Consider the following 55,454-nt stretch of genomic DNA (forward strand, 5'->3'; position numbering starts at 1 on the left):
GCGCTTCATGCCCAGCTCGCGCGCCTTGCGGGTCATCGCCTCGGCGAAGCGGGCCTCGCTGCCGCCCAGCGCCTCCGCCAGCACCACCGCGGCGTCGTTGGCCGACTTGGTGACCAGGCCGAGGATCGCCTGCTCGACCCGGATGGTCGAGCCGGGACGCAGGCCCAGCTTGGTCGGCGACTGCGACGACGCGTACTCCGACACCGGCAGCGCCTGGTCGAGCGTCAGCCGCCCGTCGTCCAGCGCGTCGAAGGTCAGGTAGAGGGTCATCATCTTGGTCAGCGACGCCGGCGGCGTCAGGGCGTCGGCGTCGTGCTCGTGCAGCACCTCGCCGGTGCGGGCGTCGATGACGATGGCCTCGTAGCGGGCGGCCGACGCCGGGGCGGCGCCGATCACCACGGCGAAGGCGAACGCCGCGACCGGGTTTCGCAGAAACGCGACCGCATCCGGCCCGCAGCGCACGGCCTGGACGAGTTGAGCCAAGGCGGAGTGCGCGCGGCGCTGCGTCACGGTCATGATGCCCCCGGAATTCGACCTGCACCGGTCAACAAGCGCAATGGTAAATACGAGCCAAATCAGTGTCTAGCGGGAATTCGTTAATTTCCTGCTTTGTGATTTCGCAGCAACTTCGACGAAAATGGGCTAGGCTGACTGCCGGACGGGGACTTGCCGCGTTGTGCGGTGAGGCCCCACCTCAGCCGTGGGACCCTTCCATGGGACAGGGGGACGCGATGACGCTGACGGCGGCTAAAGGGCTGGGCTGGACACTGGCGGGCGCGCTCCTGGCCGCCGGCTGCGCCTCTTCGGGACCCACCGACAACCCGGCGGCGCGCCGGATGTCGTGGATCAGCTACGTCAGCGGCGACGACCTGCGCAGCGCGTGCCGCAGCGACGGGCCCGAGCGTTACCGGCTGGTGTTCAACGCCGACTACAACCAGCACGTCCGCACCTACGACCTGACCGCCGACCCGGCGGACGGCGGCGCCGTGCTGGAGGCACGGGTGATCCAGGCGACCGACCTCGCCCGCATGGACGCCTCCGACCCGCTGGCCAATCTGCGCGGCGTCACGGCGCAGACCAAGCTGACGGCGCCGCAGTTCCTGGCCTTCATCGCCTCGCTGACCGAGAGCGGCGCCTTCGACGGCGTGCCCGACCGGTTGCGGCTGCGCTCCAACGGCATCTACTGGCTGGTGAACGGCTGCCACGGCGGGCGGTGGTTCTTCTCCGCCTACCCGTACCCGGACCACCGCTTCGTCGATGTCCGCTTCGCCGAACCGCTGGCGGCGCTCGACGGCACCGGCGTGCCCTTCCCCACCCTGCCGGCGCCCGGCACGCAGTCGGACCCTCCGCGCGACGACCCGGGCGCGACCTTCCAGCTCGACGTCGATGCCAACGGCGTCATCGGCCCGACGCACCTGTTCGGGCCGTGGACTCTGGCGGGCCGCTAATCCTTCTGGCGCAGCGCCTCGGGCACCAGCGTCTCGACCCAGGGGCCGTCCGGCATCCGGCGGACCAGGTCGGTGATGTTGCGGTTCCACCACAGGCGCTGCTCGACCAGGTCGTCGTAGTCGAAGTTGGTCTGCCGCCACGCCCGTCCCGCACGGTCGTAGCTGACCATGTCGATGGGGAAGCCGACGTCGTTCGAGGAATAGCGGGTGGAGTCGAAGGACAGGTAGGCGATCTTCAGCGCCGTCGACATGTCGGTGTCGTACTTCAGCGCGCGGTCGAGGATCGGCTTGCCGTAGGCGGTGGCGCCGATCGACAGATAGGGCGTGCGCTCGTCCACCTCGATCCAGTTGCCCTCGGGATAGATCAGGTACATGCCCGGCTCGTCGTCCTCGGCCAGCTGGCCGCCGATGATGGCATGCAGGTTGAAGTGCAGCTTGGACGCCTCCAGCGCCTCCTTGTCCTCGGCCGACACTTGGCGCAGGCACTGCGAGAAGGCGGTGACCGCGTCCAGCATGGTGGCGAAGCTCTCGCCCCGGCGCCGCGCCATGTCGCGGCGCAGGTAGGCCAGCGTCTTGTCGCGCACGCTGCGCAGCCCGGAGTTCAGGATGAAGAAGCGGTCGCCGTCCGCCCCCATCATGGTCACCTTGCGCGCCGAGGACAGCTGCGTGCCGCTGGTGATGCGGCCGTCCGACAGACCGATCAGGCCGTCGCGGGTCTTGATGCCGAGGCAATAGGTCATGAGCCGGTGCGTTCCCGAGAGTGTTCCTCCGTCCCGAGGATCGCGCTGCGGCATCCCGCCGCAGGTCCTACGACTTCTGGCGGCAACGCATCCGGCGGACGGTTCGGGTAGGATTGGGCACGCGCGCCGGTAAAGCTTTCGTTAAGCAAAGCTTCGCACACGAAGCCCGCGAAGCTTCGAATGTCTTTGTGCAGTGCACAATTTTCCCGTTGACTCCTGCCTCCTTCTTGATCACATTGGCGATGCTGCACCGCAACATCCAACCGCGTCGACACTCCGCCGTTGAGGTCCGATGCGGGACGTCGTCAAGGAAGGAAAGCGCGACCATGACCACCGCCGCTCTCAAGGCCAAGCCCGCCGCCAAGCTGATCATCGAGGACGTCGCCGCCCAGGCGAAGGACCACTTCGAAGGCATCGTCAAGGCCGGCCAGGAGCAGGCCAGCAAGCACTTCGAGCAGACCGTCGCCGCGACCAAGGAGCAGGTCGAGAAGGCCTCGGCCCAGTTGCTGAAGAGCTACGAGGAATACACCGCGTTCGGCAAGGCGAACGTCGACGCCCTGCTGAAGTCCGGCACCATCGCCGCCAAGGGCGCCGAGGACATCAACAAGGAGCTGGTCGCCTTCGCCCAGGCCTCGTTCGACAAGTCCGTGGCCGCCGGCCGCGCGCTGCTGTCGGCGAAGTCGATCAACGAGGTGGTCGAGCTGCAGAACAGCTACGCCAAGCAGAGCTTCGACTCGCTGGTCGCCGAGGCCACCAAGCTGCAGGAGCTGTCGGTCAAGGTCGCCAATGAGGCGTTCGCCCCGCTGAACGCCCGCGTCAACGCGGCGGTCGAGAAGCTCGCCAAGCCGCTCGCCGCCTGAGCGCCGCGGTTCCATCCTGGCGAAGGCACGGCCCGGCGGTCTTCGGACCGCCGGGCCGTCGTCGTGTTCAGGGCGCGGTGAACGCCTCCGGCCATTTTGTGCAGTGCACAAAAATCCCGTTGACTCCCCCGCCGGACCGCCTATATTGACGGCATATGCTGCACCGCAGCAAACGACCCGGGACCATCACGGGTCCGGGCTTCATCCTTCCGCGATCCGGTTGCCTTGTGTGGGGTCGGCGCGCGGTACCAGACACGGGGACACGGACATGAACGACAAGATCGCCGCCGCTCAGAAGGTTTTCGAGGACGTCGTCGGCCAGACCAAGCAGAGCCTCGAGGGCTACGCCAAGGCCCAGCAGGAGCAGCTCCAGAAGGCCTCGGCCCAGCTGCTGAAGAGCTACGAGGAGCTGAACGCGCTGACCAAGGGCAACGTCGAGGCCGTCGTGCAGTCGGGCACCATCGTCGCCAAGGGCGCCGAGGAAGCCGGCAAGCAGGTCGCCGCCTTCACCCAGTCCTCGCTGGAGCAGAGCCTCGCCATCGGCAAGTCGGCCCTGGCGGTCAAGTCGATCCGCGAGCTGGTCGATCTGCAGAACGCCTACCTGAAGTCGTCGCTGGACGCGCTGGTCGCCGAGAGCACCAAGCTGCAGCAGCTGTCGATCAAGGTCACCAACGAGGCGCTCGCCCCGCTGAACGCCCGCGTCAACGTGGCCGTCGAGAAGCTGGGCAAGCCGCTGGCCGCGTAACACCGGCCGCAGCGCCCGCTGACGAACGAAGGCCCGGAGGCTCCCGCCTCCGGGCCTTCTTCGTTTTTGGCCGGCGTGGCTTGAAAGCCCCTCTCCCTCGATGGGAGAGGGGCTCCCAAGCGCCCGGCTGCGCTTTGGTGGAGCCCGACTTTTGTCACCGCACCCGGTGCCGTCCGAGGTCCATAGCTGTTGGCATAGCTGTTGGACGGAAGAGGACCGGCGGGATAGGCGGGGTGGCGGTTCGCCCTATTCGGGGGTAACGAGCCGTGGCCCGATCCGATGGGGCTTCTCCCAAATGGAGAGCAAACGCATTCGGCCCCTTCCCTCCACGCCGGGAGTGCTCATATCATTGAAGCGATGCGCATCGCTGAGATCATCTGCTAGGGGCCATGGCCGATTCCGACAGAAACGGGGATGAGGGCACCGGGACGGGAGTGGTCATCAAGGCCAAGCCCAAGACCAAAAAGCCCTCGATGTACAAGGTCTTGATGCTGAACGACGACTACACCCCGATGGAGTTCGTCGTTCATGTGTTGGAGCGTTTCTTCAGCAAGTCACGCGAGGAGGCGACGACGATCATGCTGCATGTGCACCGCCGGGGCGTGGGCGTGTGCGGCGTGTTCACGTACGAGGTGGCGGAGACCAAGGTGACGCAGGTCATGGACTTCGCACGCCAACATCAGCACCCGCTGCAATGCACGCTTGAGAAGGATTAGATACGCACATGCTGTCGCGTAACCTCGAACAGACGCTGCACCGAGCCCTCGCCTATGCGAATGAGCGCCGGCACGAATACGCGACGCTCGAACATCTTCTTCTCGCATTGACCGAGGATTCGGATGCCATGGCGGTGCTGCGCGCCTGCGGCGTGGAGCTGGACCGCCTCCGCACGGAACTCTCGGATTACCTCGACAACGAACTTGCGAACCTCGTCACCAGCAGGCCCGATGATGCCAAGCCCACAGCCGGGTTCCAGCGGGTTCTGCAGCGCGCCGCGATCCACGTCCAGTCGTCGGGTCGTGAGGAGGTGACGGGAGCAAACGTGCTCGTCGCCTTGTTCTCAGAACGCGAGAGCCACGCGGTCTATTTCCTGCAGGAGCAGGAGATGACCCGGTTCGACGCGGTGAACTACATCTCTCACGGTATCGCGAAGGCTCCGGGACGCTCCGAGACCAAGCGGGTGTCCGGATCCGACGACGACGCGGCGGCGGAGAAGGTCGTGAAGAAAGGCAGCGAGGCCCTTGAGGCCTATTGCGTGAACCTGAACAAGAAGGCGGCGGGCGGCAAGATCGATCCGCTCATCGGCCGGGAGCAGGAGGTCGAACGGACCATCCAGATCCTGTGCCGCCGCTCCAAGAACAACCCGCTTTACGTGGGCGACCCGGGCGTCGGCAAGACCGCGATCGCGGAAGGCCTCGCGCGCCGCATCGTGCACGGCGAGGTGCCGGAGGTGCTGAAGAGCGCCACCATCTTCTCGCTCGACATGGGCTCGCTGCTGGCGGGCACGCGGTACCGCGGCGACTTCGAGGAGCGCCTCAAGGCCGTCATCTCCGAGCTGGAGGCGCAGGACAACGCCATCCTGTTCATCGACGAGATCCACACGGTGATCGGCGCCGGTGCGACCTCGGGCGGCGCCATGGACGCGTCCAACCTGCTGAAGCCGGCACTCGCCTCGGGCACGCTGCGCTGCGTGGGCTCGACGACGTACAAGGAGTACCGCAACTACTTCGAGAAGGACCGTGCGCTGGTCCGGCGCTTCCAGAAGATCGACGTCAACGAGCCGTCGATCGAGGACGCCATCAAGATCCTCACCGGGATCAAGCCGTACTACGAGAAGCATCACCGCGTCAGCTACACGACCGACGCCATCCGCTCGGCGGTTGAGCTGTCGGCCAAGTACATCGGCGACCGCAAGCTGCCGGACAAGGCGATCGACATCATCGACGAGGTCGGCGCCGCGCAGATGCTGCTGCCGGAGAACAAGCGCAAGAAGAAGATCGGCGTGAAGGACGTGGAGGCGGTGGTCGCCAAGATCGCCCGCATCCCGCCGAAGTCGGTCAGCCGCGACGACAAGGAAGTGCTGCAGAACCTGGAGCGCGACCTGAAGACCATGGTCTTCGGCCAGGAGAAGGCCATCGACGCGCTGGTCTCCGCCATCAAGCTGGCCCGCGCCGGCCTGCGCGAGCCGGAGAAGCCCATCGGCAACTACCTGTTCACCGGCCCGACCGGTGTCGGCAAGACCGAGGTGGCGAAGCAGCTCTCGCACACGCTGGGCATCGAGCTGATCCGCTTCGACATGTCGGAGTACATGGAGCGGCACACCGTGTCGCGCCTGATCGGCGCCCCTCCGGGCTACGTCGGCTTCGACCAGGGCGGCCTGCTCACCGACTCCATCGACCAGCACCCGCATTGCGTGCTGCTGTTGGACGAGATCGAGAAGGCGCACCCGGATCTGTTCAACATACTGTTGCAGATCATGGACCACGGCAAGCTGACGGACCACAACGGCAAGTCGGTCGACTTCCGCAACGTGATCCTCATCATGACCTCGAACGCCGGTGCGGCGGACATGGCGAAGCCGGCCATCGGCTTCGAGCGCGAACGTCGGGTCGGCGAGGACATGGAGGCGGTGGAGAAGCTGTTCACGCCGGAGTTCCGCAACCGCCTGGACGCCATCATCCCGTTCGCGGCGCTCAGCAAGGAGGTCATCAACCGCGTGGTGGACAAGTTCATCATGCAGTTGGAGGCGCAGTTGGAAGACCGCGGCGTGTCGATCGAGCTGACCGACGAGGCCCGCGACTGGCTGGGCAAGAAGGGCTACGACCCGCTGTACGGCGCCCGTCCGCTCGGCCGCGTCATCCAGGAGCACATCAAGAAGCCGCTCGCCGAGGAGGTCCTGTTCGGCAAGCTGTCGAAGGGCGGCCTGGTGCGCGTCACGGTCAAGGACGACAAGCCGGCGTTCGAGTACGTCGAGGGCCACCGCCCGAAGCGTCGCGCCGGCTCGGACGAGGACGAGATGGAGCATGTGATGGCGGAGTGATCCGCCGTCCGTGGATGGAAAGCGAAGGGGGCCGGTTTCCGGCCCCCTTTTCTTTTGCCTGCACCCCTTTCGGACGAATGGCGCACGGACGAAAACGCGCCATATCGAACGGAGAGCGCCAGCCCAAATTTGTCCCAGCCCGGCCGTGCACAAGCGCGGGCGGGGCGGGCGGAAGCGGTGCTAAGGTGCTCGGACCGTGTGCAAAAAAGGGTTAGGCGGATGTTCGGGACGGCTGTTGTTCGCGCGCTCACTCTCGCCGGGGGCTTGACCCTGGCGCTGACCACTCCGGCGGCGGCGGATCCGGGCGGGCACGGGCGCGGCCATGGCTGGGGCCACCACAAGCACAAGCACAGGCACCACCACGACGACGTGTACGTCTACGGCGCTCCGCCGGTGGTGGTGATGCCGCCGCCGCCGCGGCGCGTCATCGTGGCGCCGCCGCCGGCGGCGGTGGTCTACCCACAGCCCTACTACGTGGCACCGCCGGTGATGTACGCTCCGGCGCCGGGCGTCAGCGTGCAGATGAACATCCCGCTGCGCTGAGCGCGACCGGTCAGGTCGCGCCCGGGCTGAAGGACGGCGGGTCGCTGGCCGGGAAGGATTCGTCGACCGCCTGGTCGACCTTGCTCCACGGCCGGCGGGGTTCGTCGCGCATGTGCTCCGGCCCGGCGTTGCGCACTTGGGCGTGGCAGTTCGGATCGGTCGGCCCCTGCGGCTCGGCGTCGCGGAAGGCCGGCGCCATGCGCTGCGGCCCCGCGCCCTGGCGGCTGCGGCTCCACACCGTGTAGGCGGCGGCGCCGGCCATCATCGCCGCGGCGCCCCACACCCACCAGCGCCCCGTCTCGCGCCCGGTCTCGCGTCGTTCCCTCATCGTCGTTCCCCTCCTGCAGTGCGGCATGGGAGGAGAACGCCCGAGCGCACCCCGAGGTTTCACATCCGCCGCCGACCGGCTAAAAGGGGACACCGCAAACCGTCAGGGGTCCCACCCATGCCGCTCACCTTCCTCGCCGGCGTCCGTGTCATCGATCTCGGACAATACCTGCCCGGCCCGCACGCGGCGCAGATCCTCGCCGACCTCGGCGCCGAGGTGGTGAAGGTCGAACCGCCGGAGGGCGACCCGCTGCGCCGCCTCGGCCCGCCGGACTCCGATGGAACCACCGCCGCCTACAAGCTGCTGACCGCCGGCAAGACGGTGGTGCGCCTCGACCTCAAGAGCGCGGACGGCCGCGCCCGCTTCGAGGATCTGATCGCGCGCGCCGACGCGCTGGTGGAGAGCTACCGGCCCGGCGTGCTGGCCAAGCTGGGGCTGGCGCCGGAACGGCTGCGCGCGCTGAACCCCGCCCTGGTGCACGCCAGCCTGTCCGGCTGGGGTTACGGCGGACCGTACGCGCTGCGCGCCGGGCACGACATGAACTACATGGCGGTCGGCGGCGGGCTGGCGGTGTCGGGCACCGAGGAGCGGCCGGTCTTCGCCTTCCCGCCGGTCGCCGACTTCGCCTCGGCGCAGCAGACGGCGCTGGCGGTGTGCGCCGCGCTGTTCGGGCGCGAGCGCACCGGCAAAGGCGCCTTCCTCGACCTGTCGATCATGGAGACGGTGCTGGGCTGGCAGGGCCTCAACCTCACCGCGGCGGCGCGCGGCGAGCTGCCGGCGCGCGGTCAGGGCCTGCTGTCCGGCGGCGCCGCGTTCTACGCCGTCTACCCGACGAAGGACGGCCGCTTCGCCACGCTGTCGGCCATCGAGGCGAAGTTCTGGCGCGGCTTCTGCGAGGCGGTCGGCCGCCCTGACTGGATCGCCCGCCAGGGCGAGCCGCTGCCGCAGCGCGCGCTGATGGCCGAGGTGGCCGCCCAGTTCGCCGGCCGCACGCTGGAGGAGTGGAAGGCGGTGCTCGACCCCGCCGACTGCTGCTTCGAGGCGCTGCCGGAGATCGCCGAGGTCCCCGGCCATCCGCACGTCGCCGCCCGCGGCCAGGTGGTGGCGCACGGCGGCCCGGAGCCGCTGGTGGAGACGCTGCTCGGCCTGCGCGTCGACGGCGGCCCGCCGCCGGCCCGCCGGCCCTTGGTGGAGGCGGATGCGCAGGCGGTGCTGGCGGCCTGGGGGTGATGCCGACGGGAGGGGGAGGGCCCGGTGCGCCCCCCTCACTTCACTTTGGGCCGCTCCGCCTTGCTGTGTGGGAATACAGCGGCATCCTCACCCCTCCTTGAGAAGCTTCGCCAGGAACGCGGTGACCCGCGCCACCGCGTCGTCGCGCGCCGCCTCGTTGGTGCCGACGTGCGCCTGCCCGCCAGGCGCGTTGGCGAGGTCCTTGCGGGTGCGCATCGGGCTCGCCGGCAGGTCGAAACCGTGGTGGGCGCCGGGATAGACCACCAGTTCCAGCCGGTCCTTCACCGAGTCGCGCCCGGCCAGCTCCTGGCAGGGTTCCGCCGGGGTCCAGTCGTCGTCCTCGCCGATCAGGATCAGCAGCGGCCCGCCCGGCTCCCACTCGGGATCGCGCAGCGCCACCCGGCAGCCGGGGTAGAAGGCCACCCCGCCGCGGAAGCCGGCGCCGTCGGTCTCCGCCTCGTAGGCGGTCAGCACCGTGCCGCCGCCGTGCGACCAGCCGACCACGGCGATCCGCTCGCCCTGCACGTCGGGGCGGCGGCGCAGGAAGTCCAGCGCCCCCCAGGCGTCGCGCTTGCGCTCGACCGAGGCGCGGACGCGCCGCTCGGTCTGCGTGCACTGCTCGGCGATGCCGCGCGGACCGAAGCTGTCCACCATCAGCACCAGATAGCCCTGGTCGCGCAGCGTGCGCGCCCACCAGAGGTGGCGGGCGGAGAGCGCCCCCGCCTTGGTGAACAGGCCGCTGCAGCCGTGCAGCATGACCACCGCCGGGAACGGCCCGGTGCCGGCCGGGCGCATGATGCGCCCCTGCAGCGCCGTCGCCCCCTCGGCGCGGACGTCGGCGTCCTTGGAGGGGAAGGTGACCAGCTCGATGGCGTTGGTGCGGGAGATCGCCGCGGCCCCCGCGGGGCTGGCGAGCAGCGACGCCGCGACGGCGGCGGCGGCAACGGTGCGCAAGGCGAAGGCGAACGGCATGGACGGCGATCTCCGCAAACGGGCGCAGAAATCATAGCACCGGATCGGCCTGCGGAAAGCGCGGAGGTTGCGGCGCAGCATCGCATCACGCAAAACGGCGCCGCCCCTGGCCGGGGCGGCGCCGCTCAAGCGTGATCCGGGAAGGCCGGGCTCAGCGCCGCGCGCTGCGCGGGGTCGACTCGGCCTCGTCCTCGTCCACGAGGTCGTCCTCCTCGCTGCCTTCCGGGATGTCCGGGGAGTCCACGTCGATCGGCACGCCCGGCAGGTACTTCGAGCCACGGATCGACAGCGCCGACTTCACGTGCGCCACGTTGGGCGCGCTGGTCAGTTTGGTGGTCAGGAAGCGCTGGTAGTCATCCCAGTCCTCCGCCACGATCTTGAGCAGGAAGTCGTACTCGCCGGCGAGCATGTTGCACTCGCGCACCAGCGGCCAGCTGTTGACCAGCTCCTCGAATTTCTTTAGGTCAGCTTCCGCTTGGCTGGAAAGGCCGACCTGGGCGAACACGGTGACGCCGAACCCCAACGCGTCGGGGTTGATGTCGGCGTGGTAGCCGCGGATGAACCCCGCCTCTTCCAGCGCGCGCACGCGCCGAAGGCAGGGAGGGGCGGAGATGCCGGCGCGCCGCGCAAGCTCCACGTTCGTCATCCGGCCGTCATTCTGCAGATCGCGCAGAATGCGCCGGTCAATTCGGTCGAGTTTGACCCGCCGCATGGTGTACTCAGCTAGCTCCGGGGGATGGTCTGAGCAAGGATATTACACGGCGTGGTCCGCCCCGCCAAGACGGATCCCATTGCGGCGTGAAGCAAAATTTCGCCGTGCACCGCGCTTTGCGGCCCGGCGCGACGACCGGCCGCACCCCCTGTTCCGGAATTTGGACTGAGCACCGCCTATGAACGCTCTCACCTGCTGGGTCATCACCGACGGCAAGCCGGGCATGGAGAACCAGTGCCGCGGCCTCGCCGAAGCCCTGGGCATCGAGCCCGTCATCAAGCGCGTGCAGCTGCGCAGCCCGTGGCGCCAGCTCAGCCCGTTCCTGCGCGTCGGCAACCGCTTCGCCGCCGGCCCGCAGGGCGATCCGATCCGGGCGCCGTGGCCGGACATCGTCATCGGCACCGGCCGGCAGAGCATCGCGCCGGTGCTCTCCATCAAGAAGCGCTCGCGCGGCCGCACCTTCACGGTGCAGATCCAAGACCCGCAGATCAACCCGCGCCACTTCGACCTGGTGGTGGTCCCGCGGCACGACCGGCTGCGCGGCCCCAACGTTCTGGTGACGCGCGGCGCGCTGCACCGCGTCACCCCCGCCGTGCTGGCGAACGCCGCCGCGGCGCACGGCCCGCGCCTCGCCCACCTGCCGCACCCGCGCGTCGCGGTTCTGGTCGGCGGCACCAACGCGGTCTACCAGCTCACCCCCACCATCATGGGCGACGTGGCGGAAAAGCTGGCCGGCTTCGCCCGCGACCGCGGCGTCGGGCTGATGGTCACGCCGTCGCGCCGCACCGGCGCCGACAACGAGGCGATCCTGCGCGCCCGCCTGACCGGCCCGCACGCCGAGGTGTGGGACGGCGAGGGCGAGAACCCCTACTTCGCCTACCTGGCGCAAGCCGACGTGATCGTCTGCACCTGCGACAGCGTGTCCATGGTTTCGGAGGCCTGCTCCACCGGCAAACCGGTGTATGTAATCGAACTCGACGGCGGGTCGCCGAAGTTCCGGGCGTTCCTCGACGGCCTCTACCGCGACGGCATCGCGCGCCCCTTCACCGGGGAGCTGGAGAGCTGGAGCTACCCGCCGCTGGATGAAACGCGCGAGATCGCCGAGACCGTACGCCACCGCCTGCTGGCCCGCCGCGGCCACAGCTGAACCGACCTGACCAGGGGACACCTCCCATGACCTCACCGGCCGCCGCCATCGAGAAGAGCTTCCTCGCCAGCCTCCAGGCCGCCCGCCTGGACGCCCAGCCGTACCGCCACTGGCTGCTGGAGGACGCGCTTCCGGCCGACACCGGCGAGGCCATCGCCGCCCTGCCCTGGGAGGCGCCGAACCGCGCCGAGACCTACGGCAAGCGCGAGACCAACAACGCGTCGCGCAGCTATTTCAGCGCCGAACACCGCGCCCAGTACCCGGTGTGCGAGCAGGTGGCCCGGGCCTTCCAGAGCGGCGCGGTGACCGGCGCGCTGCAGCAGACCTGCGGCATCGACCTGTCCGGCACCAACCTGCGCATCGAGTACTGCCAGGACAAGGACGGCTTCTGGCTGGAGTCGCACACCGACATCGGCGTCAAGAAGTTCACCATGCTGATCTATCTCTCCTCCGAGCCGGGGTCCGAGGAGTGGGGCACCGACATCATGGACGAGGCCGGCGCCGTGCTGGGCCGGGCGCCTTACGCCTTCAACAAGGGGCTGATCTTCATCCCCGGCACCGACACCTGGCACGGCTTCGCCAAGCGGCCGATCAACGGCGTCCGCAAGTCGATCATCGTCAACTACGTCGGTCCGGAGTGGCGCGCCCGCCACGAATTGTGCTTCCCTGACGCTCCGATTGTTTGAGTACCAATCTCGGAGCCAGCACCCGTGTCCATGCTCGACCTGGAGAAATTCCGCGCCACGCCCCTGAACCAAGAGCCGTACGAGTATCTGTGCGTGCCGGGTTTCATCCGGGCCGAGCATCTGGAGACGATCAACCGCGACTACCCCAAGGTGGACAAGCCGGGCTCCATCCCGCTCGACGTCTACCCCTACGGCCCGGCCTTCAGCGCCTTCATCGAGGAGCTGCGCGGGCCGGAGATGCGGCGGGCGTTCGAGGACAAGTTCACGCTCAACCTCGCGCCCTACCCCACCATGTTCACGGTGCGCGGTCAGTGCCGCGCCACCGACGGCAAGATCCACACGGATTCGGCCAGCAAGATCATCACCGTGCTGATCTACATGAACCCGCCCTGGGAATCGTCGGGCGGGCGGCTGCGCGTGCTGCGCTCGCCGGATCTCGAGGACTACGCCGCCGAGGTGCCGCCGGACGCCGGCACGCTGCTGTGCTTCCGCCGCTCCGAACGCTCCTGGCACGGCCACCATTCCTTCGAGGGGCCGCGCCGGGCCTTGCAGATGAACTGGGTCAAGGGCGGCGGCTACGTCTGGCACGAGCAGTGGCGGCACCGCATCGGGGTGTGGGCGAAGAAGCTGGTCGGGGCGTAACCTAAGAAGCCCCTCCCCCTTGCGGGGGAGGGGTTTGGGGAGAGGGGATAGCCGCCGGATGGCGGCACATAAATTCCTGGCCGGCTTCGCCGGCACCACCCTCTCCCCAACCCCTCTCCCATCAAGGGAGAGGGGCTATACAGCTTCCCCCACCCCCTCGCTCGGAAACCCCTGTCGCGACCCCGACCGAAGGGTTATAACCGTCGGCCCGGTTCCTGCTATGCGCGCGCCATGACCCTTCGCATCGCCACCTTCTCGAACGCCACCGGCGGCAGCAGCTTCTTCAAGGCGCTGGGGCATCCGCTCGCCGCGCCCAAAGCGGTGACGCTGGTCGGCAAGCTCGTCGAGGCCGGGCCGGTGGCGATCTACGATCCCCTCGGCCTCGTCGAGGGCTTCGCCGAGTTCCACGACCTCTCCCGCGTCGCCGTCCAGGGCGTCTACGTGCAGGACGTCGAGGCGGTCGGGCGCACCATCCTCGGCCATGCCGCCAAGCCGGTCACCGAGCTGGCGGCGGGCGGCGCCGCGCTGGTGTTCGTCGTCGCCTTCGATTCGCAGAAGCTGGAGAACCACATCGCCCACCTCGTCCCGCGCGGGGTGCCGATGGTGTCGCTCGACACCATGCGCATCCCCGAGGACATGCTGACCGACCGCGTCAACTACCTCGCCAAGTTCAACTGGGCGACCAACTTCGGCTGGCTGCGGGACGAACAACCAAAAGACGAGCCGGGCCGGCACACCCGCATCGTCTCGGCCAACTACTGGACCGGCTACGGCGCCAAGGCCCCCCGCCTGTGGGCGCGGCTGATGGGCGCCGACGGCGCCGCGCTGGCCGAGTGGACCGACGCCATGCCGCCGGCCAACGGCACCGTCACCATCGACAGCCGGCAGGTGCGCGCCCGCTTCGGTCTGGACGACTTCTGCGGCTCGCTGTTCCTGCACGTGATCGGTGCCGCGGGGCACGACGTGGTGAAGTACGCGCTGGACACCTTCGGCGAGTCGGACGCGGAGCTGTCCTGCACCCACGACGCCAACGCCTGGCCGTCGGACCTCTACGCCGGCCTGCCGGCGCCGCGCGAGGGCGAGAAGGTGCTGCTGTGGATCCAGAACAGCCACCCGCTGCCGATCCCGCCGGGCGCCGTGGGCCTGAGCCTGATGGGCCACAACGAGATCCGCACGCTGGAGCGCACCGTCGCCCCCTTCGCCACCACCGCGCTGGACGTGGCCGAACTGTTCCCCGAGGCGCGCTGGCCCGCCCAGTTCGAGGTGCACGCCGGCAAGCACTTCGTCCGCCCGCGCTACGAGGTGATCGCCGCGGACGGCCGCCGCCGCGTCGCCCACGCCAACGTCGAGCGCGTCGACCTCAAGCCCGATCCCAAGCTGGCCACCCTCGGCCCGCTGCTCGGCAAGGGCCACATCCTGCCGGCTCCCGTGCTGCCGCCGGAGCGCTGGCGCACCATCCTGCTCCCCACCCCGATGAGCACCGCGCAGGCCGAGCTTCCGGTGAAGGCCGTCGTCCACGACGCCTCCGGCCGCCCGGTGGCCGAGCACCGCTTCGGCGCCCTGAAGCGCTCCGACAGCGTGGCGCTGGACGTGACGGACCTGCTGAACGGCGCCGACCTGCCCGGCGGCTGGGGCCATGTCGAGCTGCTGTACGACTTCGACGCCGGCGACTGCGCCGACGGCTGGCTGCACGCGCTGGTCCGCTACGAGAACCGCGCCAGCGGCCACGCCGCCGAGACCAGCTTCGGCAGCCACATCTTCAACACCGCGCTGACCTACCGGGACGAGCCGCAGAGCTACCATGGCCGCCCGCCGGGGCTGTCGACGCGCCTGTTCCTGCGCCTCGGGCCCGAGCCGCTGGACACCTTCTGCCACCTGATCTATCCGGCCTCGACGCCGTGGCACGACTCCTCCGACACCACGCTGGTGCTGACCCGCAAGAACGGCACCGAGGTGGCGCGCCGGAAGATCGCCATCCCCTGCTCCGGCTCGCGGCTGTTCAGCCATCACGAGACCTTCACCGAGGCCGAGCGTGCGGCGGCGGGCGAGAATGCCTACATCCTGATCCGCGACACGACGTGCCGGCTGTTCGGCTACCACGGCTGCCTGGACGGCGACCGCGCCTTCAGCCTCGACCACATGTTCGGATTCTAGAATTCAACGGACGCTGAGACCCATGCCCGCTTCGCACCACACCAAGGTCCTGATCATCGGCGCCGGCCCGGCCGGCTACACCGCGGCGATCTACGCCGCGCGCGCGAACCTCGCGCCCGTGCTGGTGCAGGGCATGCAGCCCGGCGGACAGCTGACCATCACCACCGACGTGGAGAACTACCCGGGCTTCGCCGATCCGATCCAGGGCCCCTGGCTGATGGAGCAGATGGCCAAGCAGGCCGAGCACGTCGGGACGAAGATGATGTTCGACATCATCGTCGACGTGGACTTCTCCAAGCGCCCCTTCGTGTGCAAGGGCGATTCCGGCGACACCTACACCGCCGACGCGGTGGTCATCGCCACCGGCGCGCAGGCGCGCTGGCTGGGCATCCCCAGCGAGGAGACCTTCCGCGGCTACGGCGTGTCGGCCTGCGCGACCTGCGACGGCTTCTTCTTCCGCGGCAAGGAAGTGGCGGTGATCGGCGGCGGCAACTCCGCGGTCGAGGAGGCGCTGTACCTCACCAACCACGCCTCCAAGGTGACGGTGGTGCACCGCCGCGACAGCTTCCGCTCCGAGAAGATCCTGCAGGACCGCCTGTTCGCCAACCCGAAGATCCAGGTGGTGTGGGACAGCGTGGTCGAGGAGATCGAGGGCACCGGCGACGGCAGCCTCGGCAACCCGCGCGCGGTGACCGGCCTGAAGGTCAAGAACGTCAAGACCGGGGCGCTGTCGACCATCCCGGTGGAGGGCGTGTTCGTCGCCATCGGCCACTCGCCGGCGACCGAGGTGTTCAAGGGCAAGGTGGCGATGGACGAGGCCGGCTACATCGTCACGGCGCCGGACTCCACCGCCACCGACATCCCCGGCGTGTTCGCCGCGGGCGACGTGAAGGACAAGGTCTACCGGCAGGCGGTGACGGCGGCCGGCATGGGCTGCATGGCCGCCCTGGAGGTCGAGCGCTGGCTGGCCGCCAACGAGCCGGCGGCCGGCGCGCACCAAGTGCAGAGCCCGGCCGGGACGTGGTGACGCGGTAACCCAGTTCCTCCCCCGCCCGGCGGGGGAGGGCCGGCGTGCGATCACACCGCCAGCACCGCCTCCGGCGCGCGGTCCTCGGACTCCCTCGCGAGCGCCCCGCGGCGCAGGCCCAGCGTGACGGCGTGCGACAGGTCCACGGCGACCTCGTCGCAGCCGCGCAGGTCGGCGGAGGTCAGGTTCGCCCGGTCGAACTGCGCGCCGGCCAGCCGCGCCCCCTGCAGCCGGGCGCCGCGCAGGTCCGCGTTGGCGAACACCGCGCGCGTCAGGTTGGCCGGCCACATGCGTCCGGTCGGCCGGCCGTCCGGGGTGCGCAGCTCGACCATGCCGAAGTCGGCGCCGGCCGCCTGCACGCCGGTCAGGTCCGCCTCGGCGAGGTTGGCGCCGGTGAGGATCGCCTGCTCCAGCTGGGCGCCGCGCAGCGAGGCGCCGCCCATGTCGGCCAGCGCCAGATAGGCGTTCGCCAGCGTCGCGCCGTCCAGCGAGGCCTCGCGGAACAGGGCACCGCTGAGGTCGCAGGCGCTCAGGTCCACCCCGTGCAGGTCGAGGCCGGAGAGGTCCGCCCGCTCCCCCCGCTTGCCGCCGGAGTTGATCCACAGCGTGTGCGGGTCGAGCTTGCTGCGCACCTCGTCGGGCAGCTTGCCGCGGTCCTTCAGGTAGATGGCGCCGTTCAGGTTGGCGCCGGTGATGTCGGCGCCGGACAGGTCGACGTTGCGCAGCACCGCGTTGCGCAGGTCGGCGTTGCGCAGGCAGCAGCGGGTCAGGTTGGCGCCGTTGAGGATCGCCTGCTTCATCTTGGCGCCGCTGAAGTTCGCGTCGCTGAGGTCGGCGCCCGACAGGTTGGCGGAGAACAGGTTGGCGTTGCTGAAGTCGCCGTGCGTCAGCGACGACATCGACAGGTCGGCGTTGGACAGGTCGGCGTCCTTGAAGCGCACGCCGTCCAGCGTGGCGTCCTTCAGGCTGGTGCGCTGGGCGATGCCGTCGCGCTTGTTGGCGGTGGCCAGCACCTGGCCGGGGCGCAGGTCGGCGCCCTCGAAATCGGTCTGCCGCAGGTTGGCCTTGTAGAAGTTGGTGCCGCGCAGGTCGGCGCGCATGAACGACGATCCCATCAGCGAGGCACGGCTGAAGTTCGCCCCGAACAGGTCGGCCATGGCGAAGCTCACCTCCTCCAGCTTGCTGTCGGAGAAGTCGCACTGGGTCAGGACGGCGTTCTTGAGATCGAACCCCTTGAGGTGCAGGGCCGACAGGTCCATCCCCTTGGCCTGCAGCCGCATGCCGCCGGGCCGCAGCTTCAGATAGAGCAGATGGTCGCGCACGCGCTTGAGGAAATGGATCGTCTTGTCGTCGGTCATCAGACGGTCCCCCGGTTACCGGGATCTCTCCACCCCATAAGAGCTTAGCTCAAACGCCCCGCAGCGCAATCCCTTTCGGGCTGGCGGTTCGTATTGCCAAGAAAACGGCAATCGGACGTTTCCGACAACCCGGAGAATTGCAGCGAATTGCGTCAATATCGGGCTCGTGCACGGCCAGGAGAAACGACCGAATACTGGTCATCAGTACGGCCATCAGTCATATGACCGGGTCAGTCGTCGGTTTGGCGGTAGGGAGAATATTCGGCCAGCACCTCCATTTCCCGGTGCACGGCGACGCGCTCCTGCTCCAGATGCGCGGCGAGGACCCGCCGGAAGCCCGCATCGGGAATCCAGTGCGCGCTGTAGGTGGGCTGGGGCAGATAACCGCGCTGGATCTTGTGCTCGCCTTGGGCGCCGGCCTCGACGCGGGTCAGGCCGTGCTCGATGGCGAAGTCGATGGCGCGGTAGTAGCACGCCTCGAAATGCAGGAAGCGGTAGCGCCCGTCCGAGCCCCAGTTGCGCCCGTACAGCACGCCGCCGCCCATCAGGTTCAGCGCGCCGGCCACCCACTCCCCGTTGTCCTCGCACATCACCAGCACGACCGAGTCGGCCATGGTGGCGCCCAGGTGGCGGAAGAAGGCGCGGTTCAGGTAGCCGCCGCCCCACTTGCGGTCGGCGGTCTCCAGGTAGAAGCGGTGGAAGGCGTCCCAGTGCTCCGGCTTCAGGTCGTCGCCGGTCAGCGCGTGCAGGCGCACCGAACTGTCGGCCACCTCGCGCCGCTCGCGCTTCACCGCCTTGCGCTTGCGGGCGTTGAGCGCGCCCAGGAAGTCGTCGAACGAACCGTAGCCGCGGTTGTCCCAATGGTACTGCGTGCCGAGCCGCTGCAGCCAGCCGGCGGCGCCGAGCCGCTCGTACTCCTCCGCAAGCGGGAAGGTGACGTGCGCCGAGGACAGGCCGGAGCGGCGCACCAGCTCCTCCAGCGCCTGGATCAGCGCCGCCGCCACGCCCGGCCCGGCGTCGGGGCGCAGCAGAAGGCGCGGCCCGGTCACCGGGGTGAACGGCACCGCCACCTGCAGCTTCGGGTAATAGCGCCCGCCGGCGCGCTCGTAGGCGTTCGCCCAGGCGTGGTCGAAGACGTACTCGCCGTAGGAGTGGCCCTTGAAGTAGGCCGGCGTCACGCCCTGCACGCGGCCCTGCGCGTCGAGCGCCGCCAGATGCGCCGGCTGCCAGCCGGAGCGCGCAGCGACCGAACCGGACTCCTCCAGCGCCGCCAGGAAGGCGTGGCGGACGAACGGGTTGCCGTCGGTGGCGCAGGCGTCCCACTCGGCCGCGGCGACCTCGCCGATGCCGTTCAGGACCTTGACGGTGATGGCATCGCTGCCGTCGGGCATGCCCCCTCCTTCGTGCTGACCCGAAGGGACCTAGGCATGTCCCGGTCCTATGACAAGGGCGGAGACAAGGTCGGCCGGAGCCGCCTCACGCGTCCACGGGCTCGTCCACCGTATCCTGCCCGACCCGCTTGGCCAGATCATCGCGCCGCCGGCGCAGGCTGCTGCGCAGCGAGTGGTCCTGGACCTCCGCCATGGCCTCCTCCACGCTCCGCAGGCGCTTCAGCAGGTAGGGGCTGACGTTCCGCGACGGATCGGATGGAGTGTTCTTCATGGTGCTCGCCCGCGACGCATACTGACCTATGCGTTCGTACGCAAACCTTATGCCAGTCGAGTTAGGACGACCGGATGAGATGCGGGCGTGCTTTCAGGCCGCGCGGACCGGCCGGCGCGCGGGCGCGCACCGACCGGAACGACCGAATCGCGTCGCAACTTGCAAAGCGCGGCGACGCGTCCTCACACCAGCTCGAACACCGCCTCGACCTCGACGGCGACGTTCAGCGGCAGCGACGGGGCGCCGACGGCGAAGCGGGCGTGCCGGCCGGCGTCGCCGAACACCTCGACCATCAGCTCGGACGCGCCGTTGATCACCGCCGGGTGGTCGTGGAAATCCGGGCCGCAGGCGACGAAGCCGCCCAGCTTCAGGCAGCTGGCCACGCGGTCGAGGTTGCCGCCGCAGGCCGCCTTGACCTGGGCGATGATGTTGAGGCCGCACAGGCGGGCCGCCTGCTTGCCCTCCTCCACCGAGAACTCCTGGCCGAGCTTGCCGAGGAACTTGCGCTCGCCGTTCCACACCGTCACCTGGCCGGAGACGAACAGGATCTTGCCGGCCTGCGTGGTCGGCACGTAGGCGGCCACCGGCGCCGCCGGCTGCGGCAGCTCGATCCCCAGTTCCTTGAGGCGCGCCTCGATGCGTCCGGACATGGATAAACCCTCCTGGTCTTGTGTGCGGTGACGATAGCCTCAGCGCAGCGCGTCGTCGAGCAGCGCGCGGGCGTCCTCGGCCAGCCGGGCGCGCGGCCCGGGCAGCGTGTACATCATGTGGCCGCCGTCGTAGACCGGCACGCGGACGCGCCCGCGCTCCGCGGCCGGCAGCTCCAGCTGCGCCGCCAGCCAGCGCGAGCCGAGGTATGGCGTCACCATGTCGTTGCGACCGTGCGCGATCATCAGGTGCAGGTTGGGCGTCAGGGTGAGCGCCTGCTGCAGATCCTGCAGCGCGCTGGGATGCGCCTCGCGCGGCCACTCCCAGCCGCGGTTGACGGCGCTGCTCAGCAGGTGGAACGGCAGCTCGGTGCGGAAGTTCAGCTCCTGCTGCACGTAGGTGGCGAAGGCGGTGGCGTAGACCTGCTGCGTGCCGGTGAGGAACGGGTCCTCGCGGACGCGCGACGCGCCCGGATCGGGGTCGGGCCCGCTGAAGCTGCCGTCGTAGAGGCTGACGACGCGCCCCTGCCCGCGCAGCAGCTCGCGCGCGAACACCCCCGCCGGCACCCGCCCGCGGTGGCGGGCCACCAGCTCCACCGGCAGGCCGGTCAGCCGCGCCACCTCGCCGAACAGCGGCGCCGAGGCGTCGAGCTTGCCGACGTCCAGCGTCGCCAGCCCGGCCAGATAGTTGGTCAGCGCATAGCGTTCCGCCTGGGTCGCCGCCGCCGCGGGATCGCCGCCCTGCCCCAGCCCGTGCGCGGCGGCGCTGGCCGCCATGGCCGGCAGCTTGAACGCCGCGGTGAGCAGCCCGGTGGTCTCGTCGTTGATGGTGCCGAAGTCGATGGCCGGGGCCACCATGATCAGCGCGTTGAGCCCGATGCCGGCCGGCTGCACCATGTGGCGCGCCATCTTGGCGATGCGGAAGCCGCCGTAGCTCTCCCCCACCAGCAGCTTGGGCGAGGCCCAGCGGTCGTTGCGGGCGATCCACAGGCGGACGATCTCGGAGAGCGTGCGGGCGTCGGCGTCCGGCTTCCAGAAGCGCTTCTCGGCGTCGTCGCCCGACTTCAGCGCGCGGCTATAGCCGGTGCCGACCGGGTCGATGAACACCAGGTCGGTGAAGCGCAGCCAGGTATCCGGATTGTCGATGATGGGCGCCGGCGGGCGCGGCAGCGTGCCGTCGTCGTTGAAGCGCACGATGCGCGGGCCCAGCGCGCCGAGGTGCAGATAGGCCGACGCGGCGCCGGGGCCGCCGTTGAAGACGAAGGCGACCGGCCGCTTGCCGGCGTCCGCGCCGTCGAGGGTATAGGTCGTGGTGAAGATCCGCGCCAGCACCTCGTCCTTGCCGCCCTCACGCACCGGCAGGAACTCCGTCACCGCGGTGTAGGCCAGCCCGGCACGGTTGTGGCGGGTGACGGTGCGCTGCGCCTCGAACGGCGCCGGCTTGTCGCTGCGTTCGGGCTTCGCCGCTTCGGGCCTGTTGGGTTCGGGGTGGGCGTCGTCGGCGCGGGGGACGGCCGGAAGCGCCAGCAGGGCGGCGAGGAACAGCGCGGCGAAGGAGCGGCGGAACGGCATCGGGATGGTCCTCGTGCGGGGTGCCTTGCCCATGTTGGGGGGCCGACGGCGGCGGACAAGCGCCGCGACGCTCAATTCCCGGTCAGCGTGATGCGCCCCTCCTCCCGGCGCAGCCGCCCGTCACGCTCCAGCTTGGCCAGCGTGCGGTAGATCACCTCGCGCGCTAGGCCGATCTCGGCGGAGATCTCGGTCCACGGCCGGTCGAGCGCCACCACGGCCGGCGTGCCCCTGGCGCGCAGGCGCAGCCATGCCAGGACGCGCTCCGGCGCCGAGCGGATGTTGCGCAGCTCCAGCCGCGCGCGCAGGTCGCGCACCTGCCCCGCCAGGGCCCGGGCGAAGTCCAGGGCCGCCCCCGGATCGGCGCCGAGCGCCGCGAGCAGGTCCGCCTTGGGCACCACGGTGACCTCCGACGGCGCCTCGGCGACCGCGTCGCAATGATAGGCCTCGGCCCACAGCGCCGCCTCGGCGCAGGACTCGCCGGCGGCGGCCGCATGCACCGCCACCGACGTTCCATCCTCGAGATGGCGGACCAGCCGGATGCGGCCGCTGTCCACGACGTACACCGCGGTCGCCGGGTCGCCCTGGTGGAACAGGGCCTCCCCGGCCGACAGCCGCCGCCGCGTCAGCCGCCCGGGCGCCACCAGCCCAACCCACGCCGCCGTGTCCCGCATGTCCTTGCCCCCGCCTCATGATCCGGATCATACGCGCTCGCCGTGGCCGCGATCCACCCGGGCGCCATCGAACAGAAGGATCCCGCCGTTGCGCTTCGGGCATCACGGAAAGCACGGCGGCTGACGCCGGGATGCACCCGAACGGCTGATCCGTGCGTTCTCTTCCCGGGGGGCCGCCGAATCCGGCGGCGGGGGAGAGCGTGCTTCATGGATTCCTACATCGCGGCGCTGGTCTGCATCGGCCTGCTGATCCTGCTGGTGGCGTGGCTGCCGATGGTGCTGAAGGAGCTGCCGCTGTCGCTGCCGATCGTCTGCGTGCTGTTCGGCTTCGGGCTGTTCCAGATCCCGATCCTCAAGTTCCCCGACCCGCTGGAATACCCGCTGGCGACCGAGCGGCTGACCGAACTGATCGTCATCGTCGCGCTGATGGGGGCCGGGCTGAAGCTCGACCGGCCGCTCGGCTGGCGCTCGTGGATGGTCACGTGGCGGCTGCTCGGCATCACCATGCCGCTGTCGATCGCCGCCATCGCGCTGACCGGCTGGTGGGGGCTGGAGCTGCCGGCGGCGGAGGCGGTGCTGCTGGGCGCGGTGCTGGCGCCGACCGATCCGGTGCTGGCGTCGGACGTGCAGGTCGGCCCGCCACGCTCCGGCGAGGAGGACGAGGTGCGCTTCAGCCTGACCTCCGAGGCGGGGCTGAACGACGGGCTGGCCTTCCCCTTCGTGCATCTGGCCGTCGCCATGGCGCTCGCCTCCGGACCGGAGCCGGGCACGTGGACGGTGGAGTGGTTCGGCATCGACGTGGTGTGGAAGCTGCTCGCCGGCGTCGGCGTCGGCTGGCTGGTCGGCAAGGCGCTGGGCTTCCTGACCTTCCGCGTGCCGAACCGGGCGCGGCTGTCGAGCAGCGGCGACGGCTTCGTGTCGCTGGGCATCACGCTGGTCGCCTACGGAGCGACCGAGATGGCGCACGGCTACGGCTTCCTCGCCGTGTTCGTCGCCGCGGTGGCGCTGCGCCACGAGGAGCGCTCGCACCACTACCACGAGAAGCTGCACGACTTCGTCGAGCAGACCGAACGGCTGCTGATGATGGCGCTGCTGGTGCTGTTCGGCGGCGCGCTGGCGCGCGGGCTGCTGGAGCCGCTGAGCTGGACCGACGCGCTGATCGCGGCGCTCATCCTGTTCGCGGTGCGGCCGGCGGCGGGCTTCGTCGGGCTGCTGGGGACGGGCATGCCGCGGCACGAGCAGGCAGTGATCGGCTTCTTCGGGATCCGCGGGCTGGGATCCTTCTACTACCTCGCCTACGCGCTGAACCAGGCGAACTTCCCGCAGCCGGACCGGCTGTGGGCGGTGGTGGGCTTCATCGTGCTGGTGTCGATCGTCGTGCACGGGACGACGGTGACGCCGGTGATGCGCCGGGTCGATTCCGCCCGCACCCGCGCCGGCGAGCAGCTGGGCCTGCCGCTGCGGCAGGCCCAGCGCCGGATGCCCGGCGGTTAGCGGCTCTTGAGGTAGGTCAGCACGTTTTCGGGCGACGACTCGCCGTACGGGTCGCCGTTCTTGCCCTCGTCGTTGATGCCCGGCTCCTCGAACCACTTCTCGACGACGCCGTCGTTGACGACCATGGCGTAGCGCCAGGAGCGCATGCCGAAGCCGACGTGGTCCTTGTTGATCAGCATGCCCATGCGGCGGGTGAAGTGGCCCGAGCCGTCGGGGATCAGCTTCACCTTGCTCAGGTTCAGGCTCTTGCCCCACTGGAACATGACGAAGGCGTCGTTGACGCTGAGGCAGTAGATCTCGTCGACGCCCAGGCCGCGGAACTCGTCGTACAGCCGCTCGAACGCCGGGCACTGCTCGTTGGAGCAGGTGGGGGTGAAGGCGCCGGGCAGCGAGAACACCACCACGCGCTTGCCGGCGAACAGGTCGTCGCTGGTGACGTCCTGCCAGCGGAACGGGTTCGGGCCGCCGACGCTCTCGTCACGCACCCGGGTCTTGAAGACGACCGAAGGAACCTTGCGCCCTTCCATGGACACTCTCCTGAATTTCGTGGTGAGACAATGGCCGAAACGTGAGCGCGACCGTAGCGGTGTTCCGGGGCCAGTCCAACCCGGCCTTTGGGAGGCGTGCGCTCATGCCGCGCCCGCCGCGGCCTCCCGCTCCGCCCGCAGCGCCGCCAGCTTCCTCTCGAGCTTGGCGATCTTGCGGTCGAGCTTGCGCAGCCGCTTGCGCCCGCCCTTGCCGCCGCCGGCCATCAGCGGGGCCACGCGGCGGTTGATCGCCTCCTTCTCGCCGTCGGACAGCCGCTTCCAATGCCGCGCCTCCTCGAGCGTGCGGAAGCAGGCACGGCACAGCTCCTCGCCGTCGAACGAGCAGGCTTTGACGCACGGGTTGTCCGTCGTGTTCTTCCCCATCGTGTCAGCGCATCAACCGGCCGGGGCGAGGGGCGTTGCATCGCCTGTCCGTCCGAGCACCCCCAGCACCCGGGTGAAGGTGGTGGCCCCGGCGCTGCGCACCGGCAGGAACCGCTTGTCGAGGCGGCGGCAGAGCCCCTTCACGCGCAGGCAGGCGTCGTGGCTGACGCAGTCGACCGGGCACACCACCACGTCGGCGCGCTCGACCAGCCCTTCCAGGCAGCGGGTCGCCTGCTCGAACCCGCCGTCGTGGTGCAGCAGGCAGCCGTTGCGCGACTCCACCGCCGCCCGCAGGAACGGCAGCAGGCTGGGCCGCCCACCGACGTAGAGGATCGCCTGCCCGCCGAGGTCGCGCGGCGCGGTGGCCGGTTCCGATTCCGTCCCGGCCTGCCGCTGCATCCGCGGCGCGTCGTCGAGCAGGCGCCGCAGCCGGTCCAGCTCCGCCTCGGCGGTGCGGGCGCGCAGCCGCTCGACCGCCACGCGCCGGCGCAAGGCGTTCACCTCGCGCAGCAACCGCCCCGAGCGCGGACCGGAGGCGGACCGTTGCGCCCGCAGCGGCACGGCGGCGCGGCGCTGGCTCAGTTCCATCTCAAGCTCGCGGATGCGCGCGTCCTTCTCCGCCAGCCGCTCGGCCGCCGAGCGTTCAGTGCGGGCCAGCCGGCCTTCCAGCTCGGCGCAGCGCCGGCCGAGGTCCTGGTTCTCCCGCAGGCTGCGCCGGTTCTCGCCGCCCATCAGGTGCGACAGCATGTGCACGTCGGCGTAGGCGCGCAGCTTCAGGTCGTCTGACACGCAGCCGTGGCTGACCAGCGCCCAGAACGCCGCCGCCACGCTGCCGGCCGCCAGCGCCTGGTCCCACAGACCGCGCCAGCCGTCCTCGCCGGTCTCGCGGGCGAAGCGGCGCACCTCGCCGGAGAACTTCTCGTCCAGGCGCTTGTGCATCAGCCGCGACGCCGGCCCGGATTGGGCCGCCTGCTCGACGAAGTAGCGGTGGACGTCGTACTCGCGGGCGTCCGGGGCGAGCGTCAGCTTCAGCTTGCGGCGCAGCCACGCCATGTCCTCGGGCGAGAAGCAGGTGCCGACGATAGCGCAATGGTAACTGTGCGGAATCTCCCACAGCTTGCGACGGTCGCGGCGGAGGATGGGCAGGCTGATCCCTTGGCAGCGCTCGCACATGGCCGACTCCCTGGCGTGATCCCTGAGAGCCTCTTTGATAATGCGATTAAGTCGCATTTGCAAGATGGCTCAAATTCCCACGCCTTTGGGGGCGGTTGTAGAAAGGCCCGATCCGCTCTATCTTAGTGGCTAGGAGGACAGGGGAGGCTAGGCCCCTGCCCTCCATGCCCGATCCTTAGCGGTTCAGATAATCAAGCAATGCCTTGATCACCTGCAACAGCAGGATCAGGAGAGTGAGGATCTCTTTCATCCTCGTCCCTCCGATAGGCGGCGGGGGTGGTGGCCTACCCACCACCCCGTCCGCACCGGGACTGTGGCGCACCTCTGCGCTGTAACGCGAGACGATTATTCCCGTATTCGGCGGCACACCTGCTCCGCCGGCGGTTGCGCGTGCCCAAAAGAAAAGGGGCGCTCCGAGGAGCGCCCCTTTCCTTCATCGGCCGGGATGGCGGCCGGTCACGAGCAGCCCGTGGTCGAGCCGCAGGTGTCGCACTTGAGGCAGGTGCCGTTGCGGACCAGCGTCATGTTTCCGCATTCGCCGCACGGATCGCCCTCGTAGCCGCGGGCCTTGGCCTCGCGGACGCGGTCGTAGCGGTTGTCCGAGTAGCTGCCGCCGTACGCGGTGCCGACCGCCACCGTGGCCGAGGCGGCGACCGCCGTCGCGGTGCTGACCGGCGCCACACCGGTGGTGCCGGTGGCCGCCGCGGTGGCGACGGCGGCCTGCGCGGCGATCTGCATCGCCGCCGCCGCCCGCTGCGCCTGCCCGCCGTCGAGGACGCGCAGGTTGTTGCGGACGTAGCCGGTCGAGGCGACGCGGCGGACGATGTCCGACGGCTGCACCTGCGCGGCTTCCGGCAGGTCGGCCTGCTTGTCGCCGGTGCCCACGGTGAAGGGCAGCAAGTCGTCCGGCGTGGCGTGCGCCAGGTCGTTGCGACCGAGGTAGGAGATCGCCAGCTCGCGGAACAGGTAGTCGATCACCGACGTCGCCATCTTGATGGCGTCGTTGCCCTGCACCGAGCCCGACGGCTCGAAGCGGGTGAAGGTGAATGCCTCGACGAACTCCTCCAGCGGCACGCCGTACTGCAGGCCGATGGACACCGCGATGGCGAAGTTGTTCATCAGCGAGCGGAAGGCGGCGCCTTCCTTGTGCATGTCGATGAAGATCTCGCCCAGACGGCCGTCCTCGTACTCGCCGGTGCGCAGGTACACCTTGTGCCCGCCGACCATCGCCTTCTGGGTGTAGCCCTTGCGGCGGTGCGGCAGCTTCTGGCGGTCGGCGATCTTCCGCTCGACGATCTTCTCGATCACCTTCTCGACGATGCGCTCGGACACCATCTGGGTGCGGGCGGCGTTCGGCGCCTCGACGATGGCCTCGACGCCGTCCTCCTCGTCCTCGACCAGCGCGGCCGACAGCGGCTGGCTCAGCTTCGAGCCGTCGCGGTACAGCGCGTTCGCCTTCAGGCCGAGGCGCCAGGACATCAGGTAGGCGTCCTTGCACTCCTCCACCGTCGCCGAGTTCGGCATGTTGATGGTCTTGGAGATGGCGCCGGAGATGAAGGGCTGCGCCGCCGCCATCATGGTGATGTGGCTCTCCCACGACAGGAAGCGCTTGCCGATGCGCCCGCACGGGTTAGCGCAGTCGAACACCGCGAGGTGCTCGTCCTTCAGGTAGGGCGCACCCTCGAGCGTCATGGCGCCGCAGCAGAAGGTGTTGGCCTCCTCGATGTCGGTGCGGCTGAAGCCCAGCGCGGTCAGCAGGTCGAAGCCGGGGGCGTCGATCTGCTCCGCCGGGATGCCCAGCGCCGAGGTGATGAACTCCGCGCCCAGCGTCCACTTGTTGAAGACGAACTTGATGTCGAAGGCGGTGCCCAGCGTCAGCTCGAGCTTGGTCAGCGCCTCGGTGGTGAAGCCCTTGGCGCGCAGGCTCTCGTGGTTGACGCCCGGCGCGCCCTTCAGCGTGCCGTGGCCGACCGCGTAGCGCTCGATCTCCTCGATCTCCTCGTCGGAGTAGCCCAGCGTCGCCAGCGCCTCCGGCACCAGCCGGTTGACGATCTTGAAGTAGCCGCCGCCGGCCAGCTTCTTGAACTTCACCAGGGCGAAGTCCGGCTCGATGCCGGTGGTGTCGCAGTCCATCACCAGGCCGATGGTGCCCGTGGGCGCGACCACGGTGGCCTGGGCGTTGCGGTAGCCGTGCTGCTCGCCGAGGCTCAGCGCCTCGTCCCACACGCGGCGGGCGGCGAAGGCCAGCTCGTCGTCCGGGCAGAGGTCGGCGACGAAGGGCACCGGCTTGACCGACAGGCCCTCATAGCCCTCCGACTCGCCGTAGGCGGCGCGGCGGTGGTTGCGGATGACGCGCAGCATGTGCTCGCGGTTGGTCTCGAAGGCCGGGAACGGGCCCAGCTCCTGCGCCATCTCGGCCGAGGTGGTGTAGGCGACGCCGGTCATCACGGCGGAGATGGCGGCGCACAGCGCGCGGCCCTCGTCCGAGTCGTAGGACAGGCCCGACGCCATCAGCAGGCCGCCGAGGTTGGCGAAGCCGAGGCCGAGGGTGCGGAACTCGTAGGAGAGCTGGGCGATCTCCTTCGACGGGAACTGCGCCATCAGCACGGAGATTTCCAGCACGACGGTCCACAGGCGGCAGGCGTGCTCGAACGCCTCGACGTCGAAGCTGCCGTCCGTGCGGCGGAACGTCATCAGGTTCAGCGACGCCAGGTTGCAGGCCGTGTCGTCGAGGAACATGTACTCAGAGCACGGGTTCGACGCGTTGATGCGCCCCGACGCCGGGCAGGTGTGCCAGTCGTTGATGGTGGTGTCGAACTGCACGCCGGGATCCGCGCAGGCCCACGCGGCGTGGCCGATCTTGTCCCACAGGTCGCGGGCGCGCAGCGTCTTGACGACCTTGCCGTTGGTGCGGCCGATCAGGTCCCAGGCGCTGTCGTCCAGCACGGCCTGGATGAACTTGTCCGACACGCGCACCGAGTTGTTGGAGTTCTGGCCGGCCACCGTCAGGTAGGCCTCCGAATCCCAGTCGGTGTCGTAGGTCTTGAAGTCGATGTGCGTGTAGCCCTGGCTGGCGAACTGCATCACGCGCTGGATGTAGTTCTCCGGGATCTGCACCTTGCGGGCGGCGATGATCGCGCGCTTGAGTTCCTTGTTCTCCTTCGGGTCGGTGCCGTTCTGGCAGGCCGACATCACCAGCGATAGGTGGTGCTGGCAGATCTTCGAGCCGGCGACCAGCGCGGCCACCTTCTGCTCCTCGACCGCCTTCCAGTCGATGTACGCCTCGATGTCCGGGTGGTCGAGGTCGACGGTGACCATCTTGGCGGCGCGGCGGGTGGTGCCGCCCGACTTGATGGCGCCCGCCGCGCGGTCGCCGATCTTCAGGAAGCTCATCAGGCCCGACGACTTGCCGCCGCCGGCCAGACGCTCACCCTCGCCGCGCAGGCGGGAGAAGTTGGAGCCGGTGCCCGAGCCGTACTTGAACAGGCGCGCCTCGCGCACCCACAGGTCCATGATGCCGCCCTCGTTGACGAGGTCGTCGGCGACCGACTGGATGAAGCAGGCGTGCGGCTGCGGGTGCTCGTAGGCCGAGGCCGAGGAGGTCAGCAGGCCGGTCTTGAAGTCGACGTAGAAGTGGCCCTGGCTCGGGCCGTCGATGCCGTAGGCCCAGTGCAGGCCGGTGTTGAACCACTGCGGGCTGTTCGGCGCCGCCATCTGGGCGGCCAGCATGAAGCGCATCTCGTCGAAGAAGGCGCGGGCGTCGCCCTCCGAGTCGAAGTAGCCGCCCTTCCAGCCCCAGTAGGTCCAGGTGCCGGCCAGACGGTCGAAGACCTGCTTGGCCGAGGTCTCGCCGACGGCGCGCTTCTCCTTCGGGAGATTCGCGAGCGCGGCCTCGTCGGCCTCCTTGCGCCACAGCCAGGAGGGAACGGTGTTCTCCTCGACGGCCTTGAGGGCGGCCGGGACGCCGGCCTTGCGGAAGTACTTCTGGGCCAGGATGTCGGAGGCGACCTGGCTCATGCCCTCCGGCACCTCGATGTCCTGCTGCGAGAAGACCACCGATCCATCGGGGTTGCGGATCTCACTGCCGGTGCGGCGGAAGCCGATGCTGGCGTACGCGTCCTGACCTTCGCTCGTGAAACGTCGCTGGATCCGCATGGTACTCCTCGAGCTCCCTTCCCCGTGGCGCAGGCACGCAGAAATCCGCCGCCCGACACCAGATGATGTGTGGTGTGCGCACCCTACCACGAACGACTAGTCGGTCAACAAGCACTAGGGGGCGGTGCCGACTTATCCCCAGGATATGGTGTGCCTGTGAACAACGTGCATAGTTTTCCAAGGTTCCCCGGCCCTGTGGGGAACACCAGATCTAGTGCAGCGCAGGCACGCCGAAAGCCGCGCGGACGGGCGTCGCGCGGGGGAAAGCGGGGTGCCGCGGGGGACTCTCCCCGCGGGTGCCCCGATCGGTGGATGGCTTATTCCGGGACGCCGCGCTCGCGCAGGAAGGCGCCGAGCTTCTTATCGACTCCGAGGATATGGCCCAGCAGCCACTTGCCGAGGAAGCCCAGCACGTAGGCCCCCTGCTCGCCGCCGGCGTCCAGCGCGTTGTTCACGTCGTGGATCTGGCGCACGAAGGTGTCGTGCATGGTCTTGTGGACGGCGAAGTCCGGGTAGCCGTGCTCGCGCATCAGCCGTTCCTCGCGGTCGAAGTGGCTGTCGGTGTACTCCAACAGTTCCACCAGGACGCCTTCGATCTCCGAATCCGCGCGGTTGCCGTTCACCGCGGTGACCAGTTCGTTGAACAGTTCGAACAGCCGCTTGTGGTCGGCGTCGATGTCTGGATGACCGACTCCGAACCCGTCCTGCCAGCGGACCGCGTCCCAGCGCGGGTCGGCAGAAGGCTTCATGGTCTTGGCGTGCATCGGCGTGTCCCCCTATGGCCGGCCGTTGCCCGGCGCGGCTCCGTCGTCGCTCTCCCGCGGGCCGCTATACGCTTGCACCCTGAGTCTCCGAAGGTGGCATGATGTCCCACGCCTGTTCCGGAACCTCGCCGTGGCCCGCGCCGAACGCCTGCTCGACCTCATCCAGCTCCTGCGCCGCCACCGCCGGCCGGTGAGCGGCCGCGCGCTCGCCGACGAGCTGGGGGTGAGCCTGCGCACGCTGTACCGCGACATCGCCGCGCTGCAGGCGCAGGGCGCGCGCATCGACGGCGAGCCGGGGGTGGGCTACCTGCTGCGCCCCGGCTTCCTGATGCCGCCGCTGATGTTCACCGAAGAGGAGATCGAGGCGCTGGTGCTGGGCGCGCGCTGGGTGGCGGACCGGGCGGATTCGCAGCTGGGGTCCGCGGCACGCAACGCGCTGGCGCGCATCGCCGCGGTGCTGCCGCCGGACCTGCGCGAGTCCCTCGACGCCACGACGCTGCTGGTTGGCCCCGGCGAGCCGATGGCGGCCGGCGACTCCAGCCTCACCCTCATCCGGCGGGCGATCCGGACCGAGCGCAAGCTGACCGTCGCCTACCGGGACGCATCGGGCGCGGCGAGCCGGCGCACCGTCTGGCCCTTCGCGGTCGGCTTCTTCGACCGGGTGCGCGTGGTGGTGGCGTGGTGCGAGCTGCGCCAGGCGATCCGCCATTTCCGCACCGACCGCATCGTCACGCTGGAGGTCAGCGAGACCCGCTACCCGCGGCGCCGGCACGCCCTGCTGAAGGAGTGGCGGGAGGCGGAGGGAATCGCGGAGCGCTGACACCATGCTGACAGAAACTGTCAGCAGGTGCGTCTAGGATCCTCCCCAGACACCAACCGGAGGACACCGCCATGCACGACCCGAACTTCGTCATCCTCTACGTCGCCGACGCCCCGACCAGCGCCGCCTTCTACGCCGAGCTGCTGGGCACTCAGCCGGTCGAATCCTCGCCGGGCTTCGCCATGTTCGTGCTGTCCTCGGGCTTCAAGCTGGGCCTGTGGACGCGGCACACGGTGCAGCCGGCGGCGACCGGAACGGTGGGCGGCGGCGAACTGGTGTTCGCCGTGGCCGATGCCGACGCCGTGGGCGCCACGCACGCCGACTGGAGCCGGCGCGGCCTGCGCATCGCGCAGGAGCCGACGGCCATGGAGTTCGGCCACACCTTCACCGCGCTCGACCCCGACGGGCACCGCCTGCGCGTCTACGCCCCGGGGGAGCAATGAGCGCGCGGGCCTGGATCGCCGTCGCCTCGGCCGAGCACGTGCGCATCGGCCGCGCCGGCGGGTTCATGCAGGTCTGCCACGGCAAGGCGGCGCCGCTGCGCCGCCTGCGGCCGGGGGACCGGGTGGCCTACTACTCGCCGACAGGCACCTTCCGCGGCGGCGACACGCTGCAGGCCTTCACGGCGGTGGGCGTGGTGAAGGCGGGCGAGGTCTACCAAGCCGACATGGGCGGCGGCTTCCACCCGTTCCGCCGCGACGTGGCCTGGAACGACGCCCGCGAGGCGCCGATCCGGCCGCTGCTGGGGGCGCTGGACTTCGCGGCCGGCGGGCGGAACTGGGGCTACCAGCTGCGCTTCGGGCTGTTCGAGGTGAGCGACCACGACATGGACGTGATCGCCGAGGCGATGGGCGTGGGGATGTTGGTCGCCGCGTGACTCTTGCCCCCACCCCTGACCCCTCCCCCGCTGCGCAGGGGAGGGGGATCAAGGCACCCTCCCCTGCGCAGCGGGGGAGGCCGGGGTGGGGGCAAAAGCGCGTCAGGAAATTGATGCCAGCGGCAAGTTCACCAGCAGGTTCTGCGGCTTGAGCCGCAGCGTGCGGTCCGGCGCCATCGCCATGGCCAGGTACACCGGCCGGCCGGCGAGGTCCGGGCGCATGGCGGCGGGGTCGGCGAACTCCAGCCGGAACAGCGCCAGGATCCGGGCGAGCCGGTCCTCGTCGACCTCGGCCCCGTTGTAGAGGTCGTTGAGGATCGCCGTCGCCTCGGCGTCCAGCCCAACGTGCCAGACCCAGCGCTCGTCGCGGATGGTCTGCACCGGGTGGACGGCGACCGTCACGCCCAGGAAATGCGCCACCCACCGCTCCAGCAGGCGGCACAGCGCATCCAGTCCGGCGGCGCCGAAGGTGACATCGAGCACCGTGTCGTACTTTTCGTCGCGGCCCCAGTAATTGGCGTGCGAGCGCTCGTCGAGCACGTCCAGCTCCACCGAGCGCGGCGCCGTGCCGGCCTCGACCACCAGCCGGCCGAGGTTGCCGAAGCCGCCGGTGGCGGCGTGCATGGCGACCGTCTCGGAATCGGCCAGCCGCACCCGGCCGTCGTCCAGCGACACCGTCTGGGCGCGGAAGAACAGCTCCCCTGCCCGTGCCCGCAGGCCGGACGGAGTCTCGTCCAGCACGCCGCGCAGGATCGCGTGCACCAGCTGGTCGATGAACAGCCCCGGCACGCCGCGCGCCCCTTCGCGGAACAGGCGCAGGTAGCAGCCCTCCAGCGTGCCGGCGGCCAGAAGGCGGTCGCGGAAGCCCAGCCAGACCTGGAAGTTCTCGCGCGCGTCGGCGTCGGCGAGCGCCGCCACCTCAGAGTCGGCGACCCGGCGGCGCGGCTCCTCCAGGAGACCATTGTAAAGGGCGACCTCGTTGGCGCAGGCCTCGGGCGGCGGCTGCATCTCCGGGCGCAGCAGGTAGGCGCGCAGGAAGTCGTCGGTGACCTCCAGCCTCCCCTCGGCGTCGCGGGTCAGCAGGTGATAGCCGGAGCTTCTCCAGAAATCGGGCATGGCACACTCTACAGGGAATGGCGGACGAGGAAGGCGTCGATGTCCGCCCACACGCGGTCGCGGATCGCATCGCACTCCATCAACACTTCATGGCGGGCCTGCGCGTACTCGGCCAGTTCGCAGCTCGGCCAGCGCCTGGCCACCGCGCGCTGCGCCGCCGAATCGACCACCTGGTCGCCCGGCGCGCTGAGCAGCAGCACGGGGTAGCGCACGCGGTCCAGCGGCTCGGTCGCGCACACCGCGTCGGCCGCCCGGAAGGCGGCGCGCAGCCAGGCGAAGCTGACGCCGCCGACGCGCAGTTCCGGCCGGTCGCGGTAGGCGTCGTGGAAGACGGCGTAGCGGCGCGGATCGCTGGTGATGACGTTGCCCTCGAACGCCGCCTCGCGCGGGTCGTAATCGCCCTGGCCGAAGGCGTAGCACCCCCCGAAGCCCAGCGCGCAGGCCGCGTTCGCCAGGAAACGCGCCAGCCACACCGGAAAGCCGCGCAGGTTGATGCCGTGCATGGGGGCGGAGAGGATGGCGGCGTGGAAGCGTTCCGGGTGCCGCGCCGCGTGCAGCGTCGCCACCAGCCCGCCCATGGAGTGCGCCAGCAGCACCAGCGGCCCGCGCGCCCTCGGCGCCACGACCCCGGCGACGAAGCGCTCCAGGTCGTCGGCGAGGACGGCGAAGTCCTCGACGTGGTGCCGCTGCGGGTTCGGGCGCGGTCGGGTGGAGAGGCCCTGGTTGCGCCAGTCCATGGCGAACACCTCGAAGCCGCGAGCCAGCAGCGTGCCCGCGGTCTCCTCGTACTTCTCAATGAACTCGGCGCGGCCGGTGAGGAGGACGAACGTGCCGCGCACGGCGCCGGACGCCGGCCAATGGGCGGTGCGCAGGCGCGCACCGTCGGGCAGGTCCAGCCAGCCGAACTCCGGCCCCCTGCCGGTCACACCGCTCGCGTCCGCCATCGTCCCTCCCGTTTCACGCGCGGCATTGAAGCACCGCGGCGGAAACGGAACAAGTCACGCGGCACGGTCGATGCGGGCCGGCTCGGTCCCCTTCAGCGCCCAGTCGCGCGCGCGGCGCAGCGGCTCCGGTCCGGGCCGGGGCGCCACCAGGACGCGGGCCCGCTCCGCCAGCCCGGCGGCGCGCAGCGCGTCGGCCACCACCGCCGCGTCCCCGCCGCCGCGCACCAGCGCCGCGACGCGGCCGGCGTCGTGCTGCCGGGCGAGGTGCATGGGGTCGGCCAGCCGCTCGTGCAGGTCCGGCGACAGCGGCACGCCGCTGAGGTCGGCGACGATGCTCCACCCCGCGCCGCGCCCGCGCAGGAACCAGCAGGCGCGCTGGAAAAGGTCGGCGAACTCGTCGCGCTCGGCCTCGCTCAGCGCGCGCCGCACGGTGACGTACAGACCCCATCGCCGGGGTGCCAGCGCGAACCCGTTCATGCCCGTCGATCCCTGCCCTGCCTGAGCCGCGGGCGACGGTTTAGCCTCCATCCCGCCGGGAATCCCAATGAAGGTTTTGTTATCCGTTCAGGCATCCGTCCGCCGGCCGAAGCGGCCGCCGCGGTCGAACACCGCCAGCACGGCGCCCAGGCCGCCCGCCGCGGTGTGGCGCGACCACAGGAACGGCGCGAGCGCGGTGCGCTTGGCCATGCCCATGACGTGCACGGTGCGCCGGCCCAGCGCGTCCAGCCCGGCGCGCGCCACGCGGTCGGGATCGTCGGCGCCCGGCAGCCGGGCGACCCGGAACCCCGTGCCCCGGCCGAAATCGGTGCGCGTGGCGCCGGGGCACAGCACCAGAAGGTCCACCGGCTTGCCGCGCAGCTCGGTCGCCAGCGCCTCGCCATAGGACAGCAGGAACGCCTTGCTGGCGCTGTAGGTGGCGAGGTACGGCACCGGCTGGAACGCCGTGGTGCTGGACACCAGCAGCAGCCCGGCCCGGCGGTTCGCCGCCGCGGCCCGGTCGATCATGCCGGGCAGCAGCGCGCGGGTCAGCACCGTCACCGCCGTGACGTTCAGCTCGACGGTGGCGCGCTCGTCCTCCGGCGCGTTGGCGATCACCGCGCCGAAGGCGCCGACGCCGGCGTTGTTGATCAGCAGGTCGATGCCCAGCGTCTCCGCCTTGGCGATCAGGGCGGTGCGGCCATCGTCGGTGGTGAGGTCGGCGGCCAGCACCTCCACCGTGCGGCCGGGACGGGACAGCGCCTGCTGCGCGCGGGTCAGCGCCTCGGCGTTGCGCGCGGTCAGCAGCAGGTTCGTCTCGGCCGGCAGCGCGCGGGCGAAGGCGGCGCCGATGCCCGACGAGGCGCCGGTGACCAGGGCGAAGCGGTGCGGCATCGCGGACATCCTTGGTGACGCGGATCGTCCGTCTGACCATCGTGCCGGAACGGCAGAGGTCAACCCTGCCGAACGTCATCGTCCGAGTCGCCGATTGTCCGGCGGCGTACAACCGCAGGGCAGGAGACCTTTCCCCTGCCCCGGAGGAACAGATACCCGCTCCCGGATGGGATCCGATTCGGTTTTCGGCCGTTTTGCAGGTGCGATGAGAAAAAGATGACAGACGTCGCCCTTTCGTGGCGCTCCGCAAAAATTTACCGTTTTTTTCCGTGGAGTGTATTGTCATCATGGTTCCGCGGCGCACATATCGCACCGCATCATTTTCCCGCTGCGCCGCAAACGCACAGCATCGGAACGAGAAGGACCACGCGTATGGACGACGTTCGTCAGATCTCCAAGGAACTGGACGGTCACTATGTGGAGGACCTGTCCGTCGGCATGACGGCCGCCTACGCCAAGACCATCACGGACGCGGACATCGTCCTGTTTGCCGGCATCTCGGGCGACACCAACCCGGTGCACCTGAACCAGGAATACGCCAGCGGCACCATGTTCCAGGGCCGCATCGCGCACGGCATGCTGTCGGCCGGCTTCATCTCGGCGGTGCTGGGCACCAAGCTGCCGGGTCCGGGCTGCATCTACATGTCGCAGACGCTGAAGTTCAAGGCGCCGGTCCGCTCGGGCGACACTGTCACCGCCCGCGCCACCGTCACCGAGATCATCCCGGAAAAGCGCCGCGTCATCATGCGCACCGTCTGCAGCGTCGGCGACACCGTCGTCCTCGAGGGCGAGGCCATGCTGATGGTCCCGTCGCGCGGCTGATCCGCGCCCGCCATCGCGCCTTGATCGATCCGGCAGCGCCGGCGCGTTTACCCCGCGCCGGCGCTGTTCTATATACTCGCCAGCCGGCGGCACCCCCGGCACCCGGCGAGAGGCATCCTCCTTGCGACTGTTCCGACACACCGACGACCTGCCCGAAGACGCGCGCGGCGCCGTTCTGGCGCTCGGCAACTTCGACGGCGTGCACCGCGGCCACCAAGAGGTGATCGGCACCGCGCAGCGCATCGCGCGCGACCTCGGCGTCCCGGCCGGCGTGCTGACCTTCGAGCCGCACCCGCGCAGCCTGTTCCGCCCGGACGAGCCGCCCTTCCGCCTGTCGCCCTTCCGCGTCAAGACCCGCCAGCTGGAAGCGCTGGGCCTCGACCTCGCGGTGGTCTGCCATTTCGACGAGGGCTTCCTGCACAAGAGCGCGGTCGCCTTCATCGAGGAGAACCTCGTCCACGGCCTCGCCATCCGGCACGCAGTGTGCGGCAGCGACTTCCTGTTCGGCCACAAGCGGGCCGGCGACGCCGACCTGCTGAAGCGGTACGGCGCCCGGCACGGATTCGGCGTCACCGCGGTGGGGCCGGTGACCGACCCGCGCGGCGGCGTCTATTCCTCAACCCGCGTGCGCGACGCGCTGCTGGCCGGCGACACGCGTGGCGCCGCGCACATCCTCGGCCACCTCTGGGAGATCGAGGGCCGCGTCGAGCACGGCGAGAAGCGCGGCCGCACCATCGGCTTCCCCACCGCCAACATCGAGCTGGGCGACTACCTGCGCCCGGCCTTCGGCGTCTACGCCGTGCGCGCCGGGGTGGACCGCGGCGCCGGGACGGAGTGGATCGACGGCGTCGCCAACCTCGGCCTGCGCCCGACCGTCGGCGGCACGGTGGAGCGGCTGGAGGCGCACCTGTTCGACTTCGACGGCGACCTCTACGGCCAGCACCTGCGCGTCCAGCTGATCGACCACATCCGCCCGGAACGGAAGTTCGCCAGCTTCGACGAGCTGAAGGCGCAGATCATCCGCGACGCCGAGGCCGCCCGCGCGGCGCTGGCCCGGCCGGTGGAAATCTGAGGCATTTCGCCCTACTCTCTCGGAGGACCGAGAGGACGCCATGCCCGACGCCCGACTCTACGACACCGACTTCTACGCCTGGACCCAGGAGCAGGCCGCCACGCTGCGCCGCATGGCGGAGGCGCGCGTCAACACCGAGCTGGACCTGGAGCACTTGGCGGAGGAGGTCGAAAGCTTGGGAAACAGCGACGTCAATGCCCTGGCCAGTGATCTCAGCCGGGTGATCGAACATTTGCTCAAGCTGGAGCACTCCCCGGCCTCTGACCCCCGGCGCAACTGGATGCTCAGTGTGGTTGAGCATCGTGGACGTGCGCAAAGGGCCGCAGAGAACAGCGGCTCCCTGAGACGGATGCTGCCCGGGCTTTTGCCCAACGCATGGAAGTATGGCCGCAGGAGTGCGGCCAAGGCGATGGAACTGTTCGACGGATTCGACCCCGCCACCCTCCCCGCCGAGTGCCCGTACACGCTGGAGCAGATCCTCGACGACGACTTCTGGCCGGCCAGCCGCCACGGGCTGGGCTGATCCCCGCCCCTCGCCGGTTGCGAATCCCCGCGCGGCTGTTTACACAGGGCTTCCGCCCGCAAGCCAGCCGCCGGAGTGCATCGCCATGCAGTCGCTCGCCGCCCTTCCCGACCGCGAGGTCATCGCGTCCACCGCCGCCAAGCTGCTGCTTGAGATCAAGGCGCTGCACTTCAACGCCGAGACGCCGTTCATCTTCACCTCCGGCTGGGCGAGCCCGGTGTACACCGACTGCCGGCGCATCATCTCCTTCCCGCGCGCCCGCGCGGCGCTGATGGACTTCGGCGTCGCCACCATCCTGCGCGAATGCGGCTACGAGGGCATCGACGCCATCGCCGGCGGCGAGACCGCGGGCATCCCCTTCGCCGCCTGGATCGCCGAGCGCATGGGCCTGCCCATGCAGTACATCCGCAAGAAGCCGAAGGGCTTCGGCCGCAACGCCCAGATCGAAGGCGTGGTGGAGGATGGCCAGCGCGTCCTGCTGGTCGAGGACCTCGCCACCGACGGCAAGAGCAAGGTCAACTTCGTCAACGCGCTGCGCGATGCCGGCTGCGAGTGCACCGACACCTTCGTGATCTTCTATTACGGCATCTTCCCGCAGTCGAAGGAGATCATGGACGGCATCGGCGTGCGCCTGCACTCCTTGTGCACCTGGTGGGACGTGCTGAAGGTGGCGCGCGACAACAACTACTTCGACGTCAGGACGCTGGACGAGGTGGAGAAGTTCCTGCACGCCCCGGTCGACTGGTCGGCCGCCCACGGCGGCAAGGCGACGATGGACTGAGCGCCGCCTTGACCGAACCCCACGCACGGCTAATATCCGGGCCCATGACGCGTTTGCGCCCCGGGCTCGACCTGCGAATTATCAACCCGGTCCTCTGAGGAGGGCCGGGACGTTTTGCGTTGCCGACCGGGGGCCCGGACCGTGGCGCCCCGGAACCGTTGCCCAGGGACCGACCCCACATGACCCGCGACTACAAGTCCACCGTCTTCCTGCCCCGCACCGACTTCCCCATGCGCGGCGGCCTGCCCACCAAGGAGCCCGAGCTGCTGGCGCGCTGGGCGGAGATGGACCTGTTCGCCAAGCTGCGCGAGACCTCCAAGGACCGGCCGAAGTTCATCCTGCACGACGGCCCGCCGTACGCGAACGGCAACATCCACATCGGCCACGCGCTGAACAAGATCCTCAAGGACGTGATCAACCGCTCGCGCCAGATGCTGGGCTTCGACGCGAACTACGTCCCCGGCTGGGACTGCCACGGCCTGCCGATCGAGTGGAAGATCGAGGAGAAGTACCGCGGCGCCGGCAAGGACAAGGACGAGGTTCCGATCATCCAGTTCCGCGCGGAGTGCCGCGAGTTCGCGCAGCACTGGGTCAACGTCCAGACCGACGAGTTCAAGCGCCTGGGCGTCGAGGGCGACTGGAAGCGCCCCTACCTGACCATGACGCTGCCGGCCGAGGCGCAGATCGTCCGCGAGATCCACAAGTTCGCCATGAACGGCGGCCTCTACAAGGGCGCCAAGCCGGTCATGTGGTCGGTGGTCGAGAAGACCGCGCTGGCCGACGCCGAGATCGAGTACCACGACCACACCTCCACCACCTGCTTCGTGCGCTTCAAGGTGGAGGGCGCCGGCGCGCCGGAGGTCGATCACGCCACCGTGGTGATCTGGACCACCACGCCCTGGACGCTGCCGGCCAACCGCGCCATCGCGTTCGGCGAGGAGATCGAGTACGGCACCTACAAGGTCGCCGGCGTGGCCGAGGGCAGCCTCGCCCAGGTCGGCGAGCGGCTGGTCCTCGCCACCGCGCTGGCCGAGCAGGTGTTCAAGGACGCCAAGGTCACCGAGTACCAGCTGCTGCACCGCTTCCCGGGCTCGCGCATCGCCGGCACCATCTGCCGCCACCCGCTGAACGGCCAGGGCTACGACTTCAAGGTGCCGCTGCTGCCCGGCGACTTCGTCACCACCGACGCCGGCACCGGCTTCGTCCACATCGCCCCCACGCACGGCGAGGACGACTTCTACCTCGGCCAGGCGCACGGCATCGAGGTGCCGCAGACGGTGGGCGAGGACGGCCGCTACTACGACCACGTGCCGCTGTTCGCCGGCCTGCGCGTCTACACCGCCGAGGGCAAGCCCGGCGAGGCCAACAACGCCGTGCTGAAGGCGATCCAGGAGGCCGGCGGCCTTTTGGGACGCGACCGGATCAAGCACAGCTACCCGCACTCCTGGCGCTCCAAGGCGCCGCTGATCTTCCGCACCACGCCGCAGTGGTTCATCTCCATGGAGACGAACGGGCTGCGTCAGGTCGCGCTGCAGGCGATCAGCGACACCCGCTGGGTGCCGCCGCAGGGCGAGAACCGCATCCGCTCGATGATCGAGAGCCGGCCGGACTGGTGCATCAGCCGCCAGCGCGCCTGGGGCGTGCCGATCGCGCTGTTCGTCAAGAAGTCCGACGGTTCGATCCTGCGCGACGAGGCGGTGTTCGCCCGCATCGCCGACATCTTCGAGCAGGAGGGCTCCGACGCCTGGTTCGCCCGCGACCCGCAGGACTTCCTGGGCAACAGCTACAAGGCCGAGGATTTCGAGCAGATCAAGGACATCGTCGACGTGTGGTTCGAGTCCGGCTCGACGCACGCCTTCGTGCTGCGCCAGCGCCCCGAGCTGGGCTGGCCGGCGTCGCTGTACCTGGAAGGCTCGGACCAGCACCGCGGCTGGTTCCATTCCTCGCTGCTGGAGTCCTGCGGCACCAACGGCCGTGCACCCTACGACGCCGTGCTGACGCACGGCTTCACCATGGACGAGCAGGGCCGCAAGATGTCCAAGTCGCTGGGCAACGTGGTGGCCCCGCAGGAGGTCTGCGAGAAGTACGGCGCCGACATCCTCCGCCTGTGGGTGGTCGGCACCGACTACACCGAGGACCAGCGCATCGGTCCGGAGATCATCAAGTACCAGGCCGACCTCTACCGCCGCCTGCGCAACACGCTGCGCTACCTGCTGGGCGCCCTGGCAGACTTCAAGCCGGAGGAGCGCATCGAAAAGGCCGAGATGCCGGAACTGGAGCGCTGGGTGCTGCACCGCCTGTCGGAGATGGACGCCCTGGTGCGCGACCGCATCGAGGCGTACGACTTCCACGGCCTGTACACGGCGGTGCACAACTTCTGCGCCGTGGACCTGTCGGCCTTCTACTTCGACGTCCGCAAGGACAGCCTGTACTGCGATGCACCCGCGTCGGTGCGCCGCCGCTCGGTGCGCACCGTGATGGAGCAGCTGTTCTCCTGCCTCACCGCGTGGCTGGCGCCCGCCATCTGCTTCACCGCCGAGGAGGCGTGGCAGGCCCGTCCGGACGGCCTGAAGTCCGGCACCGGCTGGACCGAGGAGAGCGTGCACCTGCGCGTCTTCCCCACCGTGCCGGCGTCCTGGCGCGACGAGGCGCTGGCGGAGAAGTGGGCGAGGATCCGCGACGTCCGCCGCGTGGTGACCGGCGCCCTGGAGTTGGAGCGCGCCAACAAGGCGATCGGTTCGTCACTGCAGGCGAGCCCGACGGTGTACGTGGACGCCGACACCAGGGCGCTGCTGGCCGGGCTGGACTTCCAGGACGTCTGCATCACCTCGGCGATCACCGTCGCCGAGGGCGCGGCGCCGGAGGGGGCGTTCACGCTGGCCGACGTGCCCGGCATCGGCGTGGCGCCGGGGCTGGCCGCCGGCGGCAAGTGCGAGCGCTGCTGGAAGGTGCTGCCGGAGGTTGGAACCGCCAAGGACCACCCGACGCTCTGCCTGCGCTGTGCCGAAGCCGTGGATGCGGCGTTCTAGGTCTCTGCATCGGGCCCCCCTCCTAACCTCCCCCCACTTCGCGGGGGGAGGAACAGGCCCTCCCCCCGCGCAGCGGGGGAGGGTTGGGTGGGGGCCCATCTCGGACACTTCCCAAGAGGACCCGCATGCAAGCCTTCGTCGCACCGCAGCGTCCGTCGCGTTTCGGCTTCGGGATCGCCGTCGCGGTGCTCGTCGTCGTGCTCGACCAGATCAGCAAATGGTGGATCCTCGAACACGTCATGCGCCCGCCGCGCGTCGTCGAGGTGACGCCCTTCTTCAACCTCGTGATGGCGTGGAACCAGGGCGTCAGCTTCGGCATGTTCTCGCACGAGGCGGCGGTCATGCCCTACGTGCTGTCCGGCGTGGCGCTGGTCATCGTCGCGGTGCTGCTCGCCTGGCTGCGCGGGGCGGAGCGGGCGCTGGTGGCGCTCGCCATCGGGCTGATCGTCGGCGGCGCCATCGGCAACGTCATCGACCGGCTGCGCTTCGGCGCGGTGGCCGACTTCCTCGATTTCCACGCCTTCGGCTTTCACTTCTGGGCGTTCAACGTCGCCGACACGGGGATAAGTGTGGGCGTGATGCTGCTCATCCTCGACGGATTGTTGGCAGGGCACGACAAGGCGTAGTAGAAACATGCGCGCCGGCCGCTCCGCGACCCGGCCGCCTATGACACACGACGGGACTGACAGCCGTGCACAGCAGCACCATCACCGCTTCCCCGCGCCGCGCCGCGACCCCGATCCTCGGGCTGGCGCTGCTCGCCCTGGCTCTCTCCGGCTGTTCCGACGCGCGCCGGGCCATCGGCCTGGACCGCAACGCGCCGGATGAGTTCGCCGTCGTGTCGCGCGCCCCGCTGACCCTGCCGCCCGACATGCGCCTCACCCCGCCGCGCCCCGGCGCCATGCGCCCGCAGGAGGCGACGCCGACGCAGCTCGCCGCCTCCAGCGTGTTCGGCGGCGCGTCCCGCTCCGGCGCTCCGGCCAAGGCGGCCAACAAGGCGCCGGCCTCGCAGGGCGAAGCGGCGCTGCTGACCAAGGCGGGCCCGGCCGACCCGGGCATCCGCAACCGGGTCGATGAGGAGACCTCCGCGCTGATCGTCGCCGACAAGCGCTGGATCGACCGCCTGCTGTTCTGGCAGAAGCAGGAGCAGCCCTACGAGATCGTCGATCCGAAGAAGGAGAGCCAGCGCCTGCGCGAGGCGCAGGCCCAGGGCAAGCCGGTCAACGACGGCGTCGTGCCCACGATCGAGCGCAAGCGCAAGGCGCCGCTCGAAGGATTGTTCTGAGCATCCTAAGATCCCAGTATTTAGGGGCGCCCATCCGGGCGCCCCTTTTCGATTCCGGAGACGGTCGATGTTGCGCACCACCCGCGCCCTGCTGACGGCGCTCGTCCTGCTGACCGCCGCGCCTCAGGTACAGGCCGCCGAGAAAGGCGTCTTCTTCCCCGAGACGTTCACGCTGTCGAACGGCATGCAGGTGGTGGTGATCACCAACCGCCGCGTGCCGGTCGTCACCCACATGGTCTGGTACAAGGTCGGCGCCGCCGACGAGGAGCGCGGCCATTCCGGCCTCGCCCACTTCCTCGAGCACCTGATGTTCAAGGGAACGGACGAGCTGCCGCCCGGCGCCTTCTCGCGCATCGTCGCCAAGAACGGCGGCAAGGACAACGCCTTCACCTCCTGGGACTACACCGCCTACTTCCAGAGCGTCGCCCGCGACCGGCTGGAGCTGGTGATGCGGATGGAGGCGGACCGCATGGCCAACCTCAAGCTCACCGACGCCGTCGTCTACCCCGAGCGCGACGTGGTGATGGAGGAGCGCCGCCAGCGCGTCGAGAACGAGCCGGCCGACAAGATCGGCGAGCAGATCAACGCCACCCTCTTCGTCCACCACCCCTACGGCACGCCGATCATCGGCTGGCCGCAGGAAATGGCGGCGATGACCCGCGAGGAGGCCGAGGCGTTCTACAAGCGCTGGTACGCGCCCAACAACGCCATCCTGGTCGTCTCCGGCGACGTCTCGGCCGAGGAGCTGAAGCCGCTGGCCGAGAAGTACTACGGCACGGTCGCGGCCAAGCCGGTGCCCGAGCGCAAACGCGTCAGCGAGCCGCCGATCGGCGCCGAGCGCCGCGTCATCCTGCGCGACGCCGAGGTGCGGCAGCCCTCGATCCGCCGGCTGTGGCACGCGCCGTCCTATCGCACCGACAAGGACGGGAACGCCTACGCCCTGCAGGTGCTGGCCGAGATCATGAGCGGCGGCGCCACCGGGCGGCTGTACCGTTCGCTGGTGGTGGAGCAGAAGCTGGCCACCTCGGCGTGGCTGGGCTACGGCGCGTCGTCGTGGGACGACACCACGCTGTCCATGGGCGCCACCCCGGCGCCCGGGGTGGACATGGACAAGCTGGAGGCGGCGCTGGATGCCGAGCGCACCAAGCTGCTGAAGGACGGCGTCACGCCCGAGGAGGTCGCCACCGCCCGGAAGCGCATGCTGACCGAGGCCGCCTACGCCCGCGACAGCCTGTCCGGCCCGGCCAACGCGCTGGGCCAGGCGCTCGCAACCGGGCAGAGCATCGACGACGTCGAGAGCTGGCCGGTGCGCATCGACGCGGTGACGGCCGAGCAGGTCAACGCCGCCGCCCGCGCCGTGCTGGGCAAGAACAACCACGTGACCGGCCTGCTGCTGCCGGCCAACCACAAGGGGAGCTGACGCATGCGCTCCATCGTCGCGGCACTGCTGGTGCTGTTCGTCGCCATCCCGGCGCACGCCATCGAGGTGAAGCGGGTGGTCAGCCCCGGCGGCATCGAGGCGTGGCTGGTCGAGGACCACAAGATCCCCGTCGTCGCGCTGGAATGGGCGTTCGAGGGCGTCGGCGGCACCGACCCGGCCGGCAAGGAGGGGCGCGCCAACCTCGTCGCCTCCACCCTCGACGAGGGCGCCGGCCCCTACGACGCGCAGGCCTTCCAGGGCCGCATGCAGGACCTCGCGGTCAGCCTGGGCTTCGACGCCGGGCGCGACGGCTTCACCGGAAGCTTGCGCACGCTGAAGGACAACCGCGACGAGGCGTTCGAGCTGGCGCGGCTCTCGCTCGCCGAGCCGCGCTTCGACGCCGAGGCGGTGGAGCGCGTGCGCACCTCGATCCTGTCCAGCCTGCGGCGCGACCTCGCCGACCCGAACTACGTGGCGCGCCGGGCCTTCTACGCCGCCGCCTACCCCGGCCATCCCTACGGCGGCGAGGTGCGCGGCTCGCTGGAGAGCCTGCCCAAGGTCGCCATCGACGACCTGCGCGCCTTCATGGCGAGCGAGCTGGGCCGCGACCGGCTGGTGGTCGCCGCCTCCGGCGCCATCACGCCGGAGGAGCTGGGCAAGGCGCTCGACCGCGTGTTCGGCGGCCTGCCGGCCAAGAGCCAGAGCGCCCGCCTGCCCGACGCCGTCGCCAAGGGGACCGGCGAGACGCTGGTGGCGCCCCGCCCGACGGCGCAGACGCTGATCCTGCTCGGCCAGCAGGGCGTGCAGCGCGACGACCCGGACTGGTACGCGGCGAGCGTGATGAACTACATCCTCGGCGGCGGCGGCTTCACGTCGCGCCTGATGGAGGAGGTGCGCGAGAAGCGCGGCCTGTCCTACGGCGTCTACAGCTACCTGATCCCGCTCGACCACGGCGCGCTGATCCTGGCCAGCGGCTCCACCGTCAACGCCAAGGCCGCCGAGACGCTGGAGATCATCCGCGCCGAGTGGAAGCGCATGGCCGACGGCGGCGCCACGGACCAGGAGATCCAGGACGCCAAGACCTACCTGACCGGCTCGTTCCCGCTGCAGTTCAGCTCGACCTCGGCCATCGCGCGGATCCTGCTGCAGGTGAAGCGCGACAACCTGGGCATCGACTACCTGGACAAGCGCGACGCGCTGATCAACGGCGTGACGAAGGACGACGTGCAGCGCGTCGCCAAGCGGCTGCTCGACCCCGCCAAGCTGCTGACCGTGCTGGTCGGCCGGCCGGAAGGGGTGACCGCAACGAAGACGCTGGAAGGCGGGAGCTGACCTTCCCGCAGCCAGCTTTACTGACCGTCATCCCCGCGAAGGCGGGGATCCATGCGTTCCACAGCCTCTCGCCTTGGGCGTTATGGATCCCCGCCTTCGCGGGGATGACGGAACAGAGACGAGGCCGATCCACGGAAAGCACCCCACCCCGCGCGTTTTGACCCATACCCCGCGCTCGGTCCCCGGTGCTACCGTCCCAGGGATCCTTGAGGAGGAGAAGACCGTCGATGTCCGCACTCACCCAATCCGCCGCCTGGGCGGCGCTGTCGGCGCATCGCGCGGCCATGGCCGGCGTCCACATGCGCGACCTGTTCGCCAATGATCCCGGCCGCTTCTCCCGCTTCTCGCTGGAGGCCGCGGGGCTGCTGTTCGACCATTCGAAGAACCGCATCACCGACGAGACGGTCCGGCTGCTGCTCGACCTCGCCCGCCAGCAGGACGTCGAGGGCTGGCGCGACCGCATGTTCGCCGGCGAGAAGATCAACACGACCGAGAACCGTGCGGTGCTGCACACCGCGCTGCGCAACCGCTCCAACCGGCCGGTGCTGGTGGACGGCAAGGACGTCATGCCGGAGGTGAACGGCGTGCTGGCGCGCATGGGCCGCTTCGTCGAGGCGGTGCGCAACGGGGCGTGGGCCGGCTACACCGGCCAGCCGATCACCGACATCGTCAACATCGGCATCGGCGGCTCCGACCTCGGGCCCGTCATGGTGACCGAGGCGCTGACCCCCTACCTGCACCCGAACATCGGCGTGCACTTCGTCTCCAACGTGGACGGCACCCACATCATGGAGACGCTGGAGTGGCTGGACCCGGAATCGACGCTGTTCGTCATCGCGTCGAAGACCTTCACCACCCAGGAGACGCTGACCAACGCCCACACCGCACGGCGCTGGTTCCTGGAAACCGCCGAGGACGAGGCGCACGTCGCCCGGCACTTCGTCGCCGTCTCCACCAACGAGGCGGAGGTGCGCAAGTTCGGCATCGACCCGGAGAACATGTTCGGCTTCTGGGACTGGGTCGGCGGCCGCTACTCGCTGTGGTCGGCCATCGGCCTGCCGATCGCGCTCGGCGTCGGCATGGAGGCGTTCGAGGAGCTGCTGGACGGCGCCCACGCCATGGACGAGCACTTCCGCACCGCGCCGCTGGAGCGGAACATGCCGGTGCTGATGGCGATGCTCGGCGTCTGGTACATCGACTTCTGGGACGCCCGGTCGCACGCCGTGCTGCCCTACGACCAGTATCTGCACCGCTTCCCGGCCTACCTGCAGCAGCTCGACATGGAGTCGAACGGCAAGTCGGTGGACCGCCGGGGCAACCCGGTGGACTGCGCCACCGGCCCGGTGGTGTTCGGCGAGCCCGGGACCAACGGCCAGCACGCCTTCTACCAGCTGATCCACCAGGGCACCGAGCTGGTCCCCTGCGACTTCCTGGCCCCGACGGTGACGCACAACCCGGTCGGCGACCACCACCGCATCCTGCTGTCCAACGTCTTCGCCCAGCCCGAGGCGCTGATGCGCGGCAAGACGCCCGACGAGGTGCGCGACGAGATGCGCAAGAAGGGCGTGCCGGACGCGGAGATCGAGGACCTGCTGCCGCACCGCGTCTTCGCCGGCAACAAGCCCAGCAATACGATCCTGTTCAAGAAGCTGAGCCCGCACACGCTGGGCGCCCTGGTGGCGCTGTACGAGCACAAGGTGTTCGTGCAGGGCGTGGTGTGGGGCATCAACAGCTTCGACCAGTGGGGCGTCGAACTGGGCAAGCAGCTGGCCAGCAAGATCCTTCCCGAGCTGACGGCGCCCTGCGCCGCCGCCCCGGCGCCGGGCCACGACAGCTCGACGGCCGGGCTGATCGCCTGGTACCAGCGGAACCGGTAGGCCTACACCGCCGCCATGCTGGCCGGCGCCACGCTCTGACGCGACGGCATCGGCCAGACCCGCTCCAGCCCGTCCTCGACCACGGCGAGGCAGGCGTCCACCACCGCCGCGTCCAGCTTGCCGCCGCGCTGGGCGCGGATCTCCTCCACCGCCGCCTGCACGCCCAGGCCGGCGCGGTACGGACGGTGCGAGGTCATCGCCTCGACCACGTCGGCCACCGCGACGATGCGCGCCTCCAGCGCGATGGCGTCGCCCGCAAGCGCCGCGGGGTAGCCGGAACCGTCCAGCCGCTCGTGGTGCTGCCCGACGACGGCGTGCACCGCCGGGGGAAAGGCGATCTTGCCGACGATGGCCTGGCCGCTGGCGACGTGCCCCTTGACCAGCGCGAACTCGTCCACGGTCAGGCGGCCGGGCTTCGACAGCAGCTCGGCCGGGATCGCGATCTTGCCGATATCGTGCAGCAGCGCCCCGATGCGGATCGAATCCACCCGCTCCCGGTCCAGGCCCATGCGCTGCGCGATGGCGACGGACAATGCGGCGACGCGCTCCTGGTGCCCGGCGGTGTAGGGATCGCGCTGGCTGAGCGTGTGCGACAGCGCGCCGACCGTCTCCTGCAGCAGCACCTCCAGCCGCTCCGCCGTCCGGGCGTGCGCCTCCTCGGTCGCGCTGCGCCGCCGCAGCTCGCGCCGCAGCAGCAGCTTGAGCGCCAGCGCCGTCATCCCGACGAAGACCAGCCCCTTGGCGATCTCGAACCACCACAGCGCGGCGATGTCGGCCCCGAACAACTGATCGGCCGCCCCGCTGCCCGCCAGGATCCACGCCGCCCCCGCCACGGCGTAGGCCACGCTGATCCTGGTGGAAAAAGATCGGACCGCCATGGCCCACCCGCGACAAATCTTCGACATACCGATTTATTCTACAAGCGCACCGATCCTTGCCAATGACTTTTTTACTACCGGCGATTAGTCCACGGAAACATATTTAAGTATGCGCGCGTGACAGAATCGGTCGCGGCGCGGCACCGGCGGTTTTGCGTCGCCGCTCTCCAACCGACACAGGCTGGTGGCGGCAACGCAGGCGACCCCCTATATTTGGTCCATGCCGATCCGCCTATTGCCCGACACGCTCGTCAACCGCATCGCCGCCGGCGAGGTGGTCGAGCGCCCCGCCGCCGCCGTCAAGGAGCTGGTGGAGAACGCCATCGACGCCGGGGCCACCCGCATCGACGTGGTGGTGCGCGACGGCGGCAAGTCGCTGATCTCCATCACCGACGACGGCTGCGGCATGGCGCCGGACGAGCTGGAACTCGCGGTCGAGCGGCATGCCACCTCCAAGCTGCCGTCGGACGACCTGCTCGACATCCGCTCGCTGGGCTTCCGCGGCGAGGCGCTGCCCTCCATCGGCGCGGTCAGCCGGCTGACTCTGACCAGCCGGCCGAAGGGCGCCGACTCCGCCTGGGCGCTGCTGGTGGACGCCGGGGCCAAGGGCAAGCCGCAGCCGGCGGCGCTGGCCGGCGGCACGCGGGTCGAGGTGCGCGACCTGTTCGCCGCGGTGCCGGCGCGCCTGAAGTTCCTCAAGGCGGCGCGCACCGAGCTGGAGCACATCTCCGACTGCATCGAGCGCCTGGCCATGGCGCACCCGAAGGTCGCCTTCACGCTGGCCGACGACGCGCGCTCCATGCTGCGCCTCAGCGCCGCGCAGGGAGAGCTGCTGGACGCCCGGCTGACCCGGCTGGGCGCGCTGATGGGCCGCGACTTCCAGGAGAACGCCGTGCCGGTCGAGGCGGAGCGCGAGGGCGTGCGGCTGACCGGCTGGATCGGCCTGCCGACGCTGCACCGGCCCACCGCGCGCCACCAGCACCTGTTCGTCAACGGCCGGCCGGTGCGCGACAAGCTGATGGTCGGCGCGGTGCGCGGCGCCTACGCCGATTTCCTGCCGCGCGACCGTCACCCGATGCTGGCGCTGTTCCTGGAGATCGACCCGCAGGAGGTGGACGTGAACGTCCACCCCGCCAAGGCCGAGGTGCGCTTCCGCGACCAGGGGCTGGTGCGCGGTCTGATCGTCGGCTCGCTCAAGCACGCCCTGGCCGAGGCCGGGCACCGCGCCTCCACCACCGTCGGCCTCGCCACGCTGGGCGCGTTGCGGCCGGAGGGAACCGCGCCCCTGCCCTACCGCGCGCCGCAGCCGGCGTCGAGCGGGCCGTGGGGGGGCGGGGCGGCGCGCTGGCGCGACTCCTACACGCCGCCGGCCCCGCCGCCGCGCGGGCTGGCCGACCGTGCGGCGGCGTTCCAGGCGCCGCTGTCGGGCCTCGAAGCGACACCGGCGGCGCGCGCGCCGGAGTACGCCCCGCCCAGACCCGCCGCCCCGCCGCTCGACGAGCACCCGCTGGGCGCGGCGCGCGCCCAGGTGCACAACACCTACATCGTCGCGCAGACCAGCCAGGGCATCGTCATCGTCGACCAGCACGCGGCGCACGAGCGCCTCGTCTACGAGAGCATGAAGGACGCCATGATCGCCGGCGGCGTGAAGCGCCAGGGCCTGCTGATCCCCGAGGTGGTGGAACTGGACGAGCCCTCCGCCAACCGCCTCGCGGCGCGCGCCGAGGAGTTGGCGCAGCTGGGCCTGGTGCTGGAGCCGTTCGGCCCCGGCTGCCTGATGGTGCGCGAGGTACCGGCGCTGCTCGGCCAGGCCGACGTCAAGGGGCTGGTCCGCGACCTCGCCGAGGAGCTGTCGGAGCTGGGCGACGCGCTGTCGCTCAAGGAGAAGCTGGAGGAGGTGTGCGCCACCATGGCCTGTCACGGCTCGGTGCGCGCCGGCCGGCCGCTGAACGTCGAGGAGATGAACGCCCTGCTGCGCCAGATGGAGGCCACCCCCCACTCCGGCCAGTGCAACCACGGCCGGCCCACCTACGTGGAGCTGAAGCTGGCGGACATCGAGAAGCTGTTCGGGCGGCGGTAGCGTGTCGGGCCACAATATTCGCGGAAGTCCGAGCGCGTTCGCTTCCGTGAAAGGCTGCAGGTTTTGCAACGGCAGCTGCCGAGGTGGTGGCTTTGCCCGCTTCCCTCCAACTGTGTGAGACGAAACCGGGCGCTTTCATCGCACCACGGGCCGGCGCCGCCGTTGCCTGGAGCCCGGCGACCGTCAGATCCAGTTCGCCAGCCACGCGATGACGGTCGCCACACCGACGGTCGCCACCAGGGCGCCCCCTACGTAGGCCCGCTGCCTCCTGGCTTGGCGGCGCTCCGCCTCGCGTCGCACCCGCAGGAGATACTGCTGCTCAGGGCTGAGGAACTGACCCGTGTCGGTCGTGGACAGATCCCGTGATGTTCTGCGGGCCGGGCGCTTCGCCGGCGGGAGTGCCTTGGTTTCAGACGCCACCACGGCCGGTCGAGACGATCGCCCCTTACCCGCCCGCCGCGCTCTTTGCGGTCTCTTCCTCATCGCTCTCTCCCGTGCTGGAGGGGGGAGATACATACGCCGTGCCGGCCGCAGTGTCAGCCGATCCCGTTCCAGGCGACAGGGAGGTCACACGCAGACGGAGGTTCTTGCGCCGGTCCGCTGGCGGCGGGAAACTGCCGCGGACCTCACGAATGCGCGGGTCCACCGGCACGATGGTGCCTGTTGGCGCTTCCTTGTGTTCCGCGCCCGGGATTGCCTAGGTCAGCCTAACCGCGGTCCGCAACAGCTACGCCGCCCCCAGCATCTCGTGCGTGCGGGTGCGCGCCAGCACCTTGTCCACCTTGGGCGGGATGTTGACGAGGCGCATGCGGCGGCCGGTGGCGGCGATGCGCTCGCCCAGCACCAGCAGCATGCCCAGGCCGTTCGAGTCGAGGAAGTGCAGCTCCCGCAGGTCCAGCACCACGTCCCCCGCGCCGTGCGCGTTCACCGCCTCGAACAGCGGGCGGAAGGTGCCATAGCTGTTGTAGGTGAGCATGCCGCTCAAGGCGCACAGCACGCGTCCCGATTCCTGCTGGATCCTGGCGCCGAACGTCCGGTCGGTGAGCATGGTTCCCCCTCCATATTGCCCCGCCGCAAAACCTAGCAGCGAAATGTTTCCGGCGTTTGTTCAGAGTGTAACCAAACTTGTTCAGACACCAAACCGAAAAATGCAACACGGACAAAATGCGTCCGTGTCACAGGTCCGAGCGCCGCAGGATGTAGTCCAGCCCGCCCACGCGGAACCAGCGGTAGCCGTAGGCCTCCAGCACCAGACAGGTGCGGCCGTCCTCGCCGACGTCGGCGTGCTCCTCGCTCAACAGGTTGATCAGGCGGGGCGACGCGCCGGTCGGGCCGGGGTCGAAGGTCACCTCGCAGGGCTTGTCCTTCAGGTTGTGCACGGCCAGCACGGCGTTGTTGCGCCAGTCATAGCGCAGCGCCAGCACGCCGGGGTCGCCGGCGTCGATGACGGTGAAGGCGCCCCAGCCGATCTCCGGGCACTCCTTGCGCATGCGGATGATGCGCTCCATCCAGTTCAGCAGCGCGTCGGGGTTGCGGCGCTGGATGGCGGCGTTGATCCGCTCGAATCCATAGGGGCCGCCGCTGATCACCGGCACCTCGGGCTTCTTCGCCTTGGTGAAGCCGCCGTTCGGCTCGGTGGACCATTGCATGGGGGTGCGGGCGCACTCGCGCTCGGGCAGCGACAGATCGTCGCCCATGCCGATCTCGTCGCCGTAGCGCAGCACCGGCGTGCCCGGCAGCGTGAACAGCAGGCTGTAGGCCAGCTCCAGCCGCCGCCGGTCGCCGTCCAGCATCGGCGCGAGGCGCCGGCGGATGCCGCGGTCGTAGAGCTGCATGGACGGGTCGGGGCCGAAGGCGGCGAACACCGTCTGGCGCTGCTTCTCGGTCAGGCGGCCGAGGTCCAGCTCGTCGTGGTTGCGCAGGAACAGGCCCCACTGGCCGGTCGCCGGGCGCGGCTCGGTGGCGTTCAGCGCCTTGCCCAGCGGCCGGGTGTCGGCGCTGGCCAGCGCGTAGAACAGCGCCTGGTTGACCTGGAAGTTGAAGCACATGTGCATGCGGTCGCCGTCCTCGCCGAAGTACTTCATGTCGTCCTGCGGCAGGATGTTGGCCTCGGCCAGCAGCACGGCGTCGCCCTTGCGCCACTGCACGAACTCGCGGAACGAGCGCAGCATGTCGAAGTGCTCGACCGGCTTGTCCACCTCCGGCCCCTTCTCGGAGATGATGAAGGGCACCGCGTCCATCCGGAATCCGGCCACCCCCAGCTCGATCCAGAAACCCATGATCTTCAGGATCTCCGCGTGCACCTCGGGGTGCGCGGTGTTGAGGTCGGGCTGGAACTCGTAGAAGCGGTGGAAATAGTAGGCCTTGGCGAGCTTGTCGTAGGTCCAGGTGGTCTTCTGCACGCCGGGGAAGACCATGCCGGTCTCGGCGTTGGCCGGCTTCTTGTCGGACCAGACGTACCAGTCGCGATGGCGGGACCTGGGGTCGCGGCGCGCCTCCTGGAACCAGGGGTGCTGGTCGGAGGTGTGGTTGACCACCAGGTCGATGATGACCCGGATGCCGCGCGACTTGGCGGCGTGCGTGAACTCCACGAAATCGCCCAGCGTGCCGTAGCGCGGATCGACGTTGTAGTAGTCGCTGATGTCGTAGCCGTGGTCGCGCCCCGGCGAGGGCTGGAACGGCATCAGCCAGATCGCCGTGATCCCCAGCCCGTGCAGGTAGTCGAGCCTGCGCATCAGCCCCTTGAAGTCCCCCACCCCGTCGCCGTCGGCGTCCATGAAGGTGCTGAGGTTCAGGCAATAGACCACCGCGTTCTTGTACCAGAGGTCGTTGATCATCGTGCCCCCTCCCCGCTTCGACCCTGCTGGAACGGGTCCGGGCGGGGGTGGGTCCGCGCCGGAGCAAAGATCAGCCTTTTTGCATATTCCCATAATCCGTTCATGGACATGCCTGGGCCGCAAATTGTCCAGTTAAGCAATCGACTCGAATCGTTTATGGTGCGCCGCCCCTCGACCGGGGCGGTTCTATGACCCTTCCGTTGCACGAGCGTGATCATGGCCTTTTCGTTGAAGCTCCGCGGCCGTCTGACGGCCATGGCGTCGGTCGCCCTGGTGGGCATGGTGGTCATCGCCGCCGTGGCGCTGACCAGCCTGCGCGCCGAGCTGATGAACGACCGCCAGATGAAGACGCGCGACCTGGTGGACGCCGCCTCCAGCCTGGCGCTGCGCTACCAGGACCTGGCGCGCACCGGCGCGATGCCGGTCGAGGAGGCGAAGAAGGCGGCGCTGGAGGCGATCGGCACGCTCCGCTACGAGGGCAACAACTACTTCTGGGTCAACGACCTGAACGGCGTGCTGCTGATGCACCCGGCCGGGCTGAAGGAGCGCGTCGGGCAGAGCGTCCTGGACGTGCGCGACCCCACCGGCTTCTCGATCTTCCAGGGCTTCATCGACGTGGCGCGGCGGGACGGCGCCGGCTTCTTCCCCTATTCCTGGCCGAAGGCGAAGGGCGAGGCACCGTCGCCGAAGATCTCCTACGTCGAGCGCATCGCCGGCTGGGACTGGGTGGTCGGCACCGGCATCTACGTGGACGACGTGGACGCGGTGTTCCGCCAGAAGGTGATCGAGCAGGCCTCGATCTTCGCCGTCGTGCTGGCCGCCGTGCTGGGGGCCGCCTGGTGGATGAGCCGCTCCATCGCCACCCCGATCGCCGCCATGCGCGGCACCATGCTGGCGCTCTCCGAGGGCCGCACCGACCTGGAGGTGCCGGCCGTGGACCGCGCCGACGAGATCGGCGACATGGCCCGCACCGTCCAGGTGTTCCGCGAGAACGTCATCCGCATCGAGCGGATGCGCACCGAGCACGAGGAGCACGAGCGCCGCGCCATCGAGGAGCGCAAGCGCGCCATGCTCGCCATGGCCGACAGCATGGAGCAGCGCGTCAAGGGCATGGTCCTGACCATCGGCAAGGTGATCGAACGCCTGCAGGGCTCGGCCAACGCCATGTCGTCGAACGCCCAGCAGACCAGCGCCCAGAGCAGCGCCGTGGCGGCGGCCAGCCATCAGGCCTCGGCCAACGTGCAGACCGTGGCGGCGGCGACCGAGGAGCTGAACGCCGCCAGCCAGGAGATCGGCCGGCAGGTCGAGCGCTCCTCCTCCGTCGCGCGGCTTGCGTCGGAGCAGGCGGCGCGGACCGACGGCGTGGTGCAGGGCCTGTCCGAGGCCGCCGGCAAGATCGGGCAGGTGGTCGACCTGATCCGCGACATCGCCGGCCAGACCAACCTGCTGGCGCTCAACGCGACCATCGAGGCCGCCCGCGCCGGCGAGGCGGGCAAGGGCTTCGCCGTGGTGGCGCACGAGGTGAAGGGCCTGTCGACGCAGACCGCCCGCTCGACGGATGAGATCGCGTCGCAGATCGCCGTGGTGCAGGCGGAGACCGACCAGGCCGTCGCCGCCATCCGCGAGATCGCCCGCACCGTGGGCGAGGTGCACGAGACCTCCTCCTCCATCGCCGCGGCGATCCAGGAGCAGCACGCCGCCATCGGCGA

Annotated in this window: 51 protein-coding genes (2 of these 51 cut by a window edge); 28 read left to right on the forward strand and 23 right to left on the reverse strand. The window is 69.9% G+C overall.

What is annotated here, in order from left to right:
- Window positions 1-516, reverse strand: partial view of a serine hydrolase gene (locus ACRWK7_RS07160; protein ID WP_431855510.1) — the start only. 837 nt of this gene lie to the left of the window's left edge; 516 of the gene's 1,353 nt are visible here — the first part of the coding sequence; it begins with the start codon at window positions 514-516; its stop codon lies off the left edge, out of view.
- Between the two features lie 197 nt (window positions 517-713).
- Here ACRWK7_RS07160 and ACRWK7_RS07165 point away from each other — a divergent pair, with 197 nt between their 5' ends.
- Window positions 714-1,448, forward strand: coding sequence for a hypothetical protein (locus tag ACRWK7_RS07165; RefSeq protein ID WP_431855511.1), 735 nt, complete (start codon window positions 714-716; stop codon window positions 1,446-1,448).
- Here the strand turns inward: ACRWK7_RS07165 and ACRWK7_RS07170 are convergent.
- Window positions 1,445-2,188 carry a peptidase gene (locus tag ACRWK7_RS07170; RefSeq protein WP_431855512.1) on the reverse strand — a complete coding sequence of 248 codons (744 nt, stop codon included), beginning with the start codon at window positions 2,186-2,188 and terminating at the stop codon, window positions 1,445-1,447. The two genes, ACRWK7_RS07165 and ACRWK7_RS07170, sit on opposite strands and share 4 nt — an antisense overlap.
- 326 nt (window positions 2,189-2,514) lie before the next feature.
- Here ACRWK7_RS07170 and ACRWK7_RS07175 point away from each other — a divergent pair, with 326 nt between their 5' ends.
- From ACRWK7_RS07175 to ACRWK7_RS07195, 5 genes are all read left to right on the forward strand, one after another.
- Window positions 2,515-3,048, forward strand: coding sequence for a phasin family protein (locus ACRWK7_RS07175; protein WP_431855513.1), 534 nt, complete (start codon window positions 2,515-2,517; stop codon window positions 3,046-3,048).
- 268 nt (window positions 3,049-3,316) lie between these two features.
- Window positions 3,317-3,793, forward strand: a complete 477-nt coding sequence (locus ACRWK7_RS07180) for a phasin family protein (RefSeq protein WP_431855514.1) — start codon at window positions 3,317-3,319, stop codon at window positions 3,791-3,793.
- Window positions 3,794-4,182: 389 nt separating this feature from the next.
- On the forward strand, window positions 4,183-4,509 hold the full coding sequence (gene clpS / locus ACRWK7_RS07185) for an ATP-dependent Clp protease adapter ClpS (RefSeq protein WP_109118714.1): 327 nt from the start codon (window positions 4,183-4,185) through the stop codon (window positions 4,507-4,509).
- An 8-nt stretch (window positions 4,510-4,517) separates the two neighbouring features.
- Window positions 4,518-6,833, forward strand: coding sequence for an ATP-dependent Clp protease ATP-binding subunit ClpA (clpA, locus tag ACRWK7_RS07190; RefSeq protein ID WP_431855515.1), 2,316 nt, complete (start codon window positions 4,518-4,520; stop codon window positions 6,831-6,833).
- A 219-nt stretch (window positions 6,834-7,052) separates the two neighbouring features.
- Window positions 7,053-7,376 carry a hypothetical protein gene (locus ACRWK7_RS07195; RefSeq protein WP_431855516.1) on the forward strand — a complete coding sequence of 108 codons (324 nt, stop codon included), beginning with the start codon at window positions 7,053-7,055 and terminating at the stop codon, window positions 7,374-7,376.
- Between the two features lie 10 nt (window positions 7,377-7,386).
- Here the strand turns inward: ACRWK7_RS07195 and ACRWK7_RS07200 are convergent, their stop codons facing one another.
- Window positions 7,387-7,704, reverse strand: coding sequence for a hypothetical protein (locus tag ACRWK7_RS07200; RefSeq protein WP_431855517.1), 318 nt, complete (start codon window positions 7,702-7,704; stop codon window positions 7,387-7,389).
- Between the two features lie 117 nt (window positions 7,705-7,821).
- Between ACRWK7_RS07200 and ACRWK7_RS07205 the strand changes: the two genes are divergently transcribed.
- The gene (locus tag ACRWK7_RS07205; protein WP_431855518.1) at window positions 7,822-8,934 is read left to right on the forward strand and encodes a CaiB/BaiF CoA transferase family protein; all 1,113 of its coding nucleotides are present in this window, start codon (window positions 7,822-7,824) and stop codon (window positions 8,932-8,934) included.
- A gap of 87 nt (window positions 8,935-9,021) precedes the next feature.
- Here ACRWK7_RS07205 and ACRWK7_RS07210 read toward each other — a convergent pair whose 3' ends face one another.
- Window positions 9,022-9,906 (reverse strand): dienelactone hydrolase family protein, encoded by an 885-nt coding sequence (locus ACRWK7_RS07210; protein ID WP_431855519.1) that lies wholly within the window; start codon window positions 9,904-9,906, stop codon window positions 9,022-9,024.
- Between the two features lie 151 nt (window positions 9,907-10,057).
- Window positions 10,058-10,618 carry an Lrp/AsnC family transcriptional regulator gene (locus ACRWK7_RS07215; protein WP_431855520.1) on the reverse strand — a complete coding sequence of 187 codons (561 nt, stop codon included), beginning with the start codon at window positions 10,616-10,618 and terminating at the stop codon, window positions 10,058-10,060.
- Between the two features lie 178 nt (window positions 10,619-10,796).
- Between ACRWK7_RS07215 and ACRWK7_RS07220 the strand changes: the two genes are divergently transcribed.
- The 5 genes from ACRWK7_RS07220 to trxB all read left to right on the forward strand — a co-directional run bounded on the left by ACRWK7_RS07220 (window position 10,797) and on the right by trxB (window position 16,274).
- Window positions 10,797-11,765: a mitochondrial fission ELM1 family protein gene (locus ACRWK7_RS07220; RefSeq protein WP_431855521.1), complete on the forward strand. Its 969-nt coding sequence runs from the start codon at window positions 10,797-10,799 to the stop codon at window positions 11,763-11,765.
- A 26-nt stretch (window positions 11,766-11,791) separates the two neighbouring features.
- Window positions 11,792-12,451 carry a 2OG-Fe(II) oxygenase gene (locus tag ACRWK7_RS07225; protein WP_431855522.1) on the forward strand — a complete coding sequence of 220 codons (660 nt, stop codon included), beginning with the start codon at window positions 11,792-11,794 and terminating at the stop codon, window positions 12,449-12,451.
- A gap of 30 nt (window positions 12,452-12,481) precedes the next feature.
- Entirely contained in the window at window positions 12,482-13,093 is a 612-nt protein-coding gene (locus tag ACRWK7_RS07230) for a 2OG-Fe(II) oxygenase (protein ID WP_431855567.1), read from the forward strand.
- Window positions 13,094-13,324: 231 nt separating this feature from the next.
- Window positions 13,325-15,247 carry a hypothetical protein gene (locus tag ACRWK7_RS07235; protein WP_431855523.1) on the forward strand — a complete coding sequence of 641 codons (1,923 nt, stop codon included), beginning with the start codon at window positions 13,325-13,327 and terminating at the stop codon, window positions 15,245-15,247.
- Between the two features lie 22 nt (window positions 15,248-15,269).
- Window positions 15,270-16,274 carry a thioredoxin-disulfide reductase gene (gene trxB, locus ACRWK7_RS07240; protein WP_431855524.1) on the forward strand — a complete coding sequence of 335 codons (1,005 nt, stop codon included), beginning with the start codon at window positions 15,270-15,272 and terminating at the stop codon, window positions 16,272-16,274.
- Window positions 16,275-16,324: 50 nt separating this feature from the next.
- On the opposite strand, the gene ACRWK7_RS07245 is transcribed toward trxB, so the two are convergent.
- The 6 genes from ACRWK7_RS07245 to ACRWK7_RS07270 all read right to left on the reverse strand — a co-directional run bounded on the left by ACRWK7_RS07245 (window position 16,325) and on the right by ACRWK7_RS07270 (window position 22,184).
- Window positions 16,325-17,632 carry a pentapeptide repeat-containing protein gene (locus ACRWK7_RS07245; protein ID WP_431855525.1) on the reverse strand — a complete coding sequence of 436 codons (1,308 nt, stop codon included), beginning with the start codon at window positions 17,630-17,632 and terminating at the stop codon, window positions 16,325-16,327.
- A gap of 230 nt (window positions 17,633-17,862) precedes the next feature.
- Complete coding sequence (locus ACRWK7_RS07250; RefSeq protein WP_431855526.1) at window positions 17,863-19,023, reverse strand: GNAT family N-acetyltransferase; 1,161 nt, start codon at window positions 19,021-19,023, stop codon at window positions 17,863-17,865.
- 85 nt (window positions 19,024-19,108) lie between these two features.
- A complete protein-coding gene (locus ACRWK7_RS07255) occupies window positions 19,109-19,294 on the reverse strand; it encodes a hypothetical protein (RefSeq protein WP_431855527.1) in 186 nt (61 codons plus the stop codon).
- 182 nt (window positions 19,295-19,476) lie between these two features.
- Window positions 19,477-19,944: a RidA family protein gene (locus ACRWK7_RS07260; RefSeq protein ID WP_109118721.1), complete on the reverse strand. Its 468-nt coding sequence runs from the start codon at window positions 19,942-19,944 to the stop codon at window positions 19,477-19,479.
- Window positions 19,945-19,983: 39 nt separating this feature from the next.
- Window positions 19,984-21,513 (reverse strand): S10 family peptidase, encoded by a 1,530-nt coding sequence (locus tag ACRWK7_RS07265; protein ID WP_431855528.1) that lies wholly within the window; start codon window positions 21,511-21,513, stop codon window positions 19,984-19,986.
- A 71-nt stretch (window positions 21,514-21,584) separates the two neighbouring features.
- Entirely contained in the window at window positions 21,585-22,184 is a 600-nt protein-coding gene (locus ACRWK7_RS07270) for a Crp/Fnr family transcriptional regulator (RefSeq protein ID WP_431855529.1), read from the reverse strand.
- 207 nt (window positions 22,185-22,391) lie between these two features.
- Between ACRWK7_RS07270 and ACRWK7_RS07275 the strand changes: the two genes are divergently transcribed.
- The gene (locus tag ACRWK7_RS07275) at window positions 22,392-23,678 is read left to right on the forward strand and encodes a cation:proton antiporter (protein ID WP_431855530.1); all 1,287 of its coding nucleotides are present in this window, start codon (window positions 22,392-22,394) and stop codon (window positions 23,676-23,678) included.
- Here the strand turns inward: ACRWK7_RS07275 and ACRWK7_RS07280 are convergent.
- The 5 genes from ACRWK7_RS07280 to ACRWK7_RS07300 form a co-directional block, all read right to left on the reverse strand.
- Window positions 23,675-24,205 carry a peroxiredoxin gene (locus ACRWK7_RS07280; protein ID WP_431855531.1) on the reverse strand — a complete coding sequence of 177 codons (531 nt, stop codon included), beginning with the start codon at window positions 24,203-24,205 and terminating at the stop codon, window positions 23,675-23,677. The genes ACRWK7_RS07275 and ACRWK7_RS07280 overlap by 4 nt on opposite strands.
- 102 nt (window positions 24,206-24,307) lie before the next feature.
- On the reverse strand, window positions 24,308-24,589 hold the full coding sequence (locus ACRWK7_RS07285) for a DUF1289 domain-containing protein (protein ID WP_431855532.1): 282 nt from the start codon (window positions 24,587-24,589) through the stop codon (window positions 24,308-24,310).
- Between the two features lie 12 nt (window positions 24,590-24,601).
- On the reverse strand, window positions 24,602-25,762 hold the full coding sequence (locus ACRWK7_RS07290; protein WP_431855533.1) for a DUF2325 domain-containing protein: 1,161 nt from the start codon (window positions 25,760-25,762) through the stop codon (window positions 24,602-24,604).
- Window positions 25,763-26,218: 456 nt separating this feature from the next.
- Complete coding sequence (locus tag ACRWK7_RS07295) at window positions 26,219-29,917, reverse strand: vitamin B12-dependent ribonucleotide reductase (protein ID WP_431855534.1); 3,699 nt, start codon at window positions 29,915-29,917, stop codon at window positions 26,219-26,221.
- A gap of 317 nt (window positions 29,918-30,234) precedes the next feature.
- Window positions 30,235-30,681 carry a bacteriohemerythrin gene (locus tag ACRWK7_RS07300; RefSeq protein WP_431855535.1) on the reverse strand — a complete coding sequence of 149 codons (447 nt, stop codon included), beginning with the start codon at window positions 30,679-30,681 and terminating at the stop codon, window positions 30,235-30,237.
- 130 nt (window positions 30,682-30,811) lie between these two features.
- Between ACRWK7_RS07300 and ACRWK7_RS07305 the strand changes: the two genes are divergently transcribed.
- From ACRWK7_RS07305 to ACRWK7_RS07315, 3 genes are all read left to right on the forward strand, one after another.
- Window positions 30,812-31,501, forward strand: coding sequence for a helix-turn-helix transcriptional regulator (locus tag ACRWK7_RS07305; RefSeq protein WP_431855536.1), 690 nt, complete (start codon window positions 30,812-30,814; stop codon window positions 31,499-31,501).
- Between the two features lie 71 nt (window positions 31,502-31,572).
- The gene (locus ACRWK7_RS07310) at window positions 31,573-31,944 is read left to right on the forward strand and encodes a VOC family protein (RefSeq protein ID WP_431855537.1); all 372 of its coding nucleotides are present in this window, start codon (window positions 31,573-31,575) and stop codon (window positions 31,942-31,944) included.
- On the forward strand, window positions 31,941-32,378 hold the full coding sequence (locus ACRWK7_RS07315) for an EVE domain-containing protein (RefSeq protein ID WP_431855538.1): 438 nt from the start codon (window positions 31,941-31,943) through the stop codon (window positions 32,376-32,378). Before ACRWK7_RS07310 ends, ACRWK7_RS07315 begins: the two co-directional genes overlap by 4 nt.
- A 102-nt stretch (window positions 32,379-32,480) precedes the next feature.
- On the opposite strand, the gene ACRWK7_RS07320 is transcribed toward ACRWK7_RS07315, so the two are convergent.
- The 4 genes from ACRWK7_RS07320 to ACRWK7_RS07335 all read right to left on the reverse strand — a co-directional run bounded on the left by ACRWK7_RS07320 (window position 32,481) and on the right by ACRWK7_RS07335 (window position 35,809).
- A complete protein-coding gene (locus tag ACRWK7_RS07320) occupies window positions 32,481-33,494 on the reverse strand; it encodes a DUF6352 family protein (protein ID WP_431855539.1) in 1,014 nt (337 codons plus the stop codon).
- Between the two features lie 8 nt (window positions 33,495-33,502).
- A complete protein-coding gene (locus tag ACRWK7_RS07325) occupies window positions 33,503-34,438 on the reverse strand; it encodes an alpha/beta fold hydrolase (RefSeq protein ID WP_431855540.1) in 936 nt (311 codons plus the stop codon).
- Between the two features lie 54 nt (window positions 34,439-34,492).
- Window positions 34,493-34,915 (reverse strand): hypothetical protein, encoded by a 423-nt coding sequence (locus ACRWK7_RS07330; protein ID WP_431855541.1) that lies wholly within the window; start codon window positions 34,913-34,915, stop codon window positions 34,493-34,495.
- Window positions 34,916-35,002: 87 nt separating this feature from the next.
- Complete coding sequence (locus ACRWK7_RS07335) at window positions 35,003-35,809, reverse strand: SDR family NAD(P)-dependent oxidoreductase (RefSeq protein ID WP_431855542.1); 807 nt, start codon at window positions 35,807-35,809, stop codon at window positions 35,003-35,005.
- 372 nt (window positions 35,810-36,181) lie between these two features.
- Between ACRWK7_RS07335 and ACRWK7_RS07340 the strand changes: the two genes are divergently transcribed.
- From ACRWK7_RS07340 to pgi, 10 genes are all read left to right on the forward strand, one after another.
- Entirely contained in the window at window positions 36,182-36,631 is a 450-nt protein-coding gene (locus tag ACRWK7_RS07340; protein ID WP_431855543.1) for a MaoC family dehydratase, read from the forward strand.
- A gap of 121 nt (window positions 36,632-36,752) precedes the next feature.
- Window positions 36,753-37,703, forward strand: a complete 951-nt coding sequence (locus ACRWK7_RS07345) for a bifunctional riboflavin kinase/FAD synthetase (RefSeq protein WP_431855544.1) — start codon at window positions 36,753-36,755, stop codon at window positions 37,701-37,703.
- 40 nt (window positions 37,704-37,743) lie between these two features.
- Window positions 37,744-38,226 carry a DUF29 domain-containing protein gene (locus ACRWK7_RS07350; RefSeq protein ID WP_431855545.1) on the forward strand — a complete coding sequence of 161 codons (483 nt, stop codon included), beginning with the start codon at window positions 37,744-37,746 and terminating at the stop codon, window positions 38,224-38,226.
- An 85-nt stretch (window positions 38,227-38,311) separates the two neighbouring features.
- A complete protein-coding gene (locus tag ACRWK7_RS07355) occupies window positions 38,312-39,007 on the forward strand; it encodes an orotate phosphoribosyltransferase (protein WP_431855546.1) in 696 nt (231 codons plus the stop codon).
- A 179-nt stretch (window positions 39,008-39,186) separates the two neighbouring features.
- Complete coding sequence (gene ileS / locus ACRWK7_RS07360) at window positions 39,187-42,036, forward strand: isoleucine--tRNA ligase (RefSeq protein WP_431855547.1); 2,850 nt, start codon at window positions 39,187-39,189, stop codon at window positions 42,034-42,036.
- Window positions 42,037-42,161: 125 nt separating this feature from the next.
- Window positions 42,162-42,662: a signal peptidase II gene (gene lspA, locus ACRWK7_RS07365; RefSeq protein ID WP_431855548.1), complete on the forward strand. Its 501-nt coding sequence runs from the start codon at window positions 42,162-42,164 to the stop codon at window positions 42,660-42,662.
- Window positions 42,663-42,727: 65 nt separating this feature from the next.
- Window positions 42,728-43,321: a DUF3035 domain-containing protein gene (locus ACRWK7_RS07370; protein WP_431855549.1), complete on the forward strand. Its 594-nt coding sequence runs from the start codon at window positions 42,728-42,730 to the stop codon at window positions 43,319-43,321.
- Between the two features lie 67 nt (window positions 43,322-43,388).
- The gene (locus ACRWK7_RS07375) at window positions 43,389-44,741 is read left to right on the forward strand and encodes a M16 family metallopeptidase (protein WP_431855550.1); all 1,353 of its coding nucleotides are present in this window, start codon (window positions 43,389-43,391) and stop codon (window positions 44,739-44,741) included.
- A 3-nt stretch (window positions 44,742-44,744) separates the two neighbouring features.
- The gene (locus tag ACRWK7_RS07380) at window positions 44,745-46,073 is read left to right on the forward strand and encodes a M16 family metallopeptidase (protein WP_431855552.1); all 1,329 of its coding nucleotides are present in this window, start codon (window positions 44,745-44,747) and stop codon (window positions 46,071-46,073) included.
- A 227-nt stretch (window positions 46,074-46,300) separates the two neighbouring features.
- A complete protein-coding gene (gene pgi / locus ACRWK7_RS07385) occupies window positions 46,301-47,950 on the forward strand; it encodes a glucose-6-phosphate isomerase (protein ID WP_431855553.1) in 1,650 nt (549 codons plus the stop codon).
- 2 nt (window positions 47,951-47,952) lie between these two features.
- Here pgi and ACRWK7_RS07390 read toward each other — a convergent pair whose 3' ends face one another.
- Window positions 47,953-48,828 (reverse strand): HD-GYP domain-containing protein, encoded by an 876-nt coding sequence (locus ACRWK7_RS07390; RefSeq protein WP_431855554.1) that lies wholly within the window; start codon window positions 48,826-48,828, stop codon window positions 47,953-47,955.
- Window positions 48,829-49,048: 220 nt separating this feature from the next.
- On the opposite strand from ACRWK7_RS07390, the gene mutL reads away from it, so the two are divergent.
- A complete protein-coding gene (gene mutL / locus ACRWK7_RS07395) occupies window positions 49,049-50,908 on the forward strand; it encodes a DNA mismatch repair endonuclease MutL (protein ID WP_431855555.1) in 1,860 nt (619 codons plus the stop codon).
- A gap of 727 nt (window positions 50,909-51,635) precedes the next feature.
- On the opposite strand, the gene ACRWK7_RS07400 is transcribed toward mutL, so the two are convergent.
- Both ACRWK7_RS07400 and ACRWK7_RS07405 read right to left on the reverse strand, forming a co-directional pair.
- Window positions 51,636-51,956, reverse strand: coding sequence for an STAS domain-containing protein (locus tag ACRWK7_RS07400; protein ID WP_431855556.1), 321 nt, complete (start codon window positions 51,954-51,956; stop codon window positions 51,636-51,638).
- Window positions 51,957-52,083: 127 nt separating this feature from the next.
- Window positions 52,084-53,745 carry an alpha-amylase family protein gene (locus ACRWK7_RS07405; protein ID WP_431855557.1) on the reverse strand — a complete coding sequence of 554 codons (1,662 nt, stop codon included), beginning with the start codon at window positions 53,743-53,745 and terminating at the stop codon, window positions 52,084-52,086.
- A 216-nt stretch (window positions 53,746-53,961) separates the two neighbouring features.
- On the opposite strand from ACRWK7_RS07405, the gene ACRWK7_RS07410 reads away from it, so the two are divergent.
- Window positions 53,962-55,454, forward strand: the 5' portion of a protein-coding gene (locus ACRWK7_RS07410) for a methyl-accepting chemotaxis protein (RefSeq protein WP_431855559.1). It continues 211 nt past the right edge of the window; only the first 1,493 of its 1,704 coding nucleotides appear in the window; its start codon is at window positions 53,962-53,964; its stop codon lies beyond the right edge, outside the window.

This window comes from Azospirillum sp., assembly GCF_050789165.1.

Excerpts from the sequence above, each read along its gene's own strand:
- ACRWK7_RS07165 (WP_431855511.1), top strand. The coding sequence starts at position 714 with ATGGGACAGGGGGACGCGATGACGCTGACGGCGGCTAAAGGGCTGGGC.
- ACRWK7_RS07170 (WP_431855512.1), bottom strand. The coding sequence starts at position 2,188 with ATGACCTATTGCCTCGGCATCAAGACCCGCGACGGCCTGATCGGTCTG.
- ACRWK7_RS07175 (WP_431855513.1), top strand. The coding sequence starts at position 2,515 with ATGACCACCGCCGCTCTCAAGGCCAAGCCCGCCGCCAAGCTGATCATC.
- ACRWK7_RS07180 (WP_431855514.1), top strand. The coding sequence starts at position 3,317 with ATGAACGACAAGATCGCCGCCGCTCAGAAGGTTTTCGAGGACGTCGTC.
- clpS (WP_109118714.1), top strand. The coding sequence starts at position 4,183 with ATGGCCGATTCCGACAGAAACGGGGATGAGGGCACCGGGACGGGAGTG.
- clpA (WP_431855515.1), top strand. The coding sequence starts at position 4,518 with ATGCTGTCGCGTAACCTCGAACAGACGCTGCACCGAGCCCTCGCCTAT.
- ACRWK7_RS07195 (WP_431855516.1), top strand. The coding sequence starts at position 7,053 with ATGTTCGGGACGGCTGTTGTTCGCGCGCTCACTCTCGCCGGGGGCTTG.
- ACRWK7_RS07200 (WP_431855517.1), bottom strand. The coding sequence starts at position 7,704 with ATGAGGGAACGACGCGAGACCGGGCGCGAGACGGGGCGCTGGTGGGTG.
- ACRWK7_RS07205 (WP_431855518.1), top strand. The coding sequence starts at position 7,822 with ATGCCGCTCACCTTCCTCGCCGGCGTCCGTGTCATCGATCTCGGACAA.
- ACRWK7_RS07210 (WP_431855519.1), bottom strand. The coding sequence starts at position 9,906 with ATGCCGTTCGCCTTCGCCTTGCGCACCGTTGCCGCCGCCGCCGTCGCG.
- ACRWK7_RS07215 (WP_431855520.1), bottom strand. The coding sequence starts at position 10,618 with ATGCGGCGGGTCAAACTCGACCGAATTGACCGGCGCATTCTGCGCGAT.
- ACRWK7_RS07220 (WP_431855521.1), top strand. The coding sequence starts at position 10,797 with ATGAACGCTCTCACCTGCTGGGTCATCACCGACGGCAAGCCGGGCATG.
- ACRWK7_RS07225 (WP_431855522.1), top strand. The coding sequence starts at position 11,792 with ATGACCTCACCGGCCGCCGCCATCGAGAAGAGCTTCCTCGCCAGCCTC.
- ACRWK7_RS07230 (WP_431855567.1), top strand. The coding sequence starts at position 12,482 with ATGCTCGACCTGGAGAAATTCCGCGCCACGCCCCTGAACCAAGAGCCG.
- ACRWK7_RS07235 (WP_431855523.1), top strand. The coding sequence starts at position 13,325 with ATGACCCTTCGCATCGCCACCTTCTCGAACGCCACCGGCGGCAGCAGC.
- trxB (WP_431855524.1), top strand. The coding sequence starts at position 15,270 with ATGCCCGCTTCGCACCACACCAAGGTCCTGATCATCGGCGCCGGCCCG.
- ACRWK7_RS07245 (WP_431855525.1), bottom strand. The coding sequence starts at position 17,632 with ATGACCGACGACAAGACGATCCATTTCCTCAAGCGCGTGCGCGACCAT.
- ACRWK7_RS07250 (WP_431855526.1), bottom strand. The coding sequence starts at position 19,023 with ATGCCCGACGGCAGCGATGCCATCACCGTCAAGGTCCTGAACGGCATC.
- ACRWK7_RS07255 (WP_431855527.1), bottom strand. The coding sequence starts at position 19,294 with ATGAAGAACACTCCATCCGATCCGTCGCGGAACGTCAGCCCCTACCTG.
- ACRWK7_RS07260 (WP_109118721.1), bottom strand. The coding sequence starts at position 19,944 with ATGTCCGGACGCATCGAGGCGCGCCTCAAGGAACTGGGGATCGAGCTG.
- ACRWK7_RS07265 (WP_431855528.1), bottom strand. The coding sequence starts at position 21,513 with ATGCCGTTCCGCCGCTCCTTCGCCGCGCTGTTCCTCGCCGCCCTGCTG.
- ACRWK7_RS07270 (WP_431855529.1), bottom strand. The coding sequence starts at position 22,184 with ATGCGGGACACGGCGGCGTGGGTTGGGCTGGTGGCGCCCGGGCGGCTG.
- ACRWK7_RS07275 (WP_431855530.1), top strand. The coding sequence starts at position 22,392 with ATGGATTCCTACATCGCGGCGCTGGTCTGCATCGGCCTGCTGATCCTG.
- ACRWK7_RS07280 (WP_431855531.1), bottom strand. The coding sequence starts at position 24,205 with ATGGAAGGGCGCAAGGTTCCTTCGGTCGTCTTCAAGACCCGGGTGCGT.
- ACRWK7_RS07285 (WP_431855532.1), bottom strand. The coding sequence starts at position 24,589 with ATGGGGAAGAACACGACGGACAACCCGTGCGTCAAAGCCTGCTCGTTC.
- ACRWK7_RS07290 (WP_431855533.1), bottom strand. The coding sequence starts at position 25,762 with ATGTGCGAGCGCTGCCAAGGGATCAGCCTGCCCATCCTCCGCCGCGAC.
- ACRWK7_RS07295 (WP_431855534.1), bottom strand. The coding sequence starts at position 29,917 with ATGCGGATCCAGCGACGTTTCACGAGCGAAGGTCAGGACGCGTACGCC.
- ACRWK7_RS07300 (WP_431855535.1), bottom strand. The coding sequence starts at position 30,681 with ATGCACGCCAAGACCATGAAGCCTTCTGCCGACCCGCGCTGGGACGCG.
- ACRWK7_RS07310 (WP_431855537.1), top strand. The coding sequence starts at position 31,573 with ATGCACGACCCGAACTTCGTCATCCTCTACGTCGCCGACGCCCCGACC.
- ACRWK7_RS07315 (WP_431855538.1), top strand. The coding sequence starts at position 31,941 with ATGAGCGCGCGGGCCTGGATCGCCGTCGCCTCGGCCGAGCACGTGCGC.
- ACRWK7_RS07320 (WP_431855539.1), bottom strand. The coding sequence starts at position 33,494 with ATGCCCGATTTCTGGAGAAGCTCCGGCTATCACCTGCTGACCCGCGAC.
- ACRWK7_RS07325 (WP_431855540.1), bottom strand. The coding sequence starts at position 34,438 with ATGGCGGACGCGAGCGGTGTGACCGGCAGGGGGCCGGAGTTCGGCTGG.
- ACRWK7_RS07330 (WP_431855541.1), bottom strand. The coding sequence starts at position 34,915 with ATGAACGGGTTCGCGCTGGCACCCCGGCGATGGGGTCTGTACGTCACC.
- ACRWK7_RS07335 (WP_431855542.1), bottom strand. The coding sequence starts at position 35,809 with ATGCCGCACCGCTTCGCCCTGGTCACCGGCGCCTCGTCGGGCATCGGC.
- ACRWK7_RS07340 (WP_431855543.1), top strand. The coding sequence starts at position 36,182 with ATGGACGACGTTCGTCAGATCTCCAAGGAACTGGACGGTCACTATGTG.
- ACRWK7_RS07350 (WP_431855545.1), top strand. The coding sequence starts at position 37,744 with ATGCCCGACGCCCGACTCTACGACACCGACTTCTACGCCTGGACCCAG.
- ACRWK7_RS07355 (WP_431855546.1), top strand. The coding sequence starts at position 38,312 with ATGCAGTCGCTCGCCGCCCTTCCCGACCGCGAGGTCATCGCGTCCACC.
- ileS (WP_431855547.1), top strand. The coding sequence starts at position 39,187 with ATGACCCGCGACTACAAGTCCACCGTCTTCCTGCCCCGCACCGACTTC.
- lspA (WP_431855548.1), top strand. The coding sequence starts at position 42,162 with ATGCAAGCCTTCGTCGCACCGCAGCGTCCGTCGCGTTTCGGCTTCGGG.
- ACRWK7_RS07375 (WP_431855550.1), top strand. The coding sequence starts at position 43,389 with ATGTTGCGCACCACCCGCGCCCTGCTGACGGCGCTCGTCCTGCTGACC.
- ACRWK7_RS07380 (WP_431855552.1), top strand. The coding sequence starts at position 44,745 with ATGCGCTCCATCGTCGCGGCACTGCTGGTGCTGTTCGTCGCCATCCCG.
- pgi (WP_431855553.1), top strand. The coding sequence starts at position 46,301 with ATGTCCGCACTCACCCAATCCGCCGCCTGGGCGGCGCTGTCGGCGCAT.
- ACRWK7_RS07390 (WP_431855554.1), bottom strand. The coding sequence starts at position 48,828 with ATGGCGGTCCGATCTTTTTCCACCAGGATCAGCGTGGCCTACGCCGTG.
- mutL (WP_431855555.1), top strand. The coding sequence starts at position 49,049 with ATGCCGATCCGCCTATTGCCCGACACGCTCGTCAACCGCATCGCCGCC.
- ACRWK7_RS07400 (WP_431855556.1), bottom strand. The coding sequence starts at position 51,956 with ATGCTCACCGACCGGACGTTCGGCGCCAGGATCCAGCAGGAATCGGGA.
- ACRWK7_RS07405 (WP_431855557.1), bottom strand. The coding sequence starts at position 53,745 with ATGATCAACGACCTCTGGTACAAGAACGCGGTGGTCTATTGCCTGAAC.